This window comes from Izhakiella capsodis (assembly GCF_900115045.1).
GTDB classification, from domain to species: Bacteria; Pseudomonadota; Gammaproteobacteria; order Enterobacterales; family Enterobacteriaceae; genus Izhakiella; species Izhakiella capsodis.
Window position 1 is genome coordinate 1 of the sequence record NZ_FOVC01000008.1, and the last position, 57,671, is coordinate 57,671.

Consider the following 57,671-nt stretch of genomic DNA (forward strand, 5'->3'; position numbering starts at 1 on the left):
AGACTTTTCTGCAGCCTCTTATGGGCAACGAAGAAAATCAGACTTCCATCCATCTGTTTACAGCCCTGGCGATTACGGCCATTGTGGCGGGACGCTGGATGAAAGACGCAGGGGCCCCGCAGCGCGGTGTTCTGAGGGTCCCGGCCTTTATGGCTAATATTTTTATCCGCGCCAGTCATTACTGGGCTGCGCTGGGAAATATGGCGGGCAGTCTGCCGTCCGGCGCGGCAATCCCTGAAAATACCGGCACATCACAACGCGCGCCAGCTTTTGAGGTGGATACCGAGGCAGAATTGACCAGAGAGGTATGCGATGCAGCCGTTTCCTGCTCTTCCTCAATACCACGGCTTACCGCATTTTCGTCAAATTCAACAGCCAGCCCCGAGGCTTACACCCGAGCGACGGTACAGAACAGGCCGGCCCCTGCGACCGGGGGAAATACCCCTCTCTCTTTGCCTGAACAGGCGCATTATCTGGCTGTGGATAAACTCCGGCAGGAGAGTGGTCTTTCAGACCTGCTGTATTGTACAGACGTTAAGACTGAGAGCCGCCAGCGAATAAACGAAAAAGTTGTAACCAACGCGCATTTTAATACGAAATGTGATGCCATCGCTTATCCTGAGCCGTTGACGAAAGAGACTGACAGCCTACCTGTACACACCGAGATGCCGGAAACGCAGGTAACCTCGGCAGAAACAAGCCGGAGTGGTGGGGAGGCTTTACTGCCTCTGGTGACAGGCGCCGCTGTGGCATCGGTGACAACACCATATATACAGGCCCTGAAGAGTAAAACGACTATTGCAGCTGGAACCAGCCTGGGATTATTCGGACTAACCGTTGGAGGAAAAGCGCTATGGAATAGCCTCAGGTCACCCGTAATGAAAGATGCAGATAGCGCCGTTCCTGACACACACTCATTAGTCAAGGATGAAAGCGTTAAGGGAGAGAGTACCCTTCAGGATTGCTCACGTATAAGCAAGCGTGATCCGGGTTCAAACGATGTGCCCTATAATAATTATTATGTCTCAAACATGCCATGCCAAAAAGAGTTTCAAATAGATGATAATATTCAGTCCCACAATTCAGTAGCAGCCTTAAATGAAATCACCGCTAACATGAAAGCCATCGTTGGTGAAAATAATCTCAGGCAATATGATTCACTGGAACAGCTTAAAAATGCGCTAAACGACCAGCGTGGAAAAATTCTTGTACGCAGAATTGAAAATGCCCTAAATGAAGGTCAGAGACGAATTAATAACGCTTATCGAAAATTTGTTAATCCGGCAGCAAAAGATGAAATTTTATTCTATCTGTCTGCTGCACTTAACACAGATAACACAATAGCGCTTGAAGAGGCTTACAAAAGGTTAAGAAGAACGGCCTTGCTGACGTCTATGTTGGTTAAATATAACATCCATCACGTGTCTTTTTTTGAACGACGAGATAAGAATATCCCTTTACCTTACACCAGGAGTAAGAGCCCGATAGTTCTTGTTAACAAAAAGGATCCAGCAATAATCAAAATCAACCTGGAAGAGGCTGAAAACATGATTGATAAACTTTTGGTTCAACAATCATCAGCAGGTTATGACTCTAAGTTGATGGTGGAGTTCATACAGCGGATGATCATGCTGGGAGGAAACACGCATGCTTTTGTTACCCAGCCTGAATGTCAAAATGAACAGGAAGCCTCTCTGAGATCATATCAGCAGGCCACGGACTCTTTCGCTAATCAATATCAGCCAACGAAGGCGTTAGCTGGTAAATTGTCTGTCTATCCTGATGATAAAGCAGTGCGGGATATACTGAACAAAACTGAGGGTAGCCCCCTTACAGACGAGATGCGGAATGAAGCTAAAAATAAACTTCAAAATCGACAGGATGAATATTATCAGAGAAAAACAGGTAAAAGCGCTCCCTCACTGCATGAGCAACAACAAATCGTTAATGACATAACATGGGTATTCACTGGATCACAAAATGATTTTGAGACGCTGAAATTCTTCTATGATCCCATTTACCGGGCGGATATAATGACCGCCAATACAGACTCAGCAACGATTTACCTGCGAGATCTTGGAGAGGACGGTATCCATGCCGCCGGTATTGAGGATAACCTCGCAACCAACCCGCACTTTATTTCTTTTAAACAGAAAGCGCAGGAACTCCGTAATAGTTTCAGCGACCCCTATAAAGTTGCAAGAAACATTGCCGGAAATAAAATTTATCAACGAACGGGCCAAAACCTTGATCCAGATACCATTTTCCTTCACCAGTTTGAACTTAGCCAAACAGTAGAAGATAGTCACAGCTATACAGGCTTTGCACATAACGGCCAGCCAATACATAGCGAGACGATAACGCAAGCCTATATGGATAATTTTAAAGTCTTTCGCAAGCGTTATCAAAAATCATTCATGGACTTTTTAAATAGCGCCGCCGCCGGAGTGATGGAAAATGGATATCGCCCTGAGCATTTGGACAACTCTGAACTGTCCGCCCCATTTTTTACCGGCCCAGATAAGCTAACGGGCTTATATCAGGTTAATTCCAGTGCAATGCATTTCGGTGCTGAGAATGAAGTTAAGTATCTTCCCTCCGTTCTAAAAGATGACATCTATGATGCAAATGTCATGCAACAGATTGAAGACCAGCAACGGAAATTCTGGAGTGAAAACAGCGAAGCCTGGCGAGCCATGGCTAAGGGCCAGTTCATTGAAGAGGCGCGTTTAGCCTATGTCAACAAAGTCCTTTCACAGCAGGCGTATGAAATAGCCATAAAAGGCGGCGCCGCCAACATTATCCTTTACGATCCGGTAACGATGCGTGAACTAAACGAGTATACTGCCGCCGACCCCTCGGTGAAGGTGAGTGTTTTAAATGTTCGTCTTCAATCAAGCTACTTGTCTCTGATCGAGGATATAGATTACGAACTTACGCCTGATGCAACATTTTATACAACCAATATACTCTGTTTCACTGGCAAAGATGAACGTGAAGTTCTTTATCTCCCAGGAGAGAACAACCCATTTCGTGAATTTAAAGATGAGAAAGAACTGAAAATATGGTTTGAACAACAAATTAAAAAGGAAGAGACCCGCAACGCATTCCTTCAACATCTTTCACTGGCGGATCGGCAAAAAGAGGTTGAAGCATCTCTTAACGATCTGGCGAATGGTAAAATATTTGCAGATGTACGGGGGTATGACCAAAAACCTACCATCATCAAAAACAGTGTTAAAGCACATTTTGATAATGAAGATGCCTTCTCTGTCCTCACCCAGTTAACTAAAGAACGCACAGAACAGGACTCTGATACTTTAATCAGTTCAAACGGAGAGATTATTTTGAATTCGGTTCACCAGACATTACAAATGGTGAGTATGCTGGCTATGCCCATTTTACCGATGTTAGGGCCAGTGGGTATTGCTTTAGACATTGGTTTGACAGCCGCTCAATTGGGTACAGGTATTGGGCTAATATATACGGCCGATACGCAGGATGAATATAACGCTGCCAAGAGAGATGTTCTGGTAGATGTCGGTATGAGCTTGCTTTTTTTAGGCTTAAATGGCGTAGGTGCGATCACCGCAAACAAAAATACGGTTAAATCCGCCACTTCATACCGCCAGACTTTATCGAGAGCAGATACCCCTTCCCTGCATATGCAGTCGGGATCCCTGCAGCGTATTCAGTCAATAAACGAAGATGCTCTGAGTGGCCCAAGGGAAGTTATAGCCGGAGAAAGGCGGTTGCAGCCGGTGAAAAAGCCGTTTGGCGAAGATCTAAATTTTCGCTGGATTGATGATGATAGTGAAGAAACAAAAAAAATTCTGCAAGAACTGCTCTATTCTCGAAGAGAAAGTGCCGTTAAACTCCGCGAGTTCCGTCAAAACCCATCAGGTTTATGCTTATAAGCAATGCAAGAGTCTTACTATTCACTTAAAAATCAGGGTAAACAACCTAAAGTTATTGGTTTACTCTTCTATAAAACCCCTTGGGATGAAGCGCCGTCAAATCATTTTGCCGTGGTTTTAAAAGAAGACGCTTATGATTTTGTTGTCGACCCCACAATCAACCAGTTCTATCCTCTTTTACCTGAAGAGGCGATAATATCAACTTTGGATGAATGGAAGGCATTGATGATTAATAAAGAGGGGTGCGGCAAGAGTTCAGTGGTCATTATGAATATCTTTGATACTCCCTCATTGGCGAAGGATGTCTTAGCTCAACCTTTTGATACAAAAGGGAGATATTTCCAGAGTAGTTTAATCAAAAAATATAATGTGGAATTTTTAAAACACGGCACTAACTTTGAAAACTGTCTTATTGCGGATATTGACACCATAACTAAGAAACTAAAAACTCTGACCAACACCTTGAATAAATATTCTGAAACAGGAGATCCGGAAAGATTTAGGGCGATAAAATCTCTTCACACTGAAACAAAAGGAGATCTGGATAAACTTATGGCACTAAAATCTCATTTTTCGATTTTTTCCCCAGATGAGATAAAAGTCACACACAGCATTAAATCAGGTTTTAAAAAACAGATTTTAAAATATTCAGTTCCTACAAAAGACATAAAAGCATTACGCTCAACAGGAGACGCCAGAGGTATTATCTCAACGTTTTCAGGAAAGAGTTATATCAAAATACAAAAAAACGCCTGGGTTAATGTTGAGCAATCAGAAGATTCCTCTTTCTGGATAACTTTCCAGGGACAAAAAAAGCTGTTGATGCGTTTTGATGAAATGAAGGAAAAATGGTTTTTCCCAGCCCTTGCTGCTAAAGCTTAAGGCCATGATGCTGTTTATCCAAATGCAGTCAAATCCACGCAGATCGTGATTTAGAAGCCTGGCCCTCCGGTCAGGTCATTCTGAAATCAACATTGATCTTCATACTAGCGAAGGAGTGTTGATGATTAATCATCATGACATTCATGAAAATACCCATCTGGCGAGAATATCTATATTAGGTAGCCACGATGCAGGAACTTATGACTTTAGCGGATTTAAGAGTGCGGGGGCAGTATTTACTTTTGCCTTTAAGACACAAAGTTCAAACTTGATAGAGCAGGCCATAGCCGGCGCCAGATACTTTGATATTCGTGTAGCAGAGAAAGCAGACGGTTCATTTGATTTCTTTCATGGCATTAGCGTGACGGGAGGTAATGCGGTTGCTGATGTTCGGGACTTACTCAGTTATACAAAAGAGGAGAGCAAAAATTTTATGTATTTGAATTTTCACTAAAAGTGATAAAATAAAAGTTTCGCTATAACAACCAGTTAAGACCAGTTTTTACAACAGGCGCTTGAGGGGGATCGTGAATATATGATCACCCAAAAGTATGCCCTGTGCCTCAATTAAGAATAGAGAGATTACGTTAAGCGTGGGGGGAAATGCCTCCAATCAGTTGACATGGTGCCTTTCTGTAAAGGCACCAATCACTTTCTCGTGGAGCTCAACGGAACGAGAGGAGCAGATGGTCTTGCGAGCCTATCGCTTGATGTGCGTTCTGAGCGTCAGGTTGTTACGCTCGAGGCGCCGGGGGAATATCTTCCCGGTCAGATACATCTCGCTCAGCGCCTCTCTGGTATAACTTTCCAGTTATCACGGGTGATAAAGCCTGTCTGCAACGGAGAAAGCAGGCACAGCAACCGACAGCATGTCTCATCATTACGTGGGCCAACGGTCTATGCCACGAATCATCACTGTTCACCGACTGAGCGCATATTACTGCCTGAGACCACCAGCCATAGAGCGTATTAACAGGGATGTTTTCCTGTCGGGAAAGCCGGTAAACCCACTGACTATTCGGCGGTAACATTCTTGCGATCACTGCTGCTTTACGTTCTGGTGAGTAGCTTCCCATGAACAACATCTCGAGCCCTCTGGTTTATTTCAGTTAGAGGCGGTAACTATCGTGACATGGGATAATTGTTACGAGTTTTTAGTTAAATGATAAAGATCTATATATATCAATAAGTTAATAAATTTATTTTTACCAAAAATTAACAAAAAGAACGATTGCCAAACTTTTTTTGCAACTAAAAATTATACCTAACGTCATCCAGACGATCGCATGATTCAGCCACAGACGCCACATCATCAGAGCAACGCAGATTTTTATTCATAAAAGTAACTCTGAATCGCAAATAAAAAACTATATTTCACCCCTTAATCAGCACAAAATCCAGTCAAGATGGATTTGGTATTTAAGCCTGATTAAAGGTTTATCTATAAAACTATATTCTATAAATATAGAAATAATTGATATTTTATATCTATATTTAAGAAAAAGAATCACTTCAGACCTCCTAAAACAGAGACATAACCACGATAAAAAAACACTTGCCTGCATGACGTTGATCAGCGAAATTAGTGGGCTAATTTTTCCTTTCTTTAAACAAAGTCGTGAAATTTTTACACAATAACGACGACTTAATTCCTGAAAAAAAACAGGATTACGAAGCCAGAGGTGCTAAGTGTCAACTGCAAACAACAACAACGATGAGGCATCCAGCCTTAACTCTTTTCGACAACCAAAAGCTTTTTACCTGATATTTTCCATTGAGTTATGGGAACGCTTTGGTTTCTACGGCCTGCAAGCCATTATGGCGGTCTATTTGGTCAAGCAGTTGGGTATGTCAGAAGCCGAATCCATCACCTTGTTTTCCTCATTCAGTGCTCTGGTATATGGCCTCGTCGCTATTGGTGGCTGGCTGGGCGATAAGGTACTGGGAACCAAGCGGTTGATCATCCTTGGGGTGATTACTCTGGCGCTGGGCTATGCCACCGTGGCATGGTCAGGACATAACGTGACGCTGGTATACGTAGGCATGGCCACCATTGCCGTTGGTAGTGGCCTGTTTAAGGCCAATCCCTCTTCTCTACTATCAACCTGTTATGAGAAAGATGACCCGCGTCTCGATGGGGCGTTCACTATGTTTTACATGGCCATCAACATCGGTTCATTTATCTCCATGATGCTGACACCCTGGCTGGCGGCGAAATATGGCTGGAGTGTGGCGTTTTCTTTATCTGTTGTCGGTCTGGTCATCACGCTGCTCAACTTTCTGTTCTGTCAGCGGCAGGTTAAAGACTACGGTTCCAAACCTGACTTTGCGGCGCTTCATTTCGGTAAATTAATCACGACGCTGTTGGGCATTGTCGTGCTTATCGTCATCGCCACCTGGTTGTTACACCACCAGGATATCGCTCGTATTGTGCTGAGTGTGGTTGCGATCGGTATCGTGATAATTTTCGCCAAAGAAACATTTGCTTTAAAAGGGATGGCGCGACGTAGAATGATTGTGGCGTTTCTGCTCATGGTTGAAGCGATCGTTTTCTTTGTGCTTTACATGCAAATGCCGACTTCACTTAACTTCTTTGCTATCCGTAACGTAGAGCACGCTATCTTTGGCATCACTTTCGAGCCGGAGCAATTTCAGGCACTAAATCCGATGTGGATCATGGTTGCCAGTCCTATTCTCGCCGCGATATACAATAAAATGGGCGATCGTATGCCTATGCCGCATAAATTTGCCTTCGGCATGGTACTTTGCTGCTGTGCCTTTTTGGTACTGCCTTTAGGCACTAAATTTGCCAGTGCGGCAGGAATTGTCCCAGTAAGCTGGCTGGTTCTCAGCTATGCACTGCAAAGCGTTGGTGAGCTGATGATATCCGGTTTGGGCCTGGCTATGGTTGCCCAACTGGTTCCCCAACGACTGATGGGCTTTATTATGGGCTCATGGTTTTTAACCACCGCTGGCGCAGCACTCGTCGCAGGTAACGTTGCCAATCTGATGGCGGTGCCCGGCGACGTCACCGATCCACTGGAGTCGTTGCGTATTTATGGGCATGTCTTTATGCAAATCGGCATTGTAACCGGTGTGATAGCCGTACTAATGCTGCTGACCGCACCGCTGCTTAATCGCATGACGCAGGATAATCAGGCGAAACAGCAGGAAGCCACAAACTGAGCATATAAGGCGGCGCCACACTGGCGCCGCCTTCATTATTCATTCCCGAAGATATGCGCCCACACACTGTTTTTTTTGCTTCGCTCCAGGTATGATGCCGTTATCCTTCGTATCCACAGGAGACAATGATGAAACTGTATATCAAAGCGGGTGCTTGCTCTCTCTCGCCGCATATCATCCTGCGTGAAGCCGGTCTTGACTTCACTCTAATAAACGTTGATCTAAAAACGCGCGTCACGGAAAAAGGAGAGGATTTCCTGAAGATCAATCCTAAGGGCCAGGTGCCAGCTTTGCAGCTCAATGACGGTAGTGTACTGACAGAAGTGGCAGCGATCTTACAGTATCTGGCGGATCTCAAGCCGGAGCGTCACCTGTTGCAGCCGACTGGCAATATGGCTCGCTATCGCACCATTGAATGGCTTAGCTATATCTCCAGCGAGCTACATAAAGGTTTTTCGCCGCTGTATCGCCCCGGCACACCTGAGGAAATGATACCGCAATACAGAAGCCAGCTTGAGGAGAAGTTTAGCTATGTGAATGGCAGACTGCGCGACGAATGCTGGCTGACAGGTAATCATTTCACGATTGCGGATGCTTATCTTTTCAACGTCCTATGCTGGGGTCATGCCATGACTTTAAATCTTGGAGAGTTATCACAACTTGAAGCATGGCACCAACGTGTAGCGCAGCGCCCGTCGGTTATCGCTGCATTACAGGCTGAAGGGCTGATTTAACAATTGTACTTCCGGGGCGCTCAGCCCCGGTTATTAGAGTTTTTCCGCCGTAAAGTGCTGTTCAGGTCGCGCGATACGATCCTGCGCTGCAACTAATTGCAGCTCATATTCTCCCATTTGATGTGTTGTCAGCATTACCTCATAGACCGCCGCAGTAATGTGCTCCAACGCCATCTGTAACGACTGGCCATGCAGTAAATTAACCAATAGTAGCCCGCTGGTAAGATCGCCCACGCCAACCGGTTGACGTACGCCAAAATCCACCAGCGGCCTGCTAATATGCCAGGCGTCATCAACGGTAACTAGCAGCATTTCGAAGCGGTCACTGCGGCGACCGGCGCGGGCCAGATGTTTGACCAGCACTAAACGTGGGCCATGAGCGATCAGCTGGCGACTGGCTGTAACGGCCTCTTCGATGGACGTCACAGAATGTCCACTCAGCATCTCCAGCTCAAGCAGATTAGGTGCAACAATGTCCGCCGCTGGCAGAGAGCAATGTGTGTGAAACTCCGCCACACCCGGCGCTACAATGCATCCTTTTTCAGGATGCCCCATTACAGGATCGCAAAAATACCATGCATCAGGATTAGCGGCCTTTATCTGACGCACAATCTCAAGGATTTCTTCGCCCTGCTCAGCTGAGCCAAGATAGCCGCTTAGCACCGCGCTACACGTTTTCAACCTGTCAATATCGGCGAGGCCTTTGCTGATATCAGTGAGATGATGCGCAGGCATCACCATGCCAGTCCACTGGCCGTACTGTGTATGGTTTGAAAATTGAACGGTATTCAGCGGCCAGACATTAGCGCCTAACCGGCGCATAGGGAATTCCGCTGCACTGTTCCCTGCGTGACCATAAACAGTGTGAGATTGGATTGAAAGAATATTTTTCATAGGCAACGTCTAGCCCCCCACCAAAAAATAAAAAGGGCCGGTAAGCACCGGCCCTGTATTAAACGTCATTACTGTTGCCAGCAGCCAAGGCAATAATGTTTTTTACCGCGACGCAATAAGGTATAGCGATCAAACAATCGGTCAGAAGCGCTGAAGCGGTATTCAGCATCACTTTGCTTTTCACCGTTTACAGTAACCGCATTTGACGCAATCATGGTACGCGCCTGCCCACGCGAAGGCACCAGTCCAGCGTTAACCAGGGCTTGCTGGAGATCGTCTGACTCCTTCAGTTCGATAGTCGGCATGCCATCCTGTGCCAACTGCTCAAAGTCAGCCTGGGTCATTACGCTCAAGGTGTCTGAGAACAGGCTTTCAGTGATACGTCTGGCGGCATTAAGACCCGCCTCGCCATGAACCAGACGAGTAACCTGCTCAGCCAGCACCCACTGCGCTCGCGGTGCCTTACCGCTATTTTTATCTTCCTGCTCAATGGCATTGATCTCATCAATACTCAGGAAGGTGAAGAACTTCAGAAAGCGATAAACATCAGCATCGGCGGTGTTAATCCAGAACTGATAAAACTTATAGGGGCTGGTTTTTTTGGCATCAAGCCAGACCGCACCACCTTCGGTTTTACCGAACTTAGTGCCATCAGCTTTGGTAATCAGCGGGACGGTCAGCCCCCAGGTCTGCTGCTGATGCAGACGACGCGTCAGGTCAATACCTGAGGTGATGTTACCCCACTGATCTGACCCGCCTATCTGTAAAACCACATCGTACCGTTTATTCAGCTCGGCAAAATCGAAACCCTGAAGCAGATTATAGGAAAACTCAGTGTATGAAATACCCTGGTCTTCACGATTGAGTCGCTGTTTAACGGCTTCCTTATTGATCATCTGATTGACCGAAAAGTGCTTACCGATATCACGCAAGAAGGTCAGGACGCTCATGTCGCCAAACCAGTCATAGTTGTTAGCCGCTATGGCGCTGTTATCGCCACACTCGAAACTAAGAAAAGGGGCGACCTGGCGACGAATTTTCTCCACCCAGTCATTCACGGTATCAGTCGAGTTAAGCTTGCGCTCCGCAGCCTTAAAGCTCGGGTCACCAATAAGGCCAGTAGCCCCCCCCACCAACGCTACCGGTTTGTGGCCAGCATCCTGAAAGCGTTTCAAACAAAGAAGCGGCACCAGATGACCCAAATGCAAGCTGTCTGCGGTCGGATCGAAGCCACAATACAAAGCAATTGGCCCTTGCGCCAGCCGCTCTGCTAACGCTGCCTCATCCGTTACCTGGGCCACGAGGCCCCGCTCTTGCAATTGTTGAATCAGGTTACTGCCGGTCATCGAAAGCTCCATTTAAAACATTTGCACCTTGCCGGTACACAGCTTTCCGCTGAGATGCGGATAAAAATGAGGGCTATAGCATAAAACGCCGGGGCCCTTCGTGCCAGCGCTAAGGGATTAATTGTTGTTTCTCTCAGGGTGCCAGACGGTCGATTTGCCAGCCGTCATCGTTGCATTGATAAATAAAGCGATCATGCAGACGGTGTACACCACCCTGCCAGAACTCGAACGTATTGATTTTGATGCGATAGCCACCCCAGAAGCTGGGTAAAGGGATTTCGCCATGCTGGAACTTCTGTTTAATCTCCAGAAACTTACCTTCAAGAACACCGCGGGCTGATATACGACTGGACTGGTTTGATGCCCAGGCGCCAATCTGGCTGTCGCGCGGACGGCTGTGAAAATATTTGACCACCTCTAGTGTAGAAAGCTTTTCGACTTCACCCAGCACCATGACCTGGCGCTCCAGCATATGCCAGGGAAAATGCAGGCTAATGCGCGAATTACTCTCCAGATGTTTCGCCTTACGGCTGCCCATATTGGTAAAAAACACCATGCCGCGCCCATCAAAATGTTTTAACAGAACGATACGCTGATATGGCTGCCCTCGCGGGTCAACCGTGGCTACCGTCATCGCCGTAGGGTCCGGCAGGCCGGCCTCTACGGCTTGCTTTATCCAGTGATTAAACAGAACCGCTGGATCGTCGGGTAAGTCCTTACGACGTAAACCGCCGCGAATGTACTCACGGCGAAGACCAGCAATATTCTGTAGAAGATTATCATCACTCATTGCTCAGCTCCCGGTATTTGGCAGCCCATCGCTGCAACTGGCAGTCATTAGTCAAGTTTTTACTACGTTAGATGATAGCATTGTCGCTTTTGTTCAGAATACCGTGTTTTCATCAAGATAGCGCGTACCGGATATCATATTGCTTTGTTTAATTACTCGTGGCATCCCCTAAAAAACTCACCTACCGCTGGCTACTTCCCCCCCTGCATCCGAACCGATTAAATCCCACAAATATAGTGCAAGGCTCTGACAGAATCGCTTAACCTCTGCTATCCGAACCCTTTTCAATTTGTTGAATAGTTCGCAGGGTAAATGGCACCGAGCACCGTGGCTTCACGAGCGCCGGTTACCGACGGCAGATTACCCGGCAGACTATTTAAGGTACGCCAGGCAAGCCAGGAAAAAGCCAGTGCTTCCATATCATCACCATTTATACCCGCTTCATCGGTGCTGGCTATTTCAGTGCCCGTCAGCGCTGAGACCAATCGCGCCATCAATAACGGATTACGGCTGCCGCCACCGCACACTAACAGACGATCGCAGCCCCCATTCAGCCTCACCTGCTCAGCGATGGTGGTCACACTAAGCTCAATCAGAGTGGCCTGTACATGCTCAGGGCGCACGCCGGGAAACAGACGCAAATGTTCTTTTAACCAGCTGAGATTGAAATATTCACGACCTGTGCTTTTGGGTGGGGGTAGCGCAAACCAGGGATCGGACAGCATCTGTTGCAGAAGTGGCAACAGCACATGTCCCTGGGCTGCCCATGCACCGTCTTTATCCAGCGTTTTGCCCTGCTGGCTCCAAATCCAGGCATCAAGCAGTATATTACCAGGCCCGGTGTCATAACCCATAACGGTATGGCCAGGAAATAGCAGTGAAAGATTGGCAATTCCACCAATATTTAGGATCATGCGCCGCTCATGTGGATGCATTAACACTGCCTGATGGAAAGCCGGGACAAGCGGCGCGCCTTGCCCACCCAACGCCATATCCCGACGGCGAAAATCACCGACTACGGTGATACCCGTCAGGGCGGCGATAAGATTGTTATCGCCAATTTGCATACTATGTGGCGTCTCACTATCAGGTTCGTGCCAGACAGTCTGTCCGTGGCAACCAATGGCGACCACATCTTGCGCCGTTAGCTGTTGCTGGGAAAGAAGCATTAAGACCGCTTCAGCGAACAGCCTTCCCAACTGATGATCTATTCGACCGAGCTGTGAGAGCGTCAGACTTTGTCCCTGACAAATGGCGAGCACTTGCTGCCGTAAATCTGCCGGTATTGGGCAGCAATAGCGTGCCTGCTGAGCAACTCTGTTTTCATCGATAACTGCCAGTACCACGTCAACACCATCAAGACTGGTGCCCGACATTACTCCAATATAACGCCCTGAATTCATAAAATATCCCGGCATCGCCGCTGGTGGTAACACCTTTAGCCTGGCAAAAAGACAGCAGCAATTATATGATGAAATAGTGTTTTTTGGTATTAAGCGGTATACGGCCCGCTTTTATGGCGTCTGCGTGAACACAATTGAACCTGGGTTCAGGTTTTGTGTTCTATGCTGTGCATTTTTCGCCTCTTCATGCCCTAAAAGATGATTCCACTCCGGCCTTTATCATATAATTAAGTTGTAAGTTGTCCTTTTAATAGCCAGTTATTCTACAAAGGAGCGTTAATAATGATTAAGCGTTTATTTATCGTGGCATTAGCCGGAATAACGCTGGCAGGTTGTGTCAGTAATGATACCCTTTCCGGTGACACCTATAGCGCATCGGAAGCTAAGCAAGTCCAGAGCGTAAGCTACGGTACAGTCGTACACGTCCGTCCTGTTAATATACAGGGCGGTGATGATGGTAATGTAATTGGTGCAATTGGCGGCGCAGTGTTGGGAGGATTCCTTGGCAATACTATTGGCGGTGGTGCCGGACGGAGCCTGGCAACGGCTGGCGGAGCCGTTGCAGGCGCAGTGGCGGGCCAGGGTGTCCAGGGTGCATTGAATAAAACCAGAGGCGTTGAGCTGGAAATCCGTAAAGATGATGGTAACACTATCGTAGTCGTTCAGAAGCAGGCAGCCAGTCGCTTCGCTGTTGGCCAGCGTGTAATGATGGCTTCAAACGGTAGCCAGGTCACCGTCTCTCCTCGCTAAGCCAGCGTGTAAAAACAAACGGCATCGCGAGCGATGCCGTTTTGTTATTCTTCTTTTTCTTTATTATGCTGCTCACTGATATTGCGCTCCAGCCTCTCTATCAGCTTTACCATTTTTTCCACTTCCTCACGTGAAATACCTGATAATATATCATGGCGTGTAGCCTTAATGACGTGCTCAACCTGCTCAATAATAGGTTCAGCCTCTTTTGTCAACTTAATGCGTTTCGCGCGGCGATCGCTGGGGCACGTTGTACGGGTAATCAATCCTTTGTCTTCCAACTGATCCAGAGTACGCACCAGCGATGGTTGTTCAATACCAATTGCTTTAGCGAGCTGAATCTGGGATTGCTCGGGAGGGAGCTGATGGATATTATGCAACGTAACCCAATGGGTCTGAGTGAGTTCTAGCGGCTTGAGACGGTGATCGATTAACGCACGCCAGATACGCACCAGCCTGGACAAATCCGTTCCTAATGATGTATCCAATTTACTCTCCTTATAATTATCTTGCTAGCTATTAGGCATTATTTAAAATTATGTTGCGAATTTACAGGACAAAATACAAATTGATGGTCAACCAACAACATAAATGCGTATTTATTGCAGCGCTGGCCCTCGGTTATGGTAAAGGAATTCGATTTATTCACACCCCAGTGCCCCCTCTGTACGATTAGGTTTTCGTCTCCCCCCTATTTTTAAAGCCGTTATACTCAGATTTTGACTGGCTCTACTCAAATGTAATCTGGCATCCAACTCTAATAGATTTATTAATTTTTACCTGGTATTGCCGCTGCCATGCTACTAATGATCGTTTGATAATTAATATCAAAATCAGCTCATTGAAATACTTTTCCGCACTAGTTTTTCTGTCACGCTGTGCGCTAGCTGGTGATTGTGGAGTGATTACACACTGTCGCTCTGTATCCGGGATGATCGGGTCCGGGATGAGCTGGTAGATATCTCCACATAGGTTTCCGGCCGCATCGAACAACTGCAAGTGAAAGATAATCAATTTGTGCATAGAAACGTTCTGTTATTCATCCCCGGCACAAGACCTTTCAAGATCGCGTACGCAAAGACAAATCTCAACGGTCAAAAGCTGGTTCAGCACTCGCGGAAGCACAGCATGAAGCGGCCCGACCTCAACGCCCTCCCAAAACATTATTTCCGCCGAAGACCTTGATACTGCAAACCTGAACGCAATCTAAGCGCACGCAATGATGAAATCCACTGAAGCAGTGCTGGAGCAAGCAAATTGGCAGTTACAGCAGACAAAGGTTTTTGCGCCTGGCGATGATTGAGTCAGCATTCTTCTCACGCGTCCGGGTAAGCTGGCCTCCGCTGACAAGGTGGTGTTTGCCATTGTTGATAACTACTCTTTTTACCAGACGGGCTAAACAAAACTACGCCATATTTACCCCGACGCAATCGCCAATATCACATCGTACTGCGATGATCGTCATTTGAAGGAAACCGTTGAAAGTATTGGTCATGTTATCTATAGACCAGAGCCTTGCAAACGATAGCAGTCTTGCTCCCAATATTACGTTCGGCTAGCCTTGGGTTCGTCTGGCATAGCGTTTATCTGTCAGGGTCTGCCTGAATAGAATACCAAAGGGGTTAATACTGTTCGCAATGACCATCTGTACCATAACCATAGAGCGTTGAGGCATGCCATAAAATTAAGCCGGGTAAACCTGTGCCTGCTACCGTGGACCAAAGCCAATGCACACTGCGGCGCTATGACATACGCAACGCCCTTGCAATATGTTGACACTCAGGATCGCTTAACTTCTTGATCTGAAAGAGACTGACTGTGCGATGCCTTTAGTGGCAGTCATCAGTTTGCCGACCAGTGGCGGTGTTATCAGTAAAAGCCGCGGACGCATTGTTTGTAGCCTTGTGAGAGCAATAGCAGCCATCGTCATTGCCAAACATACTTTTGATGAGCCATAGCTTTTCATCCAGGGATTGCAAGCTTGCTCGGCCTTGGTATCTGGATTGTAAACCACTTTAAAATTACGTTGCTTATGTCTTCTCACTGGCAGGCTATATCGCAGCGATTACTGTATTTACCACTGTCGATATCACCGATTTCAGCTAGCTATAGGGTATTACCCAGTCGCTGGTTTGTGAAGTAAATACCGGTATTCTCTGCGCCGGGCTGATATTAGTTTATCCTGCACTCTGATGGCGATATTCTAGGCGGATCTCTTCCTGCCATGTATAAGCGCTTTTGATAGATGCTACAAAAAAGGAAACACCGAAGAGATTCATGTTACTTATGAACAGGTTATCGACCAAATTTTAATCATTAATCTACTGCGTATCCGGGCCTAAACGAGCCATTACCGTATTTGTCGTCAGAATCATATGCTGAATGATGCCTTACATCAGCAGTTAAAGTTAACCAGCATCCTCTCCAGCCTTCCGCAGAAGCTAGTTAACTGGAACGCTCCGCCGGAACCACTCTTTCGTGGAACGACGTTACAGATGGAAGCCTTAACGTTTGGCGATGCAAGCAAATGTTATCGTAACACTCCTTGCCCCGCCGGTATCGGCCCTTATCCGTGATTCCAATCGCGCTGAAGCAGACTGCGAACTTTCTGCGCCAGCGTTTTTGGGTTAGGAAGGACATAGCGTAGCCTTAACGCTAATAGCGATTCAGCCACGTATTATATTCTTTGTCTAACAGCTTATCACAACTGATACGGACCTTACTACTCTTATGCCTTTTCAGCTTAGTTATGAAGTATGCGGTTATGGTGCAGATAACAGTGTTCAGGCAATTTTTGCTACTGCTTTTCCAACAGAATATCACTTTGCCACTCTATAAACCTCAGCAGCATAAACTGGCGCCACTGTGGACGCTGTTTATCGTATTCATGGGATCTTTTCTGGCTGTCAGCAATATCACCGACCAGGATCACTCGTCGTTTCATAACAACAATCTGGCCAAAGTTTACGGTATAATGATCGCCTGGCTGTCATTTCAGATCTTACGGCCAAGTTCCGATAAAAGTCATAACCGCCGACAATACATGCCCTACGTCGGAATTTTCGCGACAAGCTAAACCGTTGTCCTCAGCTTAGCTGAGCAAAAGTCTTAAGTACGAACCTATCATCCCATTAGCCGGCTTTTTAATAGTCGCGATGAACAGGCCCGCGTCTGGTTACTACGCTGGAGTATTGCATTCTTTAACACTGCTCATATTTTCTTGTAATTACGTCAATGGCATAGCCAATCGGCGATGCTACTGCCAGTTCATGACGCCGCAATCCAGGAGCTAGCTGTGATTATCAGTGAACGCAGCGTTCACCTCAGTTCACTCGATAACATTTTACACGCGCTTATTTTGATTATCGTGCAGCTCAATGAAAGCCAGCAAGACGAGGCAGTAACACTGGCAACGATCCTGTGACGCCTGAATTGCTCATTGTCACAGCTTAGACAGGCCGTGCAGTACGACAGTTAAGGTTAAAACAGTGACGGTTGTTCTGGCTCAGGCGGTAGTTTTTGTTTTAACACACGCTGCATACGCATAAAGCGCTGTCGACACAATCGTAACACCTCACGCTTTTCGCTATCGCTGTATTTACCCCAGCTAAAGCGCTCCTCGCGGCTTCTCTGGCAGCCAAGACAGTAGCCCCGTGCATCAGCCTGGCAAATGCCGCGACAGGGACTGGGAACTGGAAAAAACTCAAGCTGCTCCGCCACATTCCCTCCACATTGAAAAGAGATCTTTTAATTGAAGTTCTTCAGATTCTGATGTGCAAGCGTTACTGATAAAAAAGTCACCTTGAGGCTGGCGGTTTTATGCCACCTTGCAAGCAATAAGCCGCTATGTGGCTACTCTAAGCCTGACGCCACTAGTGTCATCCTGAAATGAACCGTTTGTGCCCTCAGGCATTAACGTTGGTTGTACCCGACCGAATGGTCTACTAGGCTGTTAAAATGAAATTGATACGGACAGATACCCGGAAACAGTTACTGGACACCGGTGAGCGACTATATACCTTGCGTGGCTTTACTGGGCTAGGTCTGATTGAACTACTCAAGGAAGCGGGCGTTCCTAAAGGGTCTTTTTATTACTATTTTTCGTCGAAGGAAACATTTGGCGTAGCCGTGCTTGAACGCTATTTCTCCCGCTACGTTAAGCAGTTTCAGGCGTGGTTTGACGCGGCCCCAGAATATCCACGTCAACGTTTACTGGACTATTATCAACAGTCACTTTCCAGCTGGTGTCAGGAACCAACGTTTCCCGGTTGCCTGTCGGTCAAAATATCGGCTGAAGTATGTGACCTTTCGGAATCGATGCGTACATCATTACAACAAGGCTCAGACGCGTTAATTTCTGTTCTTAGCCAGGTACTGGAGCTGGCAGAATGCCATCGGCAGATAGCATTGATCACCAGCGCTCACAGTACTGCGGTGCGTATCTACACTCTTTGGCTCGGGGCCAGCCTGCACAGTAAAATTTGCCGCAGCAACGCTCCGCTGATCAATGCCTGGGAAGAAATGGCGCGGATGCTGCCACTTCCTGTTAAAAAAAACTGCCACTCATAAACCACCCTATCCGGAGTATTTATGTCGCTAAAAAAACTGTTCTCACCTTTGCAGCTAGGCGCAATCACCCTACCCAATCGAATTCTTATGGCACCCCTGACCCGTTTACGCAGTTTAGAACCCGGTGACATTCCTACGCCGCTGATGGGGGAATACTATCGCCAGCGGGTCAGCGCCGGTCTCATTATTAGCGAAGCGACGCAAATTTCAGCGCAGGCGAAAGGTTACGCTGGCGCACCAGGACTTCATTCTGATAAACAGATCGCTGCCTGGAAATTAATCAATGCCGGAATTCATCAGTCTGGCGGACGTATTGCAGTACAGCTGTGGCACACGGGACGTATTTCTCACGTAAGCGTTCAGCCCGGAGAACAGCGCCCGGTTTCCGCTTCTGCCATTAACGCTGAAACTCGCACCACACTACGTGATGCGCAAGGCCATGCAATTCGTGAAGAAACCTCGACACCACGCGCACTTGAAACCATTGAGGTTAAAAACATCGTCAATGATTTTTACCAGGCGGTAACTAATGCGCGCGAGGCTGATTTTGACATGGTGGAATTACACTCCGCGCACGGCTATCTGATACATCAGTTCCTGTCACCGTCATCTAATCAGCGTAAGGATGAATACGGCGGTAGTATTGAAAACCGGACTCGCTTTGCGCTTGAAGTCGTTGATGCAGCGATTGCAGCCTGGGATGCCAGTCGTATTGGCATCCGTATTTCGCCATTGGGACCGTTCAACGGCCTGGATAACGGTGAGGACCAGGAAACCGCAGCACTCTATTATCTGAAAGAGCTGGCGAAGCGTAAGCTGGCCTATTTGCATATTTCCGAACCGGATTGGGCTGGAGGCAAACCCTACAGTACTGAATTTCGTAAAGCGATACGGGCTAATTATCCTGGCGTAATCGTCGCGGCAGGCGGTTACACGGCAGAGAAAGCAGAAGCGTTGATTGAACAGGGTTTAATTGATGCGGTTGCCTTCGGTCGCAATTATATTGCGAATCCTGACTTAGTGGAACGTATGCAACTAAACGCGCCGCTAAATACCCCTCATTCTGAGACTTTTTACGGCGGCGGTGCCGAAGGATATACCGATTACCCACGCCTGGCAGACTGATTACCTGCAATCGATTAAACCGATGAAAATGCGGCGACAACGCCGCTATACTGATTTTTTTCAACATGTCTTAGAGGCTGTTATGCGTTTACTTCATACTATGTTACGCGTTGGCGATTTGCAGCGTTCGATTGATTTTTATACCCGCGTGCTGGGTATGCGCGTACTGCGCCAGAGTGAAAATAGTGAATATAAGTACAGCCTGGCTTTTATTGGATATAGCGATGAGAGTAAAGGTGCAGTTATTGAGCTGACCTATAACTGGGGAGTAAGCTGCTATGAGCTGGGAACAGCTTACGGCCATATCGCGTTGGGTGTTGATGACGTTACGTCAACCTGCGATCGCATCCGCAAAGCGGGCGGCAACGTTACCCGTGACCCCGGTCCAGTAAAAGGTGGAACGACGATTATTGCTTTCGTTGAAGATCCAGATGGCTACAAAATAGAGTTGATTGAAAATAAACAGGCCACAGAAGGGCTGGGTAACTGATCCCTGTCGGCGGCCACTGTGCCGCCCTTACCCGCCAAACCTTCCGACACAGCTGCATCTCAGGTTAAAATTTGCCATAATGCGCGCTGCCATTTTCCATGCAAGAGCGCCTGATGTCTGAAACCAACGATCTGAATACCCTCGCCGGCCGTTTTCGCGGTTTTTATCCCGTTGTTATTGATGTTGAAACCGCCGGTTTCGATGCCAAAGCTAACGCACTGCTGGAAATAGCAGCCATTACGCTGAAAATGGATCAAGAGGGCTGGTTGGAACAGGACGAGAAACTACACTTTCACGTTACGCCTTTTGAAGGGTCCGTACTGCAACCTGAGGCCCTTGCTTTCAACGGCATCGATCCACATAATCCGTTACGCGCTGCAGTTAGCGAATATGACGCGCTGCACGCCATCTTCAAAATGGTGCGCAAAGGCATCAAGGACAGCGGCTGTAATCGCGCTATCGTCGTCGCCCACAACGCCAGCTTTGACCATACGTTTATGATGACGGCTGCCGAACGCGTTAGTCTGAAACGCAACCCTTTTCATCCCTTTGTTACTTTCGATACTGCGGCACTGAGCGGGCTGGTACTTGGCCAGACGGTACTGGCACGAGCCTGTACCACGGCGGGTTTTGCCTTTGATCCGAAACAAGCTCATTCCGCACTGTATGATACCGAGCAGACGGCACAGCTGTTTTGCGAGCTGGTCAATCGCTGGAAACGACTTGGGGGCTGGCCGCTGGAAAAAGAAGAGAAAAACGCGGATTAATCTACTATTTCGCCATCTCTAAGGCGGCTCTAAGGCCGCCTGAAACAACAAGGATAGATGATTATTCCGCATCCTTGTTTTTTTCAGCCGCTTCTTTAATTAGCGTCTGTAGCTCACCGCGCTGGAACATTTCCACCACAATGTCGCAGCCACCGACTAGTTCTCCATCAACCCAAAGCTGTGGAAAAGTAGGCCAGTTGGCATATTTTGGCAGTTCCGCACGAATATCAGGGTTCTGTAGAATATCGACGTAGGCAAATCGCTCTCCACAAGCGGAAAGCGCCTGCACCGTCTGAGCCGAAAAACCACAGCTTGGTAGTTTCGGTGAACCTTTCATATACAGCAGAATTGGATTTTCTGCGATTTGGCGCTGAATTTTTTCAACAGTACTCATATTTGCCTTCCTCTAAAGCGTAATTTCATGTCATTTTATTGTAGCGAGTGTTCAGGGCGGATGAAAACGACAATTTCAGTAGGGTTATCCCGGCTGGCATCCTGCAAAGCGTCAGAATAGCATGACGCGAGGTCATTGACGGTCGGACAACATGCTTTCATCAATTTTATGTTAGTCTCCGGTGAATTAACTTAATGATTATTTTTACAAAAAACTCATTACATCGCGGCACAACATTGATACAAAAAACCACTTACCTTTTGTGAAAATTCTGAATTAGAATTGTCCGACACTTCTGCCTTATAGCAGAAAAAATTTAATCCATTTAGCTTCTGACGTTATTTAATTAGAAGCATAACTTGTTGTTGCAAACGATGCGTTTACTAATCACGCTTTTTTTACTGGGATTTGCCCAGCTGTTCATAAACATAGCGCATGCGGCTCCCAGACCAGGAGTTAACATTGTTCATCATAAGGTGGAAAATAACCCACCGAGAGGAGATGATCGGCGCAAAAGACGTACGACGAAAACGTATAACACAAAAAAGGTCAAAGAAACGCCTCACAAAGTAAGCCGGCTTACCGGCGTCCGAAGCATCTGGTTGAACAAAAGAGACGCTAAGCCCGAAACTGAAGCGGAAAGGTCACTCCATGCCATATCCAGTCCGGATAAAAAGCATCATACGGAGCGATTAGCACATCAGCATGGGCGCACAAAGATATTCGAAAACTCCAGAGAAAAAAGCACCAAAATGCGCCTGACAGAAATAAGACAGCGTGATGAACGTCTGCATCTTACAGAAGCGAAGTTACGTGATGAGAAACTTCGCGAAGAAAGGGCGCATGAAGACGAATTACGTAAAGACAGATTGCATGAAGCGCGATTACGAGAAGAAAAATTACGTGAAGACAGGCAACGTCTCGCCCAGAAAAAATGGCGCAACGAGCATCAGATTAGTTATCACGAGCGCAAACATTACGGACGTGAGCGTCGTAGAGAATCACATCAGGTTGCAACCGGGAGTAACAAACCTATACGTCTGAGCAAAAAACAGCTCGCTGAATTCCGTAAGGTGCGCGCTAAAGTTATGGCAAAACTGATGCATCAGCTGGGAAAACCCTATCTGTGGGGAGGAACGTCGCCGAAAACCGGCTTTGATTGCAGCGGCCTGGTTTGGTTCGCCTATAAAAACCAGGTTAAATATAGCCTGCCGAGAACGGCAAACGAAATGTTCCATTTCCGGGATGCGAAACCTGTCAGCCGTAATCGGCTGCAAAAAGGCGACCTGGTATTTTTCCACATCAAAGGTCATTTAGGTGCTGATCACGTTGGCGTCTACCTTGGGAATGGTAAGTTTATTCAATCGCCACGTACCGGTGAAGATATCCACATCAGTAAGCTGGCCGATAACTACTGGCAGCGTCACTACATCGGTGCCCGTCGCATAATGACGCCCATGACCGTTCGCTAAATACGGGCAGAAGCTCCCCTCCCGTGTTAAAAATATCTCATTAACATAACGCCCGAGAAATTAATATCACTTGGGCGTATTCGCTTTAACCGGTGAGATTATGAAAAAGTCAGGACGGTAGAATCAGCTTGCCACTAAGAAAAGTAAAGCCTGCGGCATTGAATCTCTCCAGCGACAGTGGGATTGGTTCCATTGGCCGATAAATCCCGTATCCCAGCAGGTAATACCATATTTGCGGCGCGGCATGTTGAGAACCAACCCAATAAAATCCGGTTTCCATAATATATGTCCTGCTAAGAATGAAACAACCCCCCTAACATAGCAGGTCAGCCATATCGTGGCTATTTATTAATCATAGAGGGATCATATGATGGCGTGCCCGCAGCCAGCTTTTCTCTGGCTGGCTGAGGCTATTACTCAGGGCAGGTGGCGTAAAGCAGGATAGGTGAAAAACAGCAGTTGAGTCAGGTTTAAGCCAAAATGAAACAGCACGGCAACCCATAATCTGCCGCTCCACATCCAGGCTATGCCGTAAATCAGCCCAGCCAGGCTGGCAAAGAGGACCATCATTAACCCGCCATGATAATGCATCACGCCAAATGACAATGCCGAGATGACCAATGCGGCGGCCGGATTAACTGCACGTGCCAGTCGTTGTTGGAGATATCCCCTGAATAGCGCCTCCTCTGCCAACGAGACAAAAAAGATATTGGCAAGGGTAAAGTCAAGCAACCACACGGGCGCGTGGAACTCAACGCGCAGCCCACCAGCAAGAGTTGCCAGCATAAGCAGCCCCGGAACCGCCGCCACCAGCAATCCCCACTGCCAGCTGACATGCTTGTGATGTTTAGTATAAAAAAGTGTACTGACACAACCTAGCAAAATGAAGGGAACCAGCGCCTTGTCGAAATTATAATACATGGTGAATGGCAGACTGTCGGGACTGACATACACGCCATCAAGTACACGTAAATTTTTAAAACCATGAACCAGATGCAACATCAGAGCAACTGCATCCGCGACCAGCACCGCCTCAGTTAAATGTCGCCAGGAACGATATGGTTTCACGTAAGTACGGATAAGCAATATGACGCCTGTTGCCACAATCCACACCAGCGCTGTCCAGTCCAGAACGCCGACAGAGCATCCCATCATAATGGCAACGGCAAGGACAATATATCCGCACTTCTTACTAAAACGCAGTAACAACAGAGCCAGGGCCAGGAAATCCCACATTTTTACTATCCCGGTAAGTTGTATGTAAAAGGTAAACTGACGGTAGTCCAGTCAAGGTAAACAACAGCCAAACGTCCCCACTTCGCCAATTGCGGTTCAAACTACCCCGTAACCAGCCGGGGCGCATTGCGGCTTTAATGCTGACAGGCAACTAAAATAGAACGCCTCTGTCGCTGATTAACCAGATAATGAAAATGTTGTATGTAGCGATTACGCCTTGACTGTACTTCATGCCCCGCGCCTTCCCCCACCGTACTTGACGCCATGTACGTCAGCGCACGTCTTCATTTCTGCTTCGTCTCATGACGATCTCTTCTTGTACAATGCCCGGAGTATTTCCGCTATGTCGATCAAGGGATTAGTTTCATCGTATTAAGGGTTTCGCCCATCGTCATCTCAACGTACACTTCTTAAACGCAAGCGTGAACGGGATGTCCACTTACATGGGTACTTTTTATACTTTATTGAGCTGGTTGTTGATTTTTGGCTACTGGTTGTTGATCGCCGGTATCACACTCAGGATATTGATGAAGCGGCGGGCGGTAACTTCTGCTATGGCCTGGCTGCTCATTATCTATATTCTGCCGCTGGTCGGGATTATTGCCTATCTTTCATTTGGTGAACTGCATCTGGGAAAACGCAGAGCTGAGCGCGCGCGCGCGATGTGGCCTGCTACCGCCAGGTGGCTTAGCGATCTGAAGCAATCGCAGCATATTTTTGCCCATAAGAATAGCGATGTCGCCAGGGCACTATTTCAACTGTGTGAAAAGCGCCAGGGCATTGCCGGTGTGAAAGGTAATCAGTTGCAGCTGCTAACCAGCACTGAAGATACGCTCAAAGCTCTGGTACGTGATATTCAGCTAGCACGTCATAATATTGAAATGGTGTTCTATATCTGGCAACCTGGCGGGCTGGCCGATGAGGTCGCTGAATCACTAATGGCCGCAGCGCGACGCGGAGTACACTGTCGGCTGATGCTTGATTCAGCGGGCAGCGTGGACTTTTTCCGCAGCACCTGGCCGGGAATGATGCGCAATGCCGGCATTGATATCGTCGAATCGTTAAAAGTCAGCCTGCTGCGCGTTTTTTTACGTCGAATGGATCTCCGGCAGCATCGAAAAGTGGTGTTGATCGATAATTATGTCGCCTATACCGGTAGTATGAACATGGTCGACCCACGGTACTTTAAACAGGACGCGGGCGTAGGCCAGTGGGTAGATTTGATGGCGCGTATGGAAGGGCCGGTCGCAACTACTATGGGGATTGTATACTCATGCGACTGGGAGATAGAAACTGGCAAACGCATTTTGCCGCCCCCCCCCGATGTCAACATCATGCCTTTTGAACAGGAAAGCGGCCACACTATTCAGGTTATCGCGTCAGGCCCGGGTTTTCCGGAAGATATGATCCATCAGGCGCTACTGACCGCCATCTATTCCGCTCATGAGCAGTTAGTGATGACAACGCCTTACCTGGTGCCAAGCGACGATCTGTTACACGCCATTTGCACGGCTTCGTTAAGGGGCGTCGATGTCAGCATCATTATTCCTCGTTATAACGATAATCTGCTGGTGCGCTGGGCCAGTCGGGCCTTTTTCTCCGAACTGCTGGAAGCCGGGGTAAAGATTTATCAGTTTGAAGGCGGCCTGCTTCATACCAAGAGCGTTCTGGTGGACGGGCAACTGAGTCTGGTCGGTACAGTCAATCTGGATATGCGCAGTTTGTGGCTTAATTTTGAGATTACGCTGGTAATTGACGATGATGGTTTCGGAAGCGACCTTTCACGGGTTCAGGATGATTATATTGCCCGTTCAACCCTGGTCGACCGCATACGCTGGGAAAATCGCTCATGGTGGCGGCGCGTGGTGGAGCGACTGTTTTACTTCTTCAGTCCGTTACTGTAAAAGAGGCGGAATCACACAGCGCAGCAATGTACACAGGATTTATTATGGACCTCAATAACCGCCTGACAGAAGATGAAACCCTGGAACAGGCCTACGATATTTTTCTGGAGCTGGCAGGAGACAATCTTGACCCGGCAGACATCATTTTATTCAATTTGCAGTTTGAAGAGCGCGGAGGTGCCGAACTTTATGACCCTGCGGACGACTGGCAGGAGCAGGTCGATTTCGACATTAACCCTGACTTTTTCTCCGAAGTTATCATTGGCCTCGGAGAAGAAGACGGTGAGCCAATTAATGATGTTTTTGCCCGCGTGCTGCTTTGTCGCGAAAAAGACCACAAACTGTGCCATATCATCTGGAAAGAATGAGTTCACTGAGACCCGGCGCTGCGTCGTAATAAGACGGCACCAGTGGGCCCCAGTTCAGATCTGTACACCCCGACCCGTTGAGCTAAGCGCATATCCTCAGTACCGGTCAGTAACCAATGTTAGGGTTGTGATAACTCAAAGTGGATCAATCTTGAGACAGGAGACCGCGTGACAGAAGCTGCCTATAAGCTGGGCGCTGATCTCCCACACTCCGAGCCTGCTATCGGGTAGCGAGTGCGGAAAACGCAGCCCGATGGGGGATTAATTGGCGACGATAAATCCCCCTGCAGCAGCTGAATTTTCTTCTTCTTTTCCAGGTCGGGATCCGGGATAGGTACCTGTACCACCGACAACAGCGCTTTTGTACAGGGATGCTGCGGATTGTTATACACCTGATCATAGGCTACTGGTTCCACCGCACGTCCCAGATACATCGCCAGTACCCGATCGGAAAATGTTTAACCACCGCCAGATTATAAGCATTGAATATCAGCAACAGCCTCATATCACGCTGTAACTTCTGCAGCAAGTTAACCACCTGTGCCTGAATAGAGACGTCCAGGGCCGACAGTGGTTCGTCACAAATAATCAGCCCGGGTTCCAGGATCATCGGTTGATGAGATTGGTCAGCAACCCTACCTTCGTCATCCTATTTTTGACCCGCTCTTTCACTTCCTGCTTTGGCATCTTAGGGTGGTAGTTCGTAGCAGCTCGACAATAATTCCACCGATAGTCATACGTGGGTTAAGTGAAGCCAACGGATCCTGAAAAATCCTCTGGATATCACTACGCGCCCTGCGCCACTCTTCTTCACTCTGCCCCAGCAAATCACGACCAAGCCAGGTAACGCGCGCTCTCGTCGCTTTCACCTGACTGGTTGACTTTCTACAGCCTGGCTCACCGACCACGCCCAGCGTTTCGGCCTGAAAAAACGCAGGCTAATATCATCTACCATTAAACAAAACTAGCAGCGTTGACTGGCTGGCCGTTGGACCATTTAGCATTCGGGCGCAGATTAAATATCCAGATTTTACCACCGCTGTTTTCCGAGCTTTCAGCCACGCCAGGTATCGGGTGGACCTGCTCATCGCTACTCACTGCGCCGAAAAACGTAGAATGTGATAAGTCCTGACAACCAGGACAAATCTCATCCTCGGTTTTAATGTCAGCAATTTCATTTCCGCCGCAAGTATCTTTCATAGGTGTTAAAGGTGATAAGCAAAATCCGTACGCACTTTGATATACGCTCGAATTTTCCATCGCAATGAAATTACTCGATGGTTTTTACTGCGCCAAAACTATCTGACGTGAATGTAAACTGATTCTCTTTTATCATCGATCTTTATACAGATGATATGATTCTCTTCGTATGAAAAAAATAATGTTATAAGTTTCATAAGGTTAAATACTTTGAGGAATTTACAGATTTTATCTGATAGAGTTTATGAATGAGAATCATAATGTTATAACGATAAATAAAACACTATCCTGCAACCTCTCAATTTTTTGAATCTAGCGCTAAACTGAAAATTCAGCCACAGGCTAAAATACCAAAATAACCGTATTCTTTTGGAAGAATCTGTCTTTTATTAACAATTAAAAGTAATTATTACGCAGAGAAAGTGAATAAATGCATAATTAAGGTGCGACATGATGCCTGCTTGCACCAGTGCGGTACAAATTAACACCGGATGTTGAAATTAGTCTATGAGGCTGACACTCTCGGTACGAAATTTGTGCTTTAGCATGCAGATGTTCGATGAAAGAATTATTATGGCTAAAATCATATTGTCAGAACAGTGCAAAAAGTAAGGCGACTGGAAAACTTATCGGCCACGTAGCCCCAACAAGCAGCGCAGATAATAATCTGATGCCGAGGCGATCCCTTGCGATAAAAAAAGTAGCGATAGCCGCTATGAATCCCATAGCCACATAAAAAATCAACATATTCTGATACAAACCCATGATGGCTCTCCTTTTCGCTACAATCACAGCGCCAATTATACTTCCTAAGTCAGCAATTTCGCAGGCCGACACCGGTTATTCCACATTATTCCTAATCAATAAATTAAAAGTATACACAATGTTAATATAGTGCTCACCAAGTTTAATGATTGATAAAAGTCATGCTCAATAAAGATAAAAATCAAAGCTGAATGGTGTCAGCTTTAAGGAAAGTTGACTTGAATCACGCTTTTTATCCCATCGCAGAGTTACGCTACAAGCACTGAAGGAATACGCTAAAAATTGACTGGAATTGCGCTTTTAGCAGACTTTTTTAGTAAATAAGTATGAGAAGCAAATTGACCTATCCGCATTGCAGACTCGCTGTTGTACCGGATAGCTATAATGTCGCTCAGGCTTGTTTACTAAAAGAGTTTAATTTCATCAGGAGAGTATTATGGCTGTTACGAATGTTGCCGAACTAAACGCACTGGTTGAACGAGTTAAAAACGCCCAGCGTGAGTACGCAAATTTTTCACAGGAACAGGTCGACAAAATTTTTCGCGCGGCTGCGCTGGCCGCATCGGATGCCAGAATTCTACTGGCTAAGATGGCAGTGGCAGAGTCAGGTATGGGCATCGTTGAAGACAAGGTAATTAAAAATCACTTTGCTTCTGAATATATTTATAACGCTTATAAAGATGAGAAGACCTGTGGCGTACTTGCCACTGACGACACCTACGGTACAATTACCATTGCCGAACCTATCGGCCTGATTTGCGGAATTGTTCCTACAACCAATCCAACGTCCACTGCTATCTTTAAAGCGTTAATCAGTCTTAAAACCCGTAACGGCATCATATTCTCCCCCCACCCACGCGCAAAAAACTCCACCAATAAAGCGGCAGACATTGTTCTGAAAGCCGCAGTAGAAGCCGGAGCGCCCAAAGACATCATTGGTTGGATTGACGTACCTTCTGTCGAGCTATCAAACCAGTTAATGCATCATCCGGATATCAACCTTATCCTTGCCACCGGCGGTCCAGGCATGGTGAAGGCCGCCTACAGTTCAGGAAAGCCAGCAATTGGTGTCGGGGCGGGCAACACGCCGGTGGTAATTGATGAAACTGCTGATATCAAACGGGCAGTGGCTTCCATCTTAATGTCTAAAACCTTTGACAACGGCGTCATTTGCGCTTCTGAGCAGTCAGTTATCGTTGTTGATTCCGTTTATGAAGCGGTTCGCGAGCGTTTTGCCACCCACGGCGGTTACCTACTGCAGGGTAATGAGCTGAAAGCGGTTCAGAATATCATTCTGAAAAACGGCGCACTTAATGCCGATATTGTTGGTCAGCCTGCGGCAAAAATCGCTGAAATGGCCGGACTTGATGTTTCTGCTAATACAAAAATTTTAATCGGTGAAGTTGAACTGGTTGATGAATCCGAGCCATTTGCGCACGAGAAGCTATCGCCAACGCTTGCGATGTATCGGGCAAAAGATTTTAACGATGCTATAGATAAAGCGGAAAAACTGGTTGCGATGGGCGGTATTGGCCATACCTCCTGCCTTTATACCGACCAGGATAATCAGCATGAACGGATCGGTGTATTCGGCGATAAGATGAAAACCGCGCGCATTTTGATCAATACTCCGGCGTCACAAGGCGGAATCGGCGATCTGTATAACTTCAAACTCGCTCCTTCACTGACGCTGGGTTGCGGCTCCTGGGGAGGAAACTCCATCTCAGAAAACGTTGGCCCTAAACATTTGATCAATAAAAAAATCGTGGCTAAGCGAGCTGAAAATATGTTGTGGCATAAACTACCCAAGTCTATCTACTTCCGTCGCGGTTCATTACCTATTGCCCTGGAAGAGGTCGCCAGTGAAGGCGCAAAACGCGCGTTTATCGTTACCGATCGTTACCTGTTTAATAACGGTTACGCCGATCAAATAACCCGTGTACTCAAATCATATAACATTGAAACTGAGATCTTTTTTGAGGTGGAAGCGGACCCGACACTGAGCATCGTGCGTAAAGGTGCCGAACAGATGAACGCCTTCAAACCGGATACGATAATCGCACTTGGTGGTGGTTCACCAATGGATGCGGCCAAGATCATGTGGGTGATGTACGAGCATCCGCAAACCCACTTTGAAGAGCTGGCGTTGCGCTTTATGGATATTCGTAAACGCATCTATAAGTTCCCGAAAATGGGCGTGAAAGCGAAAATGATAGCGATCACCACCACCTCAGGCACCGGCTCAGAAGTGACTCCGTTCGCAGTAGTAACCGATGATGCTACCGGTCAGAAATATCCACTAGCAGATTATGCTCTCACTCCCGATATGGCGATTGTCGACGCTAATCTGGTGATGAATATGCCTAAATCGTTGTGCGCATTTGGTGGTCTGGACGCCGTAACTCATGCGCTGGAAGCTTATGTTTCAGTGCTGGCGAATGAATATTCGGATGGCCAGGCATTGCAGGCACTTAAGCTCTTAAAAGAGAATCTGCCTGCCAGTTACCATGAAGGTGCCGCCAATCCGGTTGCCCGCGAGCGTGTTCACAACGCAGCCACTATCGCCGGTATCGCTTTTGCCAATGCGTTCCTCGGTGTCTGTCACTCAATGGCGCACAAGCTCGGATCTGAGTTCCATATCCCACACGGGCTTGCCAATGCCCTGCTTATCTGTAACGTCATTCGCTACAACGCCAACGATAATCCGACGAAGCAAACGGCGTTCAGTCAGTATGATCGTCCACAAGCTCGCCGTCGCTATGCCGAAATCGCCGATCACCTTGGTCTTAGCTCCACAGGCGACCGTACCGCACAGAAAATTGAAAAGCTACTGGCATGGCTGGAAGAAATGAAGGCGTCGCTGGGTATTCCTAAGTCCATTCGCGAGGCTGGCGTGCAGGAAGCTGATTTTCTGGCAAAAGTAGATCAACTCGCTGATGATGCCTTTGATGACCAGTGCACCGGCGCTAATCCTCGCTATCCACTGATTGCCGAGCTGAAGCAAATCATGCTGGATACTTTCTATGGCCGTGAATTTGTTGAACCCTTTGACGACATCACTAAAACCGCCAGCACCCAAGCGTTAACGGTCAAAAAGGGTGAGAAAAAAATGAAAAAAGGCTGATCAGGCTGGTACGTCTACAACCTGACGATGCGATTAATTGTCGGGTTGCATTAATAATAAACGCGCATCTGCGCTGAGGTATCCCCATAAAGCAGCGCTAATAAACCAGCACCCTGCTTCGGTAGGTTCTGACGAGGGGGTTAAAAACAGCATCCCGTGCCGTTCGTTTTAAGATTAGCGGAGAGTGTCGCAGGACGCTCTCCGCAACGTCAGATATGATACAACTTTTGGTATTTTCAGACTGCTGACTTGATATCTCAGAAGCAACCCTTTATTTTCAGCAGGATAGTCCGGTAGCCACAGTACTACCGTTGCAGCAAGCAGGCTCAGTACCCGCCGGCGTCTTGCCCTATCGCCGGCGCTGAAGCACTACGGGAAAAGCGTCTGACATACTTAACGAGCGGGCATAGAATCGATCTGCCTGATTGTTGGCACCCTCAGTCGATCACATTTTTCTATGCGCGTCCTGTTTTACCCGCTCATCACTGGCGAGCCTTCCGTGCACCGGCGGGTTTACTTTTAATCATTAATAAATTTTATTAAAAACCGAATAATTCGACCAGGAATTTTCTGGTGACATTAGCTAAAATTTTCAGCAGACTTGCCATCAACTGCCTGCAGATTTCCCGTTTCGATAGCTTGCTTATAATGCTTGCGACAGACGGATACATAGCGTTCATTACCACCGATAACGACTTGTTCACCTTCACGAAAAGGCACACCATTCTCATCCAGACGCAAAACCATTCCCGCTTTGCGGCCGCAATAGCAAACCGTCTTTAATTCCACCAGCTTATCAGCCCATGCCAGCAAATACTGGCTACCAGAAAAAAGCTCTCCACTAAAATCAGTGCGTAAACCATAGCAAAGTACCGGTATATCGAGAAAATCGACAACATCAGATAGCGCTTTTACCTGCTGTTTAGTAAGAAATTGGCATTCATCGATTAATACACAGTTAACCGTTTCCGAAGCGTGTGCCTCAGTGATCTGCTCAAAAAGCGAAGTTTGCGGGTTATAAAGGTTAGCAGGCGATACCAGGCCAATTCGTGAACTCACTTTTCCGCTCCCAAAACGATCGTCTATTTCTGCGGTGTAAACTAGCGTGCGCATGCCGCGTTCCTGATAATTATAAGACGATTGCAGTAAGGCCGTTGACTTACCCGCATTCATTGCTGAGTAATAAAAATAAAGTTGCGCCATATGGCTGTACTCCAGACATTGAGATAAAATTTTATCGCGATTGTAACGTAACACAATGGCACAGAGAAGCTGGTTGCGATGACAAACTCAGTGGCGCAAGGTCACCGGCTATATGATAAAAATGCTACTGATTCAAATTTTAGGTGAATCAACCGATATCTTACATAATATTTAATTAGAGTTTATTGTATTTTGCTTTTCACAGCATTCGCCTTATCCGTCATCACCCAGTATTACAGCTTATTTCAATAAAAAATTGCCCGTTTTTTACCACCCTAAATATTTAAACCACTGGTCTAAATAAAATTATTAGTTGCAGTTCATATCCGCTCTCATTATTATTAGCAACGATACCTACCTTCAATATAATTTAGAGATCCGGACAATGAGCGAAGCCCTTAAAACTCTCAACAACATTCGAATTTTGCGTGCGCAGGCCAGAGAATGTACCCTGGAAACGCTGGAAGAGATGCTGGAAAAACTCGAAGTGGTCGTTCATGAGCGCCGTGAAGAGGACAATCAGGCACAGGCAGAAATCGAAGAGCGTAGTCGAAAACTGCAGCAATACCGTGAAATGTTGATCGCTGACGGCATTGATCCTAATGAATTACTCGCCGCGATAGGCACGACCAAAAACAGCATGAAATCAAAACGCGTATCACGCCCGGCAAAATATCAATATATTGACGAGAACGGGGAAACTAAAACCTGGACAGGCCAGGGTCGTACGCCAGCATTTATTAAGAAAGCTATTGAAGAGCAAGGTAAACAGCTCGATGATTTTTTGCTGTAACCGTCCATTCGCTTCCATGACTGATTGTTATTAAGATCCATTTTATATTTCACCAAATTACCTTCTGAACCGATAAAAAAAGGAAGCGATGGCTTCCTTTTTTTTACTTACCCGAATTACTGTCAAATCTGATAAAAATTACGATACCAATCAACAAAGCGTTTTACGCCGCTTTTAACATCTGTTTTTGGCTTAAAGCCAATAGCTTCATACAATGGCTTTGTATCAGCACTGGTTTCATGAACGTCTCCCGGTTGTATTGGCAGCATGTTTTTACGTGCCTCAATCCCGGTTGCACTCTCAATAGCTGCGATATAATCAGTCAGCATCACCGGTTGACTGTTGCCAATATTATAAATGCGATACGGCGCCGAACTTGAAGCCGGAGATCCATCCTCGACCTTCCATTGCTTATCGGCAACGGGGATGATATTCAGCAGGCGAACTACCGCTTCAGTGATATCATCAATATAGGTAAAATCGCGCCACATATTGCCATGATTATAAACATCGATAGCGTCGCCAGCCAGAATCGCTCGGGTAAATTTAAACAGCGCCATATCCGGACGTCCCCAAGGCCCATATACTGTAAAAAAACGTAGCCCGGTCGTAGGAATGCCATATAAGTGAGAATACGAGTGCGCCATTAACTCATTGGCTTTTTTCGTCGCAGCATAAAGCGAGATCGGATGGTCGACTGAATCATCGGTTGAGAATGGCAACTTGCGATTCAAACCATAAACCGAGCTGGAAGAAGCGTAAAGCAGGTGCTCTATTTTATGATGACGGCATCCCTCGAGAATATTGAGAAATCCTGTGATATTAGTATTGGTGTAGGCATGCGGGTTATCGAGCGAATAACGCACTCCCGCCTGGGCCGCAAGATGAACAACACGCTGAAAGCGATGGAGAATAAATAAATCTGCCACCGTGTGTGAATCGTTTAAATCACCCTTAAAAAAAGTAAAGCGTTCATGACTGGCAATGAGGTCAAGTCGTGCTTTTTTCAGGCTGACATCATAGTAGTCATCCAGGTTGTCAAGGCCGACAACCTGGTGACCAGCGCTTAACAGGCGTTGGGCAACATAAAACCCGATAAATCCTGCCACGCCGGTAACCAGATATTTCATACTTTCCCTCGGTTAATTATGCAATTTAACAGAAGCTCCGCGACCGATTGCATAATAAACAAAACCGCGCTTGATGATTCTTTCCGGATCATACAGGTTACGTCCATCAAAAATCACAGGTTCTTTTAACGCATTTTTAACCGATTCAAAATCCGGTGCGCGAAAATTTTTCCACTCGGTACAAATCACCAACGCATCCGCCCCTTGCAACGCTGCTTCTTTGGTACCCATTAATTTCAGGTCATGGCGATTTCCGTAGATACGCTGTGCCTCATCCATTGCTTCTGGATCAAATGCCTGAACTTGTGCACCTGCCTGCCACAGCGTTTCCATCAACACCCGACTGGAGGCCTCACGCATATCATCAGTATTTGGTTTAAAAGCCAATCCCCAGAGCGCAAAGGTTTTGCCTTTCAGATCCTCACCGAAATGATGCTTAATATAGGCCGGCAGCTTGAGTTTCTGTTCGTCATTAACCGCCTCAACTGCCTGTAGAATACGTGGCGTGTAGCCAATTTTTTCGGCAGTTCGGATCAGCGCCTGCACGTCCTTCGGGAAGCATGAGCCGCCGTATCCACATCCTGGATAGATAAAAGAGTAACCAATGCGTGAGTCAGAACCGATTCCCTGACGTACCTTTTCAATGTCTGCGCCCAGCAGCTCTGCCAGGTTTGAAATCTCATTCATAAAGCTGATCTTGGTAGCAAGCATGCAATTAGCTGCATACTTAGTCAGCTCGGCGCTGCGAATATCCATCAGAATCATACGATCATGGTTACGGTTAAATGGCTCGTAAAGCTCACGCAGCATATCGACAACCTGTGCGTTGTCGGTACCGACAACAATACGCTCCGGACGCATGCAGTCAGTAACTGCTGCTCCCTCTTTAAGGAACTCAGGATTAGATACAACATCGAAGGCAATGTCAGCCTGACGTGTCTTTAGCGTTTCAGTCATTACAGCACGAACACAATCTGCCGTCCCAACCGGTACGGTTGATTTATCGATAACGACCTTATGCGTCTGCATATGCTCCGCAATCGTACGCGCAACAGTAGTAACATATTTCAGGTCAGCAGAGCCATCCTCATCGGGGGGGGTACCCACCGCAATAAATTGCATAACACCGTGATCCACGCCCTCTTTGGCGTCGGTGCTGAATTTCAGGCGGCCCTCTTCGTAATTCTGCATGACCAGCGGCGTCAGTCCTGGTTCAAAAATTGGAATTATTCCCTTTTTCAGGTTTTCAACTTTGTTTTCATCAATGTCAATACAGATGACATCGTGCCCTACTTCTGCCAGTACAGCAGCTTGCACCAGGCCTACATAGCCGATACCAAAAACGGTGACTTTCATCGAATTGTCCCGGTTAGAAATGTTTTTAACTTATTTACCAATAATGCCTTCAAGCCAGGCGGTAAAATCTTTGCCCAGCGTATCATGACGCACACCGTACTCAACAAATGCCTGCATGTAACCCAGCTTGTTGCCGCAGTCATGGCTGACACCCTTCAGGTGATATGCCTCAACAATCTCTTTATCCATCAGCATGGCAATGGAATCAGTCAGTTGAATTTCATCACCCGCACCCGGGGGGGTTTTAGACAGCAAAGGCCAGATATCAGCAGACAAAACGTAACGCCCTACCACGGCCAGATTTGACGGCGCTTTGTCAGCTCTGGGTTTTTCGACTACCCCCACCATAGGCGCACTGTCACCAGGTTGCAGCTCTGCACCTTTACAATCAACCACGCCGTATGCTGTTACATCGGCAACCGGTTCAACCATGATCTGACTGTGGCCGGATTCATCAAAACGTTTCAACATCTCGGCTAAGTTATCTTTAGTCGGATTCGATTCGTATTCGTCAATAATGACGTCCGGCAGAATAACAGCAACTGGCTCATTACCGACCAATGGATGCGCACAAAGAACCGCATGACCAAGCCCTTTAGCTAATCCCTGACGAACCTGCATGATGGTGACATGCGGCGGACAAATTGACTGGATCTCTTCAAGCAGCTGACGCTTAACACGCTTCTCCAGCATAGCTTCCAGCTCAAAACTGGTATCAAAGTGGTTTTCAATAGAATTCTTAGATGAATGAGTAACGAGTACAATCTCATTAATTCCGGCAGCGATACACTCGTTAACGACGTACTGAATTAACGGCTTATCAACAAGCGGTAACATTTCTTTAGGAATAGCTTTGGTAGCCGGCAACATTCGCGTTCCCAATCCTGCCACCGGGATGACCGCTTTTTTTACTTTAGACTTACAGGCAGACATCAAATTACCTCTCTTTAGGCCGTTCAAGTCGTTACTTGATTTATCGATTTAAAACGAAAATGATTATATCAGCTTGATACCTACGGATTTATCCTGGTCGAATCATTTCAGCAGAAATTAAGGCTATTACTCAAGTGTAAAACTTATCCCCGGTAGTGTCTCTATACTGCAGCTATAAAAAAGATAGAATGATTAATCTGTGGTCAGCATAAGCCGTAATTTCCCTCCAGCGCCCCAGACCTGGCACTGCCAGGCATCACAGCGATGGCTAATCTGATTAAGATGGGTGCTATCCAGCGTACCAAGTGGCACACCACTACTGAGCCGAATTTGGTGCGTATTTATATTGAGTGTGCCATTTAAACCAGCAGAAACAAGGATGAGATTTTTTAATTCCTGGTGATAATAACCCACCAATAGAGGAAACTGTCCGTGCAAATGGGCCTGCCGTAATAAAAGATTGAGTTGTTTTAGTAAACTACTTAATTCAGGCAGTCGCTGCGCCTGCCCGGATAATTGTTCTTGTAACAAACCATTAAATAATGCACGTAATAAAAGCGCAGCCAGTACACCATTATCACCAGCCCGGGTTACATCCAGACAATAAAAAGCCAGGTCTTTCCCTGACAGCGCGGCGATATCCAGCACTAATCCTGGCTTCTCTGCCATAGTCAATTGCCGATAATTTATACGACACCCTGCCAGCACCTGCTGAACCGGTGGCTGTAACTCTTTTAACAGCTTGGCAGCAGCTGGGGGATCGCGCACCAATGCATCCCAGTCATGAAAAAGCTGTTCGTCCTCCTCGACTTTCGAGGTGAACATTGATGGATAAAGACACTCCAACATTGCCTCACGCAGCAGACCGAGGTCACGTAACGGTTTAAGCAGCACATCCTGTACGCCGAGCCGCAGCACCTGGGCAATATCAGCCATATTTTCCGTTGCAGATATCACCAATACGGGCACCATGCAGTTACGCTTACGCAAGTACTCTATCAGTTTGATGCCGTTCATACGAGGCATATCCAGGTCACATATGATAAGATCAGGTGCGTTCTGATCAATAAAATCAATGGCTTCAATGCCGTCATTCGCCAGCGTGGTGTTCGCCCCTAACGATTGCAAAAAGTTATCAAGCAAAGTGCGGAAAACGGCCTCGTCATCAACCACAAGAATGTGTTTTCCATTTAATGGCTGTTCCATCACTTTCCCCTCTGACAAGATAAGTAAATAGTGATCGATAAATGCCGGTTTTGCCTCTCAGAAAATCCTGAAGTCATCATCTGGTTACGCTATTTACGATGACGAACCAGAGGAAGTAATTCATCCCTCTTTTTTTCAACAGACAATATTCCCGCCGCCAGCGCCTCATCTGCACGATGAAAATCCAGCGTTGATATCTGTGGACAGTATGGTTGGATCAGTACATCCGGCGGGTCTCCCGCCATACGATTGCGTTTTAGGCGATTCTCAAGCACCTGAATCGAGGTGGTCATAATTTCCATTGCGCCAGGCGATTGCTGACTTTTACGCTGGGTAAAACGAGCAATATGATCTTTGAGACGCCCTCTCCAATCGGAAGACTTCTCTTCTGAGACGCTGTCGGGCGTAATTGACAGCAAATCCTGCTGCATTAAGTGGGCGTCATGTTGTAAATCAACGGCAATAACGACATCTGCGCCCAGTGCGCGTGTCAGCGAAATCGGAACGGGATTAACCACCGCACCATCTACCAGCCAGTAACCGTTGTAACCAACTGGAGGAAGCAGGCCCGGCATACTACAGGAAGCTCTGACGGCAAGATGGAGGTCGCCTTCAGTCAGCCATAACTCCCGCCCGGTGCTAAGATTGGTAGCCACCGCACCGAAAGGCATCACGCCCTTTTCAATCAACGTTGAGCTGATGATTTGTTTGATTTGGGTGAATACACGGTCACCGCGCAGGAGTCCCCCCCGACGCCAGGAAACATCCATCAGTCGTAAAACATCCCAGTAACTGAATGAGCGAACCCAGCGCTCCAGACGACCAAGGTTACTGGTAGCATAAGCAGCGCCAACCAGTGCGCCAACGGAACACCCAGCGACCACATCGATCTGAATACCTGCGCGTTGCAAAGCGTTGATAACGCCAATATGTGCCCAACCTTTGGCGGCGCCGGAACCTAGCGCCAGACCAATTTTTACCTGTCTCATTTTACCTGTGAATCCCCTGGTCTTTAATGGCATCGGCAAGCGTGCTCAGGTAGGATTGATGCCTGATCTCTTTTTATCTTTTATGCAGTTAACGGAGTCGCTGTGTCGATGTTATGTCCATGTTGTAGTGGGGTGGAGTATAGCTTATGTTGCGGTCGCTGGCTAAGCGAGCTGCTGCTTCCCCCCGATCCAACCGCCTTAATGCGATCGCGCTATGTGGCCTATGTACAAAACCACGGAGAGTGGTTAGAACAAACCTGGCACCCTTCCAGCCGACCGGCAGGATTAGCCTTACATCTGGCACAAAATACTGACGCTATCCGTTGGCAGGGGCTGACAATACTAAGTAATGAATGGGCTAACAACGGCAATACGGGCTACGTTACATATTTTGCACGTTATACCGACACGCGACCCGGATTTATTTATGAACGTTCACGCTTTGTGTATGAAGATGGGCGTTGGTACTATGTCGACGGCACTTTTCCTGCACTACGTCGCAACGACCGCTGCCCGTGTGGTTCAGGCAAAAAAAATAAAAAATGTTGCGGTCAGTAACTCGCCGACAACAAGCAGAGTTTTTTCAACAGGATTATCAATGCAATGCAACAGCAAAACCTACAAAGAAAAGTTTTACGCACTATCTGCCCCGACGCGCGCGGACTGATCGCCCGAATAACTAACGTCTGTTTTAAGCATGAGCTGAATATCATTCAGAATAACGAGTTCGTAGACCACCGCACCGGGCGTTTCTTCATGCGCACCGAACTGGAGGGTATTTTTAACGATAAAACGCTACTGGCGGATCTGGACGGCGCGCTGCCTGAGGGATCGGTACGAGAATTACATCCCGCCGACCGGCGGCGGGTGGTCATTCTGGTCACTAAAGAAGCCCACTGCCTCGGCGACCTGCTGATGAAAAGTGAGTATGGTGGCCTTAATGTTGAAATCGCAGCAGTAGTCGGCAACCATGAAACGCTTCGCGCTCTGGTCGAGCGTTTTGATCTTCCATTTATTCTGGTAAGCCATGAAGGGCTTACTCGCGAGCAGCATGATAATAATATGGCCGCGGTGATTGAACGCTACGAACCAGATTACGTAATACTGGCAAAATACATGCGCGTACTCACGCCGGATTTCGTCCAGCGCTTTCCGAACAAAATTATCAATATCCACCACTCGTTTTTACCTGCTTTTATTGGCGCTCGCCCCTACCATCAGGCCTATGAGCGCGGGGTAAAAATAATTGGCGCCACCGCGCACTACGTTAACGATAACCTCGATGAAGGGCCGATTATTATGCAGGACGTGATTCACGTCGATCATAGCTATAGCGCAGAGGATATGATGCGCGCTGGACGGGATGTAGAAAAAAACGTGCTCAGCCGGGCGCTGTACCAGGTGCTGGCACAACGGGTTTTTGTCTACGGAAATCGCACCATCATTTTGTGATCCGCATGAGATCTTTTGCCCGATCCGGCTGGGGTTCGGGCAAAAAAAAAGCAACCGCAACGTTATATTTTTATAATGCTTTACAGGGCGTCAGCTTCTGATATTATGCGCCCCGCTTATAAGCGACAAGCAGGCCAATGGTGGGATTCCCGAGCGGCCAAAGGGAGCAGACTGTAAATCTGCCGTCACAGACTTCGAAGGTTCGAATCCTTCTCCCACCACCACTTCTTCCTCGTCGTTCATCACGCCCCCCACAAGCAGAAAAAATTACCTACTGAAAAGCTGATGCGGCTTCGGCCATATTTGTACCGTTTATCGAGGGATAACGGTGGATCAAACTTTCCCGTCCTGATCAGGTCTGATAACATCGCTGATTACTTATTCCCGGCTTAACAGACAGGGTTCTATGAAATTCATCTCTTTCAATATCAACGGGCTGCGTGCAAGACCACATCAACTTGCGGCCATTATTCAACAACATCAGCCGGATGTAATAGGTCTGCAGGAAACGAAAGTTCATGATGATATGTTCCCCCTAGAGGACGTTAAATCACTCGGCTACAACGTGTTTTATCACGGACAAAAAGGCCACTATGGCGTGGCACTACTGTGTAAAAATCAACCCGTTTCCGTGCAACGAGGTTTTCCGCTCGACGATGAAGAAGCTCAGCGGCGTCTGATCATGGCGGAAATCCCCAGCCCACTCGGCAATATCACGGTTATTAACGGCTACTTTCCGCAAGGCGAAAGCCGCGACCATCCGACAAAATTTCCGGCTAAAGAAAAATTCTACCGTGACCTTCAGGATTATCTTGAGCTTCAGCTGACGGCGGATAGCCCGGTGCTGATTATGGGCGATATGAATATCAGCAGCACCGACAGAGACATTGGTATTGGCGAAGAGAATCGCAAGCGGTGGCTGCGTACCGGAAAATGTTCATTTCTACCCGAGGAACGCGAATGGATGGACCGTCTGCTAGGCTGGGGACTCACTGATCTCTGGCGCGAGCAAAATCCGAATGTTAACGATCGTTTTTCATGGTTCGATTATCGTTCGAAAGGTTTCGACGATAATCGGGGCCTACGCATCGACTTGCTGCTGGCAAGCCGGGAACTGGCCTCACACTGTGTTGAAAGCGGTATTGATTACCAAATTCGCAGTATGGAGAAACCGTCTGATCACGCGCCGGTTTGGGCGACATTTAAGTTTAATTAAGTCTGAGCAGCCCGATCCAGGGCTGCAGCACCTCATCACTGCTTAAGCATTTTCCATATAAGATTATTTGTTCCCACCGAGCGTTCATCGCTTGCACATTGCAAAAGCACCCCTTCACTTTTGATCACCGACCCCTCACTGTAGTGCCGACTGTTGAAGCTACAGCAGCGCAGGCAAGAGGGCTGATTATTTTCTTTTTCCTGATTCCATGCCTGCGGCGGCATATCGACGATAACAGCGGCATGACCGCCACTGTAGAACATTTGTCCTGGGTTGGTGACATAGTAATGCGCCTGCCCGGCAAAAAGCGGTGTACTAAACACCATCAGACATGTGATCATAACTGTAAACACGGCTTTCATTATTCGACCTCCCTATCTTTATTCGTTCGGTTCTTGCTGGATTTATTTTTGCGCTCTGAGACAGGCAATCCCCCTCGGAATACCTCAAGTGAAGGACTCTGTTTGGCGTGATTAATTAGATGATTAAGGGTATCAACCAACGGCAGCATAAAATCCTGATAGCGGCACTGTTTTTCACTGATTCTGGTTAAGGTTGCTTCCCAGTGAGCGGTCATATCTGGTCGGGCGGCTATTTCTGGCAAAGCATGGATCAGCGCCCTGCCGGCTTCACTGGCGTGTATATAGCGCCCTTTCTTATACAGGAAGGTTCGCCGGAACAGTAACTCAATAATACCCGCGCGCGTCGCTTCCGTTCCTAATCCATCGGTCGCTCGCAGTATTTTCTTTAGATCTTTATCCTGCACAAAACGCGCGATACCAGTCATGGCAGAAAGTAACGTGGCGTCGGTGAAATGTCGCGGAGGCTGAGTCTGCTTCTCCACCACGTCAGCGCCCTCACAGTGTAACTCGTCACCTTTAGCCACGACCGGTAAAGGCATACCATCATTCTCCTCGTCCCGCTCTTTGCTTCCCAGTAAAGTCCGCCAGCCAGCCTCAGCCAGAAAGCGTGCTTTCGCTACGAATTTACCACCCGCAATATCAAGCTCGATACTGCATTTGCGAAACACGGCATCAGGCAAAAATTGCATCAGATACTGCCGGGCAACCAGTTGATAAATATCACGTTCGTTGTCATTCAGCTGGACTTTACCATTGCGCGCGGTGGGGATAATGGCATGATGAGCGTCGACTTTTCTATCATCCCAGCAGCGGTTTTTCCGGTCGCTGTCAAAGATTTCCGGTAGCGTCAGATCAGGTTGATGCGTTTGGATAGCACTAAGAACCGCGTGGCGCCCAGCGAAATGCTCATCCGGCAAATAACGACTGTCAGAACGCGGGTAGGTTATGAGCTTATGTGTTTCATACAAGCGTTGACAGGTATCAAGCACGACCTGAGCACTCAGACCATAGCGCTTTGCCGCTTCGATTTGCAGCACCGACAGTGAAAATGGCAGGGGTGCAACATCATTTTCACGCTTATCCTGATAGCCGGTGACCCGCGCTGGTTTTCCCGTGATGCAAGTCACCACGTGATCGGCCAGCGGCCGGTGGAGTAATCGCCCTTCCTCATCCTGATAAGGTTCACAGGATTCACTCGGCTGCCAGATGGCTACAAAACGCTCTTGCTGTAACGTTACGATATGGGCTTTTACCTCAAAGAAGGTTTTCGCAATGAAATTCTCTATTTCCTGGTCGCGTCGCACCACCAATCCCAGAACCGGCGTCTGAACGCGCCCCACCGATAGCACACCGTTATAGCCAGCATTGCGACCAAGAAGCGTCCAGGCGCGCGTCATGTTGATGCCATACAACCAATCCGCCCTTGCACGTGCCAGCGCTGAAACGCACAGCGGTATAAACTCTTTATTCAGCCTTAAGCGGTCTATCGCCCGCTCCACCGCCTGGGGATTAAGATCGTTAATCAGACAACGCTGGACCTGCTGACGCTTCTCTGGCGTCAATAACAGATAGTCCAACACCTCATCGACCAAAAGCTGACCTTCTCTGTCCGGGTCACCGGCGTGAACAATATCGCTAGCTTGCTCAAGCAGATGTTTGATGACATTAAGCTGTTTTGCAACTGACGGGCGTGGTTGCAGCTGCCACTTTTCCGGCACAATAGGCAGATCGGCAAGCGACCAGCGAGCAAACCGACTGTTGTAACTTTCCGGCCCCGCCTGCTCCAGTAAATGACCCACACACCAGGTGACTATCTGATCGCTGCCACAGGCTATGTAGCCGTCACAACGCTTGTGCGGCTTAGGTAAAACGTCGGCAATAGCACGGGCCAGGCTTGGTTTTTCGGCGATAAACAGGCGCATGTAGAGCGAAATTCCAATTCAGATAGGGGAGAAAAACGACAGCAGGGTCCACAGGTGTATCGTCTGGCCTGCCAACTTTTGACACGGTCACAATCAACGGCATCGGGACGCCGGTCAGGTCACTTTCAGACTCAACCGTCAGCAGTTGCCCGTCGATCATTAACGTGATGTTGCTCATTGTCATCAGCGAGTTATCCGTGACGCATCTTAACCCGTCTCACACCATAGCGTAAGCCTCATGACGATGTTATCTGGTCAGTTGCTCAATTACCCGCCTGACAGCGACAATGGCTTTAGAAACAGAGCAAAACGCCTCATCCGACCAATATTAATGGCATTTGCTCACTCAGAAATAGCTAACGAAAGGGGCTACATCAGGAGGCTGTGAGGAGCCAGATGCTTTCAACTGCGGCGTACCTAAGTAAAGAAAGCCAACAATGGCGTCCTGAGTCCGGCAGCCGAAAGCCTCTCTGATTTGTCGATCCTCCGTCCAGGCACCGCTGCGCCAGATACCATTAAATCCCTGAGCCAGCGCCGCCATCTGCATCGCCATTACCGCGCACCCCGCTGACACAACCTGCTCCCACTGCGGCACCTTAGGGTGCACTTCGCAATGTGCGACAACGGTGATAATCATTGGCGCACGAAAAGGCGCATTCCGCGCTTTTTCGATCGCTTTTTCGTCCTGATTTTGCTCCCGCGCCCGTAGCGCCAGCAGTTGGCTTAATCGCTCCAGTCCCTGATTTTCAACCACGATAAAACGCCACGGCTTTAGCGTGCCGTGGTCGGGTGCCCGCATTCCGGCCTGAATGATGTTATGTAATGCTTTTCCTGCTGGCGCGGGTGCAGCCAGTCTTGAAGCGGAGCGACGATTAATCAGTAATTCCAGTGCATCCATTAAAATCTCCTTATTGATGTTTATATTTCAAATCGTCACCCTAACACGCGGAATCATGAGGTGACAGCTCGCAGTAACAGCATAATTTGTTCTTGTAATCGCCGTTTTCTTACTGACATTTTCACTGCTGCTCTTTAGGATAGCAGCCTTTATTTATCCGCTTGTCGGCATTCCTGCATTATTACCACGACTATGGAGATCAAATGCGAACCTTATGGCGCATCATGGCGAATTTGTTCAAATGGGCATGGCGCCTGATCAATTTTATCAGGGAGTTTATCCTCAACCTGTTCCTGCTGCTGCTTGTTTTAGTCGGCGTCGGAGTCTGGATGCATATCAAAAATGCCAACCAACCGGTTGAGGTTCAGCAAGGAGCACTGAATCTCGATCTGGCTGGCGTAGTCGTGGATAAACCCGCAGTCACCAATACGCTCAGTAAGCTGGGTAGCCAGTTGCTCGGCGCCAGCAGCAGCCGTCTGAAAGAGAATCCCTTGTTTGATATCGTTGAAGCCATTCGTCAGGCAAAAACCGATAAGCACATCAGCGGCATCGTACTAAACCTACGCGATTTTGCCGGTGGTGATCAGCCCTCTCTTCAGTATATCGGTAAAGCGCTGCGTGAGTTTCGCGATAGCGGTAAGCCAATTTATGCTTACGGAGACAACTTCACCCAGGCACAGTACTATCTGGCCAGCTTTGCCAACAAAATCTATCTGTCACCGCATGGCAGCATCGATCTGCACGGTTTTGCAACGAATTCGCTTTATTACAAATCCCTGCTCGATAAGCTGAAAGTGAGTTCGTATGTTTTTCGCGTCGGAACGTATAAGTCCGCTGTTGAGCCGTTCCTGCGCGATGATATGTCGCCAGCGGCACGCGAAGCGGATACTCGCTGGATCGGGCAGCTGTGGCATAACTATGTTACTCAGATAGCCGCTAATCGCCAGATTACAGCTGAAGAGGTTTTCCCCGGCGCCCAGCAATTCATCGCCGCTTTACAGAAAAATGGTGGCGATATGGCGAAATACGCACTCGACGCCGGGCTGGTTGATGAGCTGGCCACGCCTGCAGAGGTTGATCAAAAGCTAATCAACGTTTTTGGCTGGGATAAGCAGACCAAAGATTATCACGCCACCAGCATTTATGATTACGCGCTGAAGAAACAGCCGACGAAAGGCAATATCGCCGTGATTTTCGCTGATGGTCCAATCGTTGATGGCGCTCAGACACCCGGAATGGTCGGTGGCGATACTACCGCTGCAGAAATCCGTTCTGCCCGCCTTGATGGCCATATCAAAGCCATCATTTTGCGGGTCAACAGTCCAGGTGGCAGCGTAACAGCGTCTGAAACTATCCGCGAGGAGCTGGCCGCAGCACGTGCAGCGGGTAAGCCAGTAGTGGTCTCAATGGGCGGCATGGCCGCGTCCGGTGGCTACTGGATTTCGACGCCAGCAAATTACATCATCGCCAGCCCCAGCACATTGACAGGTTCCATTGGTATTTTTGGCATTATTAACACCGTTGAAAAATCGCTCAGTACCCTTGGCGTTTATACTGACGGCGTCTCGACCTCCCCACTGGCCGATGTCTCTGTGACCAAAGCACTACCGCAGGAGGTGCAGCAGGTCATGCAGATAAGCATTGAAAACGGCTATAAAAACTTTATTGACCTGGTTGCAAAGTCGCGCAGAATGACGCCTGAACAGGTTGATACGATTGCTCAGGGCCGCGTCTGGACGGGCAGTGATGCCAAAGCAAATGGCCTGGTTGACGCACTCGGCGATTTTGATACTGCCGTTAGAAAGGCTGCTGAGCTGGCAAAAATTAATCAGCCTGAACTGCAGTGGTATCAGGATCAGCCCTCATTCGCCGACCTGGTATTTGGTCAGATGAATGCTCAGATACGCGCTGTTCTGCCAGAAACCTTGCAATCTGTGCTGCCAGCGCCGATGTATGACGTGATGAGCATGATGAAAAAACAGCCGGGCCTGTTCGATAAAATGAACGACCCGCAAAACCGCTATGCAATGTGCCTGACCTGCGGCGAGGTTCGCTGACGGCATCTTACCTTTCAGCCCGACTTGAGTCGGGCTGATTTACGTCTCTTTTCAACTTATAAACGGTCTGTCACCGCAATTCCGGACGAAACGATGCAAAAAAAATCTATTTATGTTGCCTATACCGGCGGAACAATCGGTATGCAACGATCTGAGAATGGCTACATTCCGGTTTCCGGTCACCTTCAACAGCAACTGGCGATGATGCCTGAGTTTCATCGTCCTGAAATGCCTGATTTCACCATTCATGAATACCAACCACTGATTGACTCATCGGACATGACGCCCCTGGACTGGCAGGCTATCGCAGATGATGTCGCCGCCAATTACGAGCGCTATGATGGCTTTGTTATCTTGCACGGTACCGATACAATGGCGTTCAGTGCATCAGCACTCTCTTTTATGCTGGAAAATCTCGCCAAACCGGTTATTGTGACAGGGTCACAAATACCCCTGGCTGAATTGCGCTCTGACGGCCAGCAGAACTTGCTGAATGCGCTTTTTGTCGCCGCTAACTATCCCATTAATGAAGTGACGCTGTTTTTCAATAACACGCTGTTTCGCGGTAATCGCACGACCAAAGCCCATGCCGACGGCTTTAATGCCTTCGCCTCTCCTAACCTGCCACCGCTGCTTGAAGCCGGGATCCATATTCGCCGCCTCAATACAGCCAGCATCACGCCAGGAAGGGGCGCGCTCCGGGTGCATCCAATCACGCCTCAGCCGATCGGCGTCGTAACTATCTACCCGGGGATCAGTGCAGATGTGGTGCGTAACTTCCTGCGCCAGCCGGTTAAGGCGCTGATATTGCGCTCGTACGGTGTCGGCAATGCTCCGCAGAATAATGAATTTTTGCAGGAGCTGGACCAGGCCAGCCAGCGTGGTATCGTCGTGGTTAATCTGACCCAGTGTATGTCCGGTAAGGTGAATATGGGAGGCTATGCCACCGGTAATGCCTTAGCCCACGCAGGAGTCATAAGCGGTACCGATATGACAGTGGAATCAGCGCTGACTAAGCTTCATTATTTGCTGAGTCAGGATCTGGAACCAGACGAGATCCGCCGCCTGATGCAAACCAACCTGCGCGGTGAGCTCACTTCAGAAGATTAAGCTGTGTATCGTCATCATGCCTTGATGTTGATAGATATTCAGAACGATTTTTGCCCCGGTGGCGCACTGGCGGTCCATAACGGCGATCGCGTTGTGCCGGTAGCGAATAACTGTATGGCGCCGTGGAATGCACACGGCGTGCTGGTCACCTGGCCAGGCCACAGGCAAATCAACGCGCTGATGGTGATGGAGTTGGCAACCGATTACTGCGTTAAATTCTCAGTACTCGATACTTTAGAAGCGGGTAACGCTATGAATCAAGCAGCAGGCTGTCGTGGCGTCAATCTGCATCTGAGGATAGCAAGCAGGCGCTGGCTGAAGTGAAAAAAATGGGGGCAAAACTGTGCTAAAAAGCGCAACAACATGCCGTTCCTTTGGACACAGTGGCTGGCAATTGTACGTGGGAGAATAATTACTGGAATTTGAGTCGGATAACATCCTCCTCTTGAGCAATGCCAAACTCGCTCTTCAACTGCTGTTTGCTTTTATTGACAATCTGGCCGTCGCGCCCAATGCTCATATGCTGCAGGTCGTCGTTATTTCGCGATTGCCAGAGCAGCACCAGTTGCAGGCTGTGCTCTTTCTGTTCTGCGGTTAGCGGCACGCCGTCTGCCCACTTACCGGTTTCAACTGCGGTTGCCAGACGCTGATACACTTCAGGCGTAATACTGCAAATCATTCTTTCAAGACTCATTTCTGCCACAACTACCCCCGGACGTTATTGCCTTCGTTATCCCTGAAACTTAGCGAAGCCGAATTGACACAATAGCGCTCTCCGCCCGGCTGTGGGCCATCCGGGAATACATGCCCCAGGTGTGAATCACAGGTATTGCAACGAATCTCGACACGAAGCATGCCGTGTGAAGTATCTTCCAGATAGCGAATTGCGTCGTCGCTGACAGGCTGATAAAAGCTTGGCCAGCCGCAGCCTGACTCATACTTCGTTTCTGACAAGAACAACGGCGCATTGCAAACCAAACAGTGGTATATGCCCTCATGTTTATTGTGCAGCAACTTGCCAGTAAACGGCGGTTCAGTACCTCGATTTTGCGTGACATGCCGTTGCATTTCCGTTAAATCAGGTTGTTGGGAAAGGCGTTGGGTATCATTAACCATGGTTCTCTTCTCAGTCAGGTATACTCTGTAAATACCAGCTATTATTCTAACAAATACTCAACAAAAATGGGCAAGTTTTACTGGTAGGACGGGTAGACTGAGCATCAGGTAGCCATTTCGTGAAGCAGATCACGCGTTTTACTTCACAGCCATTTATATTGGCGTTGACAGCACCCTATCGCGTCACAGATGTCGCTGTGGGGTCGGTATTCCAGGCAATTATTCCTGTCAGGACGATTGTTTTTTCGCAACCATTGACACGATTCCGCTTGACGCCTGGCAAGGATTTGGTGATCCTACAAACAATCTTTTATTCGCTAACATTCACTAACAAATAGCTGGTGGAATATATGACAATCAAAGTAGGTATTAACGGTTTTGGCCGAATCGGTCGCATCGTTTTTCGTGCTGCACAGCAGCGTTCTGACATCGAAATCGTCGCAATTAATGATCTGTTAGATGCCGATTACATGGCATACATGCTGAAATATGACTCCACTCACGGCCGTTTCGACGGTACTGTTGAGGTCAAGGACGGTGCACTGATCGTTAACGGTAAAAAAATCCGCGTTACCTCTGAAAAAGATCCGGCTAACCTGAAATGGAACGAAGTGGGTGTCGACGTTGTCGCCGAGGCAACAGGTATCTTCCTGACAGATGAAACCGCGCGTAAGCACCTGACCGCTGGCGCGAAAAAAGTGGTCCTGACTGGCCCCTCTAAAGATGATACCCCGATGTTCGTTCGCGGTGCTAACTTTGATAAATACGCTGGCCAGGACATTGTTTCTAATGCATCCTGCACCACCAACTGTCTGGCGCCGCTGGCCAAAGTTATCAACGATAAGTTTGGTATCGTTGAGGGTCTGATGACCACAGTACATGCGACTACTGCGACTCAGAAGACCGTTGACGGCCCTTCTCACAAAGATTGGCGTGGCGGCCGCGGTGCCTCTCAGAACATCATCCCGTCTTCAACCGGTGCAGCTAAAGCCGTTGGTAAAGTGCTGCCCGAACTGAATGGTAAGTTGACGGGTATGGCATTCCGCGTTCCGACCCCGAACGTTTCCGTTGTTGACCTGACCGCTCGTCTGGCTAAACCCGCGTCTTACAAAGAAATCTGTGCGGCGATCAAAGCCGCTGCTGAAGGCGAAATGAAAGGCGTACTGGGCTATGTTGAGGATGACGTAGTTTCTACCGATTTTAACGGCGAAGTACTGACTTCTGTTTTTGATGCCAAAGCTGGTATCGCCCTGAATGATAATTTTGTAAAACTGGTTTCCTGGTACGATAACGAAACAGGATACTCGAACAAAGTTCTTGACCTGATTGCCCTGGTTGCTGGCCGGTAATCAGATGACAGACTGAACCGTAAGGGCGACTATGATGGTCGCCCTTTTTTATTGCCAAACGCTTCGAGGAAGATCAAATCATGTCGGATAAACTCTTCTCACTGCCAGTGGTTGCACAAATATCTCCCTATATTTCACAGCGCCTACAGGGTGAAATTGAGATTCTGGTCATTAACCATCCGAAGGTGCGGGCAGCCGTTGCCTTACAAGGCGCACACCTGCTCGCCTGGCAACCGGCAGGCGAAAATCCGGTTATATGGCTTAGCGACAATTCATTCTGGCAAATAGGTCAAGCGATTAGAGGCGGTGTACCCATTTGCTGGCCCTGGTTCGGGCCGGCAGGCGAGCCGCCACACGGATTTGCCCGTAATTATGACTGGTCCCTTTCCGCTCATGATGAAAATAGTGACAGTGTAATGCTGACGCTGACGCTCGAAAGTAATGAGCAAACCAAAAAACTGTGGCCGCATGACTTTACGCTTTATGCACGCTTTCGCTTTAGTCAGCACTGCGAAATTGAACTTGAAGCCCACGGCGATTACGCCAGCACCGGCGCACTTCATAGCTATTTCCAGGTCGCAGATATTGTTGATGTTACCGTCTCCGGTCTGGGTCAACCCTACATTGATAAAGTTAAAGGTGCCAGCGATGGTCTGTCTCCTGAGGGTAAGCAGACCTATCCCGACCGTATTGACCGTATCTACACCAGGCCGGAAAACTACAGTACTATTGATGATCGAAGTGGGAACCGCGTAATTGAAATCTATCACCACCATCACAGCGACGTGGTGACCTGGAATCCGGGGCCGGCCTTGTCGGGCAGCATGAGCGATATGACAGCAAATGGCTATAAAACGATGGTTTGCGTCGAAACCGCGCATATATCCAGCCCAATGGTAAGCACCCCAGAGACACCCACACGGCTTGGAGCCACCTTCCGACTGCGCGAGAGATCCCGGTAGTATCGACGGTCAGGCAGCCGCATCACGTAAAAACTGGCGTAACACTTCCGGTTTCATCAAACAATATCTCGCGGCGGTGCGCTTAAGCCAGCATTAGCCGCAAGGTGTACCTCAAAGCTGACTTTTGGGATCGCCATCATGTCTCCGGTGCTGATACCCCTCACCGAACGCAGGGGAGCACCATAAAGGCGCATGCACGCCATCGTCGTTGCAGCGTTATGGGGCAACCGCATCATCAAAGGATTTCAAGGATGTCCGTTCATAGATTTGCCTTCAAATGCTTATCTACGTTTATCTCACTGTCGGGGTGGTTATAACGCGCTTATTCAGCCACCCGTTCAGGATTAGTAATGTAACTGTCATCCGGCTTACCCGCGCAACGTTTGCGGTGAATCGAATCATAAACGCTTGAGACATTGAAATATTAACGGTATCAAGTTTTACCATTTCAGACAGTAACAAGTCCCGATGTCAGACTAAATCTCACTGAATTCCATTACCGCTGCCCGACGATAAGCAACGCTGCTCATTACGCTCGGATGCTACTTGCGTTGAACTTCCATATCACCCTTACGGTGTCAATCTGAGCAAATTGCTGCATCGGACCGCTAAACATCAACAACCGGGAACTCAGATCATTTCTATAAAGATAATACTCATCAGAAATGACCCTAAAAATAGAATCCATTCGTTTAAAGTGAATAATCAGTGCGGAGAAATAACGGGGTTATCCACTGCAGTAGGGGGTTTCTCAGGAGGAAACCGATGCCTCCAGCATAAATAGATTAGCTAGCGGATACCGCAAAGCTGGCAACGGCTCTCAGCATAGGCATACTCATATTGAAATAGTTCATAACTTATTCACTTCAGTCATATAATCAGATGATTTAAACAATAAATAAGGTGCGCTATCACTCATTTTTTTAAAAAATTTCACATTCTGTAGCCAACTAACTGGTTACTTTAAAGCTAAAGTATTTTGTTATTGAATTCTCTTTGAAAATAAACCGGAACTCAGGAAATTTCGCGGATGCGAACTAGACTTTAATCTGAAGTGAAACCTAATATGCCTGGAGTAGCTAAAAACATTATGTCTTAAGCAAAATTATGCCAGGCTGGCATAAGGGTTGCTATAAACATTCAAGAATATCTTCCAGGAGCTGCCTTATCCTTTTATTGGCTTCTGGTCTCTGTACTAAAAACGAAAGGACGGGCATACCATGAATATATTCGATCACTATCGTCAGCGTTATGAAGCTGCCAAGGACGAAGAGTTCACATTGCAGGAGTTTCTTGCAGTATGTAAGCAAGATCGCAATGCATACGCCAATGCGGCGGAGAGACTATTAACGGCCATTGGTGAGCCCGTTATGGTCGACACAGCCCACGAACCTCGTCTTTCACGTCTGTTCTCTAACCGTGTTATTGCGCGTTATCCGGCTTTCGAAGAGTTCTACGGAATGGAGGAGGCGATTGAGCAAATCGTTTCCTACCTGAAACATGCTGCCCAGGGCCTTGAGGAAAAAAAGCAAATTCTCTATCTTTTAGGGCCGGTTGGTGGTGGTAAGTCATCCTTAGCTGAGCGACTGAAATCGCTGATGCAGCGCGTACCGATTTATCTACTCAGTGCCGATGGCGTACGCAGCCCGGTAAACGACCATCCCCTTTGCCTGTTCAATCCGCAGGAAGACGCTAACATCCTTGAAAAGGAATACGGAATACCGCGCCGCTATCTGGGTACCATCATGTCTCCCTGGGCGGCAAAGCGTCTGCATGAGTTTGGCGGCGACATCAGCCGCTTCAAAGTTGTGAAGGTCTGGCCATCTATTCTCCAACAACTGGCAATTGCAAAAACCGAGCCCGGCGATGAAAACAATCAGGATATCTCAGCGCTGGTAGGTAAAGTGGATATACGCCAGCTCGAAAATCATGCGCAAAACGATCCTGACGCCTATGGATATTCCGGCGCGCTGTGCCGTGCCAACCAGGGAATTATGGAGTTCGTCGAGATGTTCAAAGCACCCATCAAGGTGCTGCATCCGCTGCTAACAGCTACCCAGGAGGGTAATTACAACGGTACCGAGGGAATTTCCGCCCTGCCGTTTAACGGTATTATTCTGGCCCACTCCAATGAATCGGAATGGGTACAGTTTCGCAATAATAAAAACAACGAGGCGTTTCTTGACCGCGTTTACATCGTCAAAGTGCCTTATTGCCTGCGGGTTTCCGAAGAAATTAAGATTTATGAGAAGTTGCTTAATCATAGTGAGCTTACCCACGCGCCCTGCGCGCCGGGAACACTGGAATCACTCTCTCGCTTCTCGATACTGTCGCGCCTGAAAGAGCCAGAAAACTCCAGCATCTACTCCAAAATGCGTGTTTACGATGGCGAAAGTCTCAAAGATACCGACCCTAAGGCTAAATCTTATCAGGAGTATCGTGACTACTCGGGTGTTGACGAGGGTATGAATGGATTATCAACTCGCTTTGCTTTTAAGATCCTGTCACGGGTTTTCAACTTTGACCACGCAGAGGTCGCAGCCAATCCGGTACATCTGTTTTACGTCCTTGAGCAGCAGATAGAGCGAGAACAATTTCCACAGGAGCTGGCTGAGAAATATCTTGAACACCTTAAAGGTCATCTGATACCTAAATACGCTGAATTTATTGGTAAAGAAATTCAGACTGCCTATCTGGAATCCTATTCTGAATATGGTCAAAACATATTTGACCGCTATGTGACCTACGCTGACTTTTGGATTCAGGACCAGGAATACCGTGATCCCGATACGGGCCAGCTGTTTAACCGTGAGGCACTAAACGCAGAACTGGAGAAAATTGAGAAACCTGCGGGTATCAGTAATCCCAAAGATTTCAGAAATGAAATCGTTAACTTTGTCCTGCGTGCGAGAGCACAAAATAATGGCCGCAATCCTAACTGGACCAGCTACGAGAAGCTGCGCACAGTCATTGAGAAGAAAATGTTCTCTAATACTGAAGAACTCTTACCAGTCATTTCATTCAATGCTAAAACCTCGACGGATGAGCAGAAGAAACATGATGATTTCGTAGACCGTATGATGGAAAAAGGATATACCCGAAAACAGGTTCGCTTGCTATGTGAATGGTATCTGCGCGTACGGAAATCTTCCTGATATCAGTAATACCGAGTGCATAAGCGGGGTCAGATTTATCTGACCCCATGCCAGTAAGTTTGGGGGATATATGACTTATTTCATCGATCGGCGCCTTAACGGTAAAAATAAAAGCGCAGTTAACCGCCAGCGCTTCATACGACGCTATCGTGCTCAAATCAAGCAGTCAATTTCCGAGGCCATTAATAGACGTTCGGTTACCGACGTTGAGAGCGGCGAGTCCGTTTCCATCCCTATCGAGGACATCAATGAACCCATGTTTCATCAGGGCCGCGGTGGCGAGCGACATCGGGTTCATCCAGGGAATGACCACTTTGTACAAAACGATCGTGTCGAGCGACCGCAAGGGGGCGGTGGTGGTGGTGGCGGACAAGGTGAAGCCAGCAAGGATGGCGAAGGACAGGACGAGTTTGTCTTTAAAATCTCAAAAGATGAATATCTCGATTTACTTTTTGAAGATCTCGCTCTGCCTAATCTAAAAAAAAATCAGCAACGCCAGATCAATGAATATAAAACGCATCGCGCCGGTTATACCTCAAAAGGCGTACCCGCCAACATTAGTGTAGTTCGTTCGCTGCAAAACTCGCTGGCCCGACGCACGGTGATGACCGCGGGTAAAAAGCGCATGCTGCATGAACTTGAGGAAGCGCTGGCAAAGGTTATAAAAGCAGTGCCGGCACAGCTGTCAGAAGAAGAACGCCTGCGTAAAGAGATCACCGAACTTAAAACGCGCATTGCGCGGACACCCTTTATCGATACTTTCGATCTGCGCTATAAAAATTTTGAAAAGCGGCCTGAACCTTCAAGCCGGGCAGTGATGTTCTGTCTGATGGACGTATCCGGCTCAATGGATCAGACAACCAAAGATATGGCAAAGCGATTTTATCTTTTGCTTTATCTGTTTCTCAGCCGCACCTATCAAAACGTGGAGGTGGTCTATATCCGCCACCATACCCAGGCTAAGGAGGTCGATGAGCAGGAGTTTTTCTATTCGCAGGAAACCGGCGGCACTATCGTCTCCAGCGCCTTAAAGCTGATGGATGAATTGATAAAAGCGCGCTATGATCCGCAGCAGTGGAATATTTATGCCGCTCAGGCGTCAGATGGCGATAACTGGGCAGATGATTCTCCCCTTTGCCACCAGATCCTGGCAAAAAACATTTTGCCCATCGTGCGCTACTACAGCTACATTGAGATTACCCGCCGTGCGCATCAAACCCTGTGGCGCGAATACGAACATCTGCAGGCGATGTTTGATAACTTTGCCCTCCAGCATATTCGTGAACCCGAAGACATCTATCCGGTTTTCAGAGAACTGTTTCATCAGCAGGCTGAAAAAAATTATTGATATGTCAGGCCGGATACTGGCTGTCCGGCCTCGTGACTGCCAGAGTTGAACGCCGCCTGAGTCACACCGATTAAAAAACGGCTGCCCTTAGCCTTTTTTGGCATATCATTTTCTTAGAAAAACGCTATTTTTGTCTCACTTTATTATTTATCTCTTTCACTACGATTAAATCAAGTTAACATTGTTGATTACATCGGTATTACAACTCAGTACTGCCCGGAAAAACTCGCAGGAGATCTCACCTTGGAAGCCAGTGCCATTTACAGCGTTTTTATCATTGGTTCGGTGCTGGTGGCTTCCAGCATTTTACTGAGCTCATTCTCATCGCGACTAGGCATTCCGATTCTGGTTATCTTTCTCGCGTTGGGAATGCTGGCTGGTGTCGACGGCATTGGCGGCATAGTCTTTGATAATTATCCCGTCGCCTATATGGTCAGTAACCTGGCGTTAGCCATCATTTTGCTGGATGGCGGCATGCGTACCCAAGCAAGCTCATTCAAGGTCGCACTGTGGCCAGCACTATCGCTAGCCACCGTTGGTGTACTGATCACTACTGGCTTAACCGGTATGGCCGCAGCATGGCTATTCCACCTGGATCTGATTGAAGGCTTTTTAATCGGCGCCATCATTGGCTCAACGGATGCGGCGGCGGTATTTTCTCTACTGGGGGGCAAGGGGCTTAACGAACGTGTTAATGCCACGCTTGAAATCGAATCCGGTAGCAATGACCCTATGGCCGTATTTCTGACCATTACCCTGATAGACATGATCCAACGAGGGCAGACCGGCCTGGATTGGATGTTTTTTGTTCATCTTGTTCAGGAGTTTGGCCTCGGCATTGCTCTGGGTCTGGGCGGTGGATGGCTACTATTGCAGATGATTAACCGCTTTAACCTGGCGAGCGGGCTTTATCCCCTGCTGGCAGTCAGCGGTGGCATCCTAATTTTTTCCTTTACTACGGCCATCGAGGGCAGTGGTATCCTTGCGGTTTATCTGTGCGGCTTTGTGCTGGGAAACCAGCCAATACGCAACCGCTACGGCATTTTGCAAATCTTCGACGGTATGTCCTGGCTCAGCCAGATTGGTATGTTCCTGGTGCTTGGCTTGCTGGTTACCCCATCCAACCTTTGGCACATCGCCATTCCGGCGATGCTACTCTCTCTCTGGCTTATTATCGTTGCTCGTCCACTGTCTATCTTGGTCGGATTACTGCCCTTTCGTGGCTTCAATATCCGAGAAAGAATCTTTATAAGCTGGGTAGGACTGCGTGGCGCGGTGCCAATCATCCTCGCGGTCTTTCCGATGATGGCGGGACTGAGTCATGCCGCGCTAATATTTGATATTGCGTTTTTTGTCGTACTGGTATCGCTGATGGTACAGGGAACCTCTCTCAGCTTTGCCGCCAGTAAGGCGAAAGTTATCGTACCGCCAACTGCCTCACCCATTTCACGCATCGGGCTGGATATTCATCCACAAAATCCCTGGGAGCAGCTGGTTTATCAGCTCAGTGCTGATAAATGGTGTGTTGGTGCCGCACTGCGTGATCTACACATGCCGCGCGAAACGCGTATTGCCGCGCTGTTTCGCAATAACGTGCTGCTTCATCCGACCGGTAACACCCGACTAAGAGAAGGTGACATCATTTGCGTAATAGGTCGGGAACGAGACCTGCCGGCGCTCGGTAAGCTGTTTAGTCAGTCGCCTCCAGTATCGCTTGATCAGCGCTTCTTTGGCGACTTTATTCTTGAGGCAGATGCGCTGCTGCGGGATGTCGCACAAATTTACGGTCTGACGCTGG

At 47.9% G+C, this 57,671-nt stretch carries 51 protein-coding genes, 1 tRNA gene and 4 pseudogenes (1 of these 56 running past the window's edge); 30 read left to right on the forward strand and 26 right to left on the reverse strand.

The window, feature by feature from the left end:
* The first annotated feature begins 20 nt into the window (after positions 1-20).
* The 3 genes from BM191_RS11585 to BM191_RS11595 all read left to right on the forward strand — a co-directional run bounded on the left by BM191_RS11585 (position 21) and on the right by BM191_RS11595 (position 5,253).
* Entirely contained in the window at positions 21-3,917 is a 3,897-nt protein-coding gene (locus tag BM191_RS11585; protein ID WP_143088822.1) for a dermonecrotic toxin domain-containing protein, read from the forward strand.
* A gap of 3 nt (positions 3,918-3,920) precedes the next feature.
* A complete protein-coding gene (locus BM191_RS11590; RefSeq protein WP_092878348.1) occupies positions 3,921-4,799 on the forward strand; it encodes a hypothetical protein in 879 nt (292 codons plus the stop codon).
* 121 nt (positions 4,800-4,920) lie between these two features.
* Positions 4,921-5,253, forward strand: a complete 333-nt coding sequence (locus BM191_RS11595; protein ID WP_092878350.1) for a PI-PLC domain-containing protein — start codon at positions 4,921-4,923, stop codon at positions 5,251-5,253.
* Between the two features lie 159 nt (positions 5,254-5,412).
* Here the strand turns inward: BM191_RS11595 and BM191_RS17175 are convergent.
* Positions 5,413-5,696: pseudogene (locus BM191_RS17175) on the reverse strand (IS1 family transposase); the annotation flags it as partial.
* 792 nt (positions 5,697-6,488) lie between these two features.
* Between BM191_RS17175 and dtpA the strand changes: the two are divergent.
* Together dtpA and gstA are read left to right on the forward strand one after the other, a co-directional pair.
* A complete protein-coding gene (gene dtpA / locus BM191_RS11615; RefSeq protein WP_092878352.1) occupies positions 6,489-7,985 on the forward strand; it encodes a dipeptide/tripeptide permease DtpA in 1,497 nt (498 codons plus the stop codon).
* A gap of 128 nt (positions 7,986-8,113) precedes the next feature.
* A complete protein-coding gene (gstA, locus tag BM191_RS11620) occupies positions 8,114-8,719 on the forward strand; it encodes a glutathione transferase GstA (protein ID WP_177203336.1) in 606 nt (201 codons plus the stop codon).
* 33 nt (positions 8,720-8,752) lie between these two features.
* On the opposite strand, the gene pdxY is transcribed toward gstA, so the two are convergent.
* From pdxY to anmK, 4 genes are all read right to left on the reverse strand, one after another.
* Entirely contained in the window at positions 8,753-9,613 is an 861-nt protein-coding gene (gene pdxY, locus BM191_RS11625; RefSeq protein ID WP_092878356.1) for a pyridoxal kinase PdxY, read from the reverse strand.
* Between the two features lie 68 nt (positions 9,614-9,681).
* Complete coding sequence (gene tyrS, locus BM191_RS11630) at positions 9,682-10,959, reverse strand: tyrosine--tRNA ligase (RefSeq protein WP_092878358.1); 1,278 nt, start codon at positions 10,957-10,959, stop codon at positions 9,682-9,684.
* Between the two features lie 133 nt (positions 10,960-11,092).
* Entirely contained in the window at positions 11,093-11,749 is a 657-nt protein-coding gene (gene pdxH / locus BM191_RS11635) for a pyridoxamine 5'-phosphate oxidase (protein WP_092878360.1), read from the reverse strand.
* Positions 11,750-12,033: 284 nt separating this feature from the next.
* Positions 12,034-13,152 (reverse strand): anhydro-N-acetylmuramic acid kinase, encoded by a 1,119-nt coding sequence (anmK, locus tag BM191_RS11640; RefSeq protein ID WP_092878362.1) that lies wholly within the window; start codon positions 13,150-13,152, stop codon positions 12,034-12,036.
* Positions 13,153-13,434: 282 nt separating this feature from the next.
* On the opposite strand from anmK, the gene slyB reads away from it, so the two are divergent.
* Positions 13,435-13,902: an outer membrane lipoprotein SlyB gene (slyB, locus tag BM191_RS11645; RefSeq protein ID WP_092878363.1), complete on the forward strand. Its 468-nt coding sequence runs from the start codon at positions 13,435-13,437 to the stop codon at positions 13,900-13,902.
* Positions 13,903-13,946: 44 nt separating this feature from the next.
* Here the strand turns inward: slyB and slyA are convergent, their stop codons facing one another.
* On the reverse strand, positions 13,947-14,390 hold the full coding sequence (gene slyA, locus BM191_RS11650) for a transcriptional regulator SlyA (protein ID WP_092878365.1): 444 nt from the start codon (positions 14,388-14,390) through the stop codon (positions 13,947-13,949).
* Positions 14,391-16,277: 1,887 nt separating this feature from the next.
* Between slyA and BM191_RS11660 the strand changes: the two genes are divergently transcribed.
* The 3 genes from BM191_RS11660 to BM191_RS17410 all read left to right on the forward strand — a co-directional run bounded on the left by BM191_RS11660 (position 16,278) and on the right by BM191_RS17410 (position 17,326).
* The gene (locus tag BM191_RS11660; protein WP_092878369.1) at positions 16,278-16,478 is read left to right on the forward strand and encodes a hypothetical protein; all 201 of its coding nucleotides are present in this window, start codon (positions 16,278-16,280) and stop codon (positions 16,476-16,478) included.
* Between the two features lie 173 nt (positions 16,479-16,651).
* The gene (locus BM191_RS17555; protein WP_407927877.1) at positions 16,652-16,978 is read left to right on the forward strand and encodes an FUSC family protein; all 327 of its coding nucleotides are present in this window, start codon (positions 16,652-16,654) and stop codon (positions 16,976-16,978) included.
* A 219-nt stretch (positions 16,979-17,197) separates the two neighbouring features.
* Positions 17,198-17,326, forward strand: a complete 129-nt coding sequence (locus BM191_RS17410) for a hypothetical protein (protein ID WP_269017638.1) — start codon at positions 17,198-17,200, stop codon at positions 17,324-17,326.
* A 56-nt stretch (positions 17,327-17,382) separates the two neighbouring features.
* Here BM191_RS17410 and BM191_RS11670 read toward each other — a convergent pair whose 3' ends face one another.
* Positions 17,383-17,622 (reverse strand): DUF1289 domain-containing protein, encoded by a 240-nt coding sequence (locus tag BM191_RS11670; RefSeq protein ID WP_092878373.1) that lies wholly within the window; start codon positions 17,620-17,622, stop codon positions 17,383-17,385.
* A 237-nt stretch (positions 17,623-17,859) separates the two neighbouring features.
* Between BM191_RS11670 and BM191_RS11675 the strand changes: the two genes are divergently transcribed.
* The 4 genes from BM191_RS11675 to rnt all read left to right on the forward strand — a co-directional run bounded on the left by BM191_RS11675 (position 17,860) and on the right by rnt (position 20,853).
* Positions 17,860-18,471 carry a TetR/AcrR family transcriptional regulator gene (locus BM191_RS11675; protein ID WP_092878375.1) on the forward strand — a complete coding sequence of 204 codons (612 nt, stop codon included), beginning with the start codon at positions 17,860-17,862 and terminating at the stop codon, positions 18,469-18,471.
* Positions 18,472-18,492: 21 nt separating this feature from the next.
* Positions 18,493-19,596, forward strand: a complete 1,104-nt coding sequence (nemA, locus tag BM191_RS11680; RefSeq protein WP_092878377.1) for an alkene reductase — start codon at positions 18,493-18,495, stop codon at positions 19,594-19,596.
* A gap of 82 nt (positions 19,597-19,678) precedes the next feature.
* A complete protein-coding gene (gene gloA / locus BM191_RS11685) occupies positions 19,679-20,086 on the forward strand; it encodes a lactoylglutathione lyase (RefSeq protein ID WP_092878600.1) in 408 nt (135 codons plus the stop codon).
* A gap of 113 nt (positions 20,087-20,199) precedes the next feature.
* Positions 20,200-20,853: a ribonuclease T gene (gene rnt, locus BM191_RS11690; RefSeq protein ID WP_092878602.1), complete on the forward strand. Its 654-nt coding sequence runs from the start codon at positions 20,200-20,202 to the stop codon at positions 20,851-20,853.
* A 61-nt stretch (positions 20,854-20,914) separates the two neighbouring features.
* On the opposite strand, the gene BM191_RS11695 is transcribed toward rnt, so the two are convergent.
* Positions 20,915-21,247, reverse strand: coding sequence for a Grx4 family monothiol glutaredoxin (locus tag BM191_RS11695; RefSeq protein ID WP_092878379.1), 333 nt, complete (start codon positions 21,245-21,247; stop codon positions 20,915-20,917).
* Between the two features lie 752 nt (positions 21,248-21,999).
* Here BM191_RS11695 and BM191_RS17440 point away from each other — a divergent pair.
* Positions 22,000-22,719, forward strand: coding sequence for an NlpC/P60 family protein (locus BM191_RS17440; protein ID WP_092878604.1), 720 nt, complete (start codon positions 22,000-22,002; stop codon positions 22,717-22,719).
* Between the two features lie 109 nt (positions 22,720-22,828).
* Here the strand turns inward: BM191_RS17440 and BM191_RS16815 are convergent, their stop codons facing one another.
* Together BM191_RS16815 and BM191_RS11705 are read right to left on the reverse strand one after the other, a co-directional pair.
* On the reverse strand, positions 22,829-22,999 hold the full coding sequence (locus tag BM191_RS16815) for a hypothetical protein (RefSeq protein ID WP_177203332.1): 171 nt from the start codon (positions 22,997-22,999) through the stop codon (positions 22,829-22,831).
* A gap of 137 nt (positions 23,000-23,136) precedes the next feature.
* The gene (locus BM191_RS11705; RefSeq protein WP_092878381.1) at positions 23,137-23,955 is read right to left on the reverse strand and encodes a CPBP family intramembrane glutamic endopeptidase; all 819 of its coding nucleotides are present in this window, start codon (positions 23,953-23,955) and stop codon (positions 23,137-23,139) included.
* A 443-nt stretch (positions 23,956-24,398) separates the two neighbouring features.
* On the opposite strand from BM191_RS11705, the gene cls reads away from it, so the two are divergent.
* Both cls and BM191_RS11715 read left to right on the forward strand, forming a co-directional pair.
* A complete protein-coding gene (gene cls, locus BM191_RS11710) occupies positions 24,399-25,859 on the forward strand; it encodes a cardiolipin synthase (protein WP_092878383.1) in 1,461 nt (486 codons plus the stop codon).
* A 44-nt stretch (positions 25,860-25,903) separates the two neighbouring features.
* Positions 25,904-26,227, forward strand: a complete 324-nt coding sequence (locus BM191_RS11715) for an HI1450 family dsDNA-mimic protein (protein WP_092878385.1) — start codon at positions 25,904-25,906, stop codon at positions 26,225-26,227.
* Between the two features lie 135 nt (positions 26,228-26,362).
* Here BM191_RS11715 and BM191_RS11720 read toward each other — a convergent pair.
* From BM191_RS11720 to BM191_RS11730, 3 genes and pseudogenes are all read right to left on the reverse strand, one after another.
* Positions 26,363-27,156: pseudogene (locus tag BM191_RS11720) on the reverse strand (oligopeptide/dipeptide ABC transporter ATP-binding protein); the annotation flags it as partial.
* Between the two features lie 25 nt (positions 27,157-27,181).
* Complete coding sequence (locus BM191_RS17560; protein ID WP_092878387.1) at positions 27,182-27,487, reverse strand: ABC transporter substrate-binding protein; 306 nt, start codon at positions 27,485-27,487, stop codon at positions 27,182-27,184.
* A 531-nt stretch (positions 27,488-28,018) separates the two neighbouring features.
* A complete protein-coding gene (locus BM191_RS11730; RefSeq protein WP_092878389.1) occupies positions 28,019-28,192 on the reverse strand; it encodes a GhoT/OrtT family toxin in 174 nt (57 codons plus the stop codon).
* Positions 28,193-28,628: 436 nt separating this feature from the next.
* On the opposite strand from BM191_RS11730, the gene adhE reads away from it, so the two are divergent.
* Positions 28,629-31,316: a bifunctional acetaldehyde-CoA/alcohol dehydrogenase gene (gene adhE / locus BM191_RS11735; RefSeq protein WP_092878391.1), complete on the forward strand. Its 2,688-nt coding sequence runs from the start codon at positions 28,629-28,631 to the stop codon at positions 31,314-31,316.
* A gap of 97 nt (positions 31,317-31,413) precedes the next feature.
* Here the strand turns inward: adhE and BM191_RS17195 are convergent.
* Together BM191_RS17195 and tdk are read right to left on the reverse strand one after the other, a co-directional pair.
* Positions 31,414-31,682: pseudogene (locus BM191_RS17195) on the reverse strand (IS4 family transposase); the annotation flags it as partial.
* A 213-nt stretch (positions 31,683-31,895) separates the two neighbouring features.
* Positions 31,896-32,519, reverse strand: a complete 624-nt coding sequence (tdk, locus tag BM191_RS11745) for a thymidine kinase (RefSeq protein WP_092878393.1) — start codon at positions 32,517-32,519, stop codon at positions 31,896-31,898.
* 385 nt (positions 32,520-32,904) lie between these two features.
* Here tdk and hns point away from each other — a divergent pair, with 385 nt between their 5' ends.
* Entirely contained in the window at positions 32,905-33,312 is a 408-nt protein-coding gene (hns, locus tag BM191_RS11750) for a histone-like nucleoid-structuring protein H-NS (RefSeq protein ID WP_092878395.1), read from the forward strand.
* Positions 33,313-33,434: 122 nt separating this feature from the next.
* Here the strand turns inward: hns and BM191_RS11755 are convergent, their stop codons facing one another.
* From BM191_RS11755 to rssA, 5 genes are all read right to left on the reverse strand, one after another.
* On the reverse strand, positions 33,435-34,442 hold the full coding sequence (locus BM191_RS11755; protein WP_092878397.1) for an NAD-dependent epimerase: 1,008 nt from the start codon (positions 34,440-34,442) through the stop codon (positions 33,435-33,437).
* A 12-nt stretch (positions 34,443-34,454) separates the two neighbouring features.
* Complete coding sequence (locus tag BM191_RS11760; protein ID WP_092878399.1) at positions 34,455-35,798, reverse strand: UDP-glucose dehydrogenase family protein; 1,344 nt, start codon at positions 35,796-35,798, stop codon at positions 34,455-34,457.
* A gap of 30 nt (positions 35,799-35,828) precedes the next feature.
* Complete coding sequence (gene galU / locus BM191_RS11765) at positions 35,829-36,731, reverse strand: UTP--glucose-1-phosphate uridylyltransferase GalU (protein ID WP_092878401.1); 903 nt, start codon at positions 36,729-36,731, stop codon at positions 35,829-35,831.
* Positions 36,732-36,923: 192 nt separating this feature from the next.
* Positions 36,924-37,937: a two-component system response regulator RssB gene (rssB, locus tag BM191_RS11770; RefSeq protein WP_092878403.1), complete on the reverse strand. Its 1,014-nt coding sequence runs from the start codon at positions 37,935-37,937 to the stop codon at positions 36,924-36,926.
* An 89-nt stretch (positions 37,938-38,026) separates the two neighbouring features.
* Positions 38,027-38,926 carry a patatin-like phospholipase RssA gene (gene rssA, locus BM191_RS11775; protein ID WP_092878405.1) on the reverse strand — a complete coding sequence of 300 codons (900 nt, stop codon included), beginning with the start codon at positions 38,924-38,926 and terminating at the stop codon, positions 38,027-38,029.
* Between the two features lie 102 nt (positions 38,927-39,028).
* On the opposite strand from rssA, the gene BM191_RS11780 reads away from it, so the two are divergent.
* From BM191_RS11780 to xthA, 4 genes are all read left to right on the forward strand, one after another.
* Positions 39,029-39,484: a YchJ family metal-binding protein gene (locus BM191_RS11780; RefSeq protein WP_092878407.1), complete on the forward strand. Its 456-nt coding sequence runs from the start codon at positions 39,029-39,031 to the stop codon at positions 39,482-39,484.
* A 45-nt stretch (positions 39,485-39,529) separates the two neighbouring features.
* The gene (gene purU / locus BM191_RS11785; protein ID WP_092878409.1) at positions 39,530-40,378 is read left to right on the forward strand and encodes a formyltetrahydrofolate deformylase; all 849 of its coding nucleotides are present in this window, start codon (positions 39,530-39,532) and stop codon (positions 40,376-40,378) included.
* Between the two features lie 139 nt (positions 40,379-40,517).
* Positions 40,518-40,602: transfer RNA gene (locus tag BM191_RS11790), tRNA-Tyr, on the forward strand.
* 182 nt (positions 40,603-40,784) lie between these two features.
* Positions 40,785-41,594: an exodeoxyribonuclease III gene (gene xthA / locus BM191_RS11795; RefSeq protein WP_092878411.1), complete on the forward strand. Its 810-nt coding sequence runs from the start codon at positions 40,785-40,787 to the stop codon at positions 41,592-41,594.
* Positions 41,595-41,629: 35 nt separating this feature from the next.
* On the opposite strand, the gene BM191_RS11800 is transcribed toward xthA, so the two are convergent.
* The 3 genes from BM191_RS11800 to BM191_RS11810 all read right to left on the reverse strand — a co-directional run bounded on the left by BM191_RS11800 (position 41,630) and on the right by BM191_RS11810 (position 44,776).
* Positions 41,630-41,956 (reverse strand): DUF1496 domain-containing protein, encoded by a 327-nt coding sequence (locus BM191_RS11800; protein WP_230479583.1) that lies wholly within the window; start codon positions 41,954-41,956, stop codon positions 41,630-41,632.
* Entirely contained in the window at positions 41,956-43,878 is a 1,923-nt protein-coding gene (locus BM191_RS11805; RefSeq protein ID WP_092878413.1) for a DNA topoisomerase III, read from the reverse strand. Before BM191_RS11805 ends, BM191_RS11800 begins: the two co-directional genes overlap by 1 nt.
* Before the next feature lie 346 nt (positions 43,879-44,224).
* Positions 44,225-44,776: an NAD(P)H nitroreductase gene (locus BM191_RS11810; protein WP_092878415.1), complete on the reverse strand. Its 552-nt coding sequence runs from the start codon at positions 44,774-44,776 to the stop codon at positions 44,225-44,227.
* A 203-nt stretch (positions 44,777-44,979) separates the two neighbouring features.
* Between BM191_RS11810 and sppA the strand changes: the two genes are divergently transcribed.
* The 3 genes and pseudogenes from sppA (at position 44,980) to BM191_RS11825 (ending at position 48,293) form a co-directional block, all read left to right on the forward strand.
* Entirely contained in the window at positions 44,980-46,833 is a 1,854-nt protein-coding gene (gene sppA, locus BM191_RS11815) for a signal peptide peptidase SppA (RefSeq protein WP_092878417.1), read from the forward strand.
* Between the two features lie 93 nt (positions 46,834-46,926).
* On the forward strand, positions 46,927-47,943 hold the full coding sequence (ansA, locus tag BM191_RS11820; RefSeq protein WP_092878419.1) for an asparaginase: 1,017 nt from the start codon (positions 46,927-46,929) through the stop codon (positions 47,941-47,943).
* 24 nt (positions 47,944-47,967) lie between these two features.
* Positions 47,968-48,293 (forward strand): annotated as a pseudogene (locus tag BM191_RS11825) (hypothetical protein).
* Positions 48,294-48,355: 62 nt separating this feature from the next.
* On the opposite strand, the gene BM191_RS11830 reads toward BM191_RS11825, so the two are convergent.
* Together BM191_RS11830 and msrB are read right to left on the reverse strand one after the other, a co-directional pair.
* On the reverse strand, positions 48,356-48,637 hold the full coding sequence (locus tag BM191_RS11830) for a YeaC family protein (RefSeq protein ID WP_092878608.1): 282 nt from the start codon (positions 48,635-48,637) through the stop codon (positions 48,356-48,358).
* A gap of 11 nt (positions 48,638-48,648) precedes the next feature.
* Positions 48,649-49,059 (reverse strand): peptide-methionine (R)-S-oxide reductase MsrB, encoded by a 411-nt coding sequence (gene msrB / locus BM191_RS11835; RefSeq protein WP_092878421.1) that lies wholly within the window; start codon positions 49,057-49,059, stop codon positions 48,649-48,651.
* Positions 49,060-49,409: 350 nt separating this feature from the next.
* Between msrB and gapA the strand changes: the two genes are divergently transcribed.
* Both gapA and BM191_RS11845 read left to right on the forward strand, forming a co-directional pair.
* A complete protein-coding gene (gapA, locus tag BM191_RS11840; RefSeq protein WP_092878423.1) occupies positions 49,410-50,408 on the forward strand; it encodes a glyceraldehyde-3-phosphate dehydrogenase in 999 nt (332 codons plus the stop codon).
* Positions 50,409-50,488: 80 nt separating this feature from the next.
* Positions 50,489-51,370, forward strand: a complete 882-nt coding sequence (locus tag BM191_RS11845; RefSeq protein WP_092878425.1) for a D-hexose-6-phosphate mutarotase — start codon at positions 50,489-50,491, stop codon at positions 51,368-51,370.
* Positions 51,371-51,426: 56 nt separating this feature from the next.
* Here the strand turns inward: BM191_RS11845 and BM191_RS11850 are convergent, their stop codons facing one another.
* A complete protein-coding gene (locus BM191_RS11850; protein WP_092878427.1) occupies positions 51,427-51,606 on the reverse strand; it encodes a hypothetical protein in 180 nt (59 codons plus the stop codon).
* A gap of 984 nt (positions 51,607-52,590) precedes the next feature.
* On the opposite strand from BM191_RS11850, the gene yeaG reads away from it, so the two are divergent.
* The 3 genes from yeaG to BM191_RS11865 all read left to right on the forward strand — a co-directional run.
* Positions 52,591-54,525: a protein kinase YeaG gene (gene yeaG / locus BM191_RS11855; RefSeq protein WP_092878429.1), complete on the forward strand. Its 1,935-nt coding sequence runs from the start codon at positions 52,591-52,593 to the stop codon at positions 54,523-54,525.
* 70 nt (positions 54,526-54,595) lie between these two features.
* Positions 54,596-55,873: a YeaH/YhbH family protein gene (locus BM191_RS11860; protein WP_092878430.1), complete on the forward strand. Its 1,278-nt coding sequence runs from the start codon at positions 54,596-54,598 to the stop codon at positions 55,871-55,873.
* Positions 55,874-56,116: 243 nt separating this feature from the next.
* A protein-coding gene (locus BM191_RS11865; RefSeq protein ID WP_092878432.1) for a potassium/proton antiporter crosses the window boundary here: on the forward strand, positions 56,117-57,671 show its 5' portion. 167 nt of this gene lie beyond the right edge of the window; 1,555 of the gene's 1,722 nt are visible here — the first part of the coding sequence; it begins with the start codon at positions 56,117-56,119; its stop codon lies off the right edge, out of view.

What these genes read in the sequence shown, in the direction of transcription:
- BM191_RS11585 (WP_143088822.1), top strand. Translation starts at nt 21, where the DNA reads ATGGGCAACGAAGAAAATCAGACTTCCATCCATCTGTTTACAGCCCTG.
- ansA (WP_092878419.1), top strand. Translation starts at nt 46,927, where the DNA reads ATGCAAAAAAAATCTATTTATGTTGCCTATACCGGCGGAACAATCGGT.
- BM191_RS16815 (WP_177203332.1), bottom strand. Translation starts at nt 22,999, where the DNA reads ATGGAAACCGGATTTTATTGGGTTGGTTCTCAACATGCCGCGCCGCAA.
- xthA (WP_092878411.1), top strand. Translation starts at nt 40,785, where the DNA reads ATGAAATTCATCTCTTTCAATATCAACGGGCTGCGTGCAAGACCACAT.
- nemA (WP_092878377.1), top strand. Translation starts at nt 18,493, where the DNA reads ATGTCGCTAAAAAAACTGTTCTCACCTTTGCAGCTAGGCGCAATCACC.
- cls (WP_092878383.1), top strand. Translation starts at nt 24,399, where the DNA reads ATGGGTACTTTTTATACTTTATTGAGCTGGTTGTTGATTTTTGGCTAC.
- BM191_RS11660 (WP_092878369.1), top strand. Translation starts at nt 16,278, where the DNA reads ATGCTGAATGATGCCTTACATCAGCAGTTAAAGTTAACCAGCATCCTC.
- adhE (WP_092878391.1), top strand. Translation starts at nt 28,629, where the DNA reads ATGGCTGTTACGAATGTTGCCGAACTAAACGCACTGGTTGAACGAGTT.
- rssB (WP_092878403.1), bottom strand. Translation starts at nt 37,937, where the DNA reads ATGGAACAGCCATTAAATGGAAAACACATTCTTGTGGTTGATGACGAG.
- purU (WP_092878409.1), top strand. Translation starts at nt 39,530, where the DNA reads ATGCAACAGCAAAACCTACAAAGAAAAGTTTTACGCACTATCTGCCCC.
- BM191_RS11595 (WP_092878350.1), top strand. Translation starts at nt 4,921, where the DNA reads ATGATTAATCATCATGACATTCATGAAAATACCCATCTGGCGAGAATA.
- gstA (WP_177203336.1), top strand. Translation starts at nt 8,114, where the DNA reads ATGAAACTGTATATCAAAGCGGGTGCTTGCTCTCTCTCGCCGCATATC.
- BM191_RS11860 (WP_092878430.1), top strand. Translation starts at nt 54,596, where the DNA reads ATGACTTATTTCATCGATCGGCGCCTTAACGGTAAAAATAAAAGCGCA.
- msrB (WP_092878421.1), bottom strand. Translation starts at nt 49,059, where the DNA reads ATGGTTAATGATACCCAACGCCTTTCCCAACAACCTGATTTAACGGAA.
- tyrS (WP_092878358.1), bottom strand. Translation starts at nt 10,959, where the DNA reads ATGACCGGCAGTAACCTGATTCAACAATTGCAAGAGCGGGGCCTCGTG.
- sppA (WP_092878417.1), top strand. Translation starts at nt 44,980, where the DNA reads ATGCGAACCTTATGGCGCATCATGGCGAATTTGTTCAAATGGGCATGG.
- hns (WP_092878395.1), top strand. Translation starts at nt 32,905, where the DNA reads ATGAGCGAAGCCCTTAAAACTCTCAACAACATTCGAATTTTGCGTGCG.
- BM191_RS11755 (WP_092878397.1), bottom strand. Translation starts at nt 34,442, where the DNA reads ATGAAATATCTGGTTACCGGCGTGGCAGGATTTATCGGGTTTTATGTT.
- BM191_RS11675 (WP_092878375.1), top strand. Translation starts at nt 17,860, where the DNA reads ATGAAATTGATACGGACAGATACCCGGAAACAGTTACTGGACACCGGT.
- BM191_RS11730 (WP_092878389.1), bottom strand. Translation starts at nt 28,192, where the DNA reads ATGGGTTTGTATCAGAATATGTTGATTTTTTATGTGGCTATGGGATTC.
- gapA (WP_092878423.1), top strand. Translation starts at nt 49,410, where the DNA reads ATGACAATCAAAGTAGGTATTAACGGTTTTGGCCGAATCGGTCGCATC.
- rssA (WP_092878405.1), bottom strand. Translation starts at nt 38,926, where the DNA reads ATGAGACAGGTAAAAATTGGTCTGGCGCTAGGTTCCGGCGCCGCCAAA.
- BM191_RS11850 (WP_092878427.1), bottom strand. Translation starts at nt 51,606, where the DNA reads ATGATGCGGTTGCCCCATAACGCTGCAACGACGATGGCGTGCATGCGC.
- galU (WP_092878401.1), bottom strand. Translation starts at nt 36,731, where the DNA reads ATGTCTGCCTGTAAGTCTAAAGTAAAAAAAGCGGTCATCCCGGTGGCA.
- BM191_RS11805 (WP_092878413.1), bottom strand. Translation starts at nt 43,878, where the DNA reads ATGCGCCTGTTTATCGCCGAAAAACCAAGCCTGGCCCGTGCTATTGCC.
- pdxY (WP_092878356.1), bottom strand. Translation starts at nt 9,613, where the DNA reads ATGAAAAATATTCTTTCAATCCAATCTCACACTGTTTATGGTCACGCA.
- yeaG (WP_092878429.1), top strand. Translation starts at nt 52,591, where the DNA reads ATGAATATATTCGATCACTATCGTCAGCGTTATGAAGCTGCCAAGGAC.
- BM191_RS17555 (WP_407927877.1), top strand. Translation starts at nt 16,652, where the DNA reads ATGAAGTATGCGGTTATGGTGCAGATAACAGTGTTCAGGCAATTTTTG.
- rnt (WP_092878602.1), top strand. Translation starts at nt 20,200, where the DNA reads ATGTCTGAAACCAACGATCTGAATACCCTCGCCGGCCGTTTTCGCGGT.
- BM191_RS11695 (WP_092878379.1), bottom strand. Translation starts at nt 21,247, where the DNA reads ATGAGTACTGTTGAAAAAATTCAGCGCCAAATCGCAGAAAATCCAATT.
- BM191_RS11705 (WP_092878381.1), bottom strand. Translation starts at nt 23,955, where the DNA reads ATGTGGGATTTCCTGGCCCTGGCTCTGTTGTTACTGCGTTTTAGTAAG.
- BM191_RS11810 (WP_092878415.1), bottom strand. Translation starts at nt 44,776, where the DNA reads ATGGATGCACTGGAATTACTGATTAATCGTCGCTCCGCTTCAAGACTG.
- anmK (WP_092878362.1), bottom strand. Translation starts at nt 13,152, where the DNA reads ATGAATTCAGGGCGTTATATTGGAGTAATGTCGGGCACCAGTCTTGAT.
- tdk (WP_092878393.1), bottom strand. Translation starts at nt 32,519, where the DNA reads ATGGCGCAACTTTATTTTTATTACTCAGCAATGAATGCGGGTAAGTCA.
- BM191_RS11715 (WP_092878385.1), top strand. Translation starts at nt 25,904, where the DNA reads ATGGACCTCAATAACCGCCTGACAGAAGATGAAACCCTGGAACAGGCC.
- gloA (WP_092878600.1), top strand. Translation starts at nt 19,679, where the DNA reads ATGCGTTTACTTCATACTATGTTACGCGTTGGCGATTTGCAGCGTTCG.
- BM191_RS11760 (WP_092878399.1), bottom strand. Translation starts at nt 35,798, where the DNA reads ATGAAAGTCACCGTTTTTGGTATCGGCTATGTAGGCCTGGTGCAAGCT.
- BM191_RS17560 (WP_092878387.1), bottom strand. Translation starts at nt 27,487, where the DNA reads ATGGAAAATTCGAGCGTATATCAAAGTGCGTACGGATTTTGCTTATCA.
- BM191_RS11800 (WP_230479583.1), bottom strand. Translation starts at nt 41,956, where the DNA reads ATGAAAGCCGTGTTTACAGTTATGATCACATGTCTGATGGTGTTTAGT.
- BM191_RS11830 (WP_092878608.1), bottom strand. Translation starts at nt 48,637, where the DNA reads ATGAGTCTTGAAAGAATGATTTGCAGTATTACGCCTGAAGTGTATCAG.
- slyB (WP_092878363.1), top strand. Translation starts at nt 13,435, where the DNA reads ATGATTAAGCGTTTATTTATCGTGGCATTAGCCGGAATAACGCTGGCA.
- BM191_RS11845 (WP_092878425.1), top strand. Translation starts at nt 50,489, where the DNA reads ATGTCGGATAAACTCTTCTCACTGCCAGTGGTTGCACAAATATCTCCC.
- BM191_RS11590 (WP_092878348.1), top strand. Translation starts at nt 3,921, where the DNA reads ATGCAAGAGTCTTACTATTCACTTAAAAATCAGGGTAAACAACCTAAA.
- pdxH (WP_092878360.1), bottom strand. Translation starts at nt 11,749, where the DNA reads ATGAGTGATGATAATCTTCTACAGAATATTGCTGGTCTTCGCCGTGAG.
- BM191_RS17440 (WP_092878604.1), top strand. Translation starts at nt 22,000, where the DNA reads ATGCGCCTGACAGAAATAAGACAGCGTGATGAACGTCTGCATCTTACA.